Raw genomic sequence first — 52,895 nt, forward strand, 5'->3', positions numbered from 1 at the left:
GCCCTCCGGGCCCGAGCGGTCCGCGAGCCCGACCGCGTGCGCGCCGTCGGCGGTGCGGTAGACGTCCTTCGCGCCGGAGAGCTTCCCCCGCTTGGCCGCCGGCTCGCCGCCGACGGTGACGAGGTCGAGCGCGAAGTCGACCGGGTCCGCGTTGGAGACGTAGCCGCCGACGCCGAACCCGTCGACGGCGTCGCGCAGCTCCCGGAGGTCCGCGGGGCCGAGCCCGCCGGAGACGTACACGTCGACGTCCCCGTGGCCGCGCGCGTCGAGTTCCCACCCAACTTCGCGGATGATGTGCCGAAAGTCGCCACGCCGGGAGCCGGTCGTGTCGAGGCGGACGCCGTCGAGGTCGTCGCCGAGCGTCTCGACCGCGCGGAGTACCTCGTCGACCTCGTCGGAGTAGGTGTCACACAGCGCGATCCGGGGCGCGTCCGCGGGGACGCCCTCGTCGTAGGCGCGCCACGCGGCCTCCTGTTCGCCGCGCCCGAAGCAGATGGCGAGCGCGTGGGGCATCGTCCCGGACGCCTCCCGGCCGATCAGCTCCCCGGCGGCGACGTGCGAGAACCCGTCGAACCCGCCGACCAGCGCCGAGCGCTCGACCGCCGCGGTCATCGCCGGGTGGACGTGGCGCGCGCCGAACGAGAGCACCGAGGAGTCCGGCGCGGCCACCCGGCAGTCGAGCGCCGCCGTCGCCATCCCGGAGGCGTGTGAAAGGAAGCCCAGGAGCGACGTCTCCAGCCGCGCGAACGCCAGGTACGGCCCCTCGATCCGCATCACCGGGCCGCCGTCGAACAGGCGTCCCTCCGGGATCGCGTCGACGTCGACGTCGCGGCCGGCGAGCAGCTCGACGGCGTTGCCGAGGCCGGCGAACAGCTCGAACTCCCCGTCCGGGAACTGGTCCGCGGTCACCTCGGCCACGACGCGCGGGTTCCGGTCGGCCGCCTCCAGCGCCGCCTCGGTCCGCTCGAAGTACGCGTCGGTCGCGCGGCCCTCCCGGACCGCGGCCGCGTCGACGATGTCGAACTCGCTCATACGCCCCGGTTCGGCCGCGGGGACGAAAAGCCACCCGTGTCGCGGCGGGGGCGCGCCGATCTCTCAGCGGGTCAGTTCACGCCGACCGCCGCGCGAGCAGTCCGAGCGCCGCGAGCGCCGCGACCGCCGCCGCGACGCCGAACCCGGGGGTGCTGTCGTCCGTGTCCCCGCTCCCGTTCCCGTCGTCGCCGTCAGTGCCGCCGCTTCCGTTCCCGTCGTCGCCGTCAGTGTCGCCGCTTCCGTTCCCGTCGCCGCCGTCAGTGCCGTCACCCCCGTCGCTGCTGTTGCCGTCGCCGTCTCCGCCGTCGTTTCCGTCGCCGCCGTCGGTGCCGTTCGCGTCCGGGAGCGCGAGGTCGGCCTCCGGCCGGAGTTCGAGGACGCCCTCCGGCGAGGGCGCGTGGGTTATCGTCACGCTCGTCCCGTCGCGCTCGACGCCGTACGCGCCGGGGAAGTCGCTCTCCTCGCCGATCTCGTACACGGTGCCGTCGGCGTAGTCGGCCTCGCCGTGCGCGGCCAGCATCCGCACGTAGGCGTCGCGGAACGCCGCGGCGTCCGCCTCGGTCTGCCACTCGGTCGCCCAGACGTAGCCGTCGCGGTCCCCGTTCCGGTAGGGGTACAGCTCGTCGCCGGCCCACCCGCCCGTCACGGGGTGCGCGTAGTTGTAGGTCGCGCGCGTCCGGAGGTCGGCCTCTGTGTCGAGGTGGATCTGGACGTTCTGCCGGACGGTCGCGTCGGGCTCTAACACGGCGTACCGGTACTCCAGGCTCTGGTACCAGAACATCACGAACATCGACGCCTCGCCCGCGGTCTCCGCGCCGTCGACGCCCTGGTCCGGGTAGGTCTCCCACCCCTCGGTCGCCGAGTTCTCGAACGTGACGTTGCCCTCCTCGTAGTCGGGGTTCCGATGGATAACCTCCGCCGTCGACGTCGGCGGGTCGTTCATCGTCTCGTTGACGGCCGCCCACCCGCCCTCGGCGCGGAGCTCGCGGACGTACAGCGCGCCGTCGCCGTACGGCTGGAGGACGGTCTGGAGGATGCCGAAGTTGAAGTCGGCGCCGTCGCCGCCGCCTCCGCCGCCCTCGGGCGCCTCGGCGCAGGTCCAGTTATCCGCGCAGCGGGCGGCGTAGCGCTCCTCGACGTGGACCGCCTCCCCCTCCACGATCCCGTCCACCGCGAGGTCGCCGTCCTGCGTGGCGCCGACGTAGCGGGGCCGGGTGAGGTCGTGGTACTGGTCTTGCATCGCGTGGAGGAGTTCGTGCGCGAGCGTCGAGGGGTCGATGTCGGGCGATTCGCCGTCGGGGACGACGATGACGATCCGGTCCTGCGCGGGCGAGTAGAAGCCGGAGACCGCGCCGCCGAACACGGAGTCGATCTCGTCGTTCGCGTTCGTGTCGTCGCCGACGACGAACAGCGCCTCCCACACCTGGTCGTTCCAGCGCCGGAACGCCTCGGAGCCGTTGCCGCTCGCGGTGTCGTTGACGTACTCGCTCCGGGTGACCGTCTCAACCGGCACGTCCCGCTTGAACGGCCGCTGCCGGACGTGTTCGACGCGGGCCATCGTGAGGTCGGTCAGCGCCGACAGCTGGGACTCGTTGAGCCCGTCCGTCTCCGCGAAGTGGACCGACTCCTCGTAGTGGGTCCCGTTCCAACAGCCCACTAGTTCGGTGCCGTCGCCGGGACCGCACTCGTCGGCCGACGCGGAGGGCGTCGCGCCCGGTGTCCCCGGCCCGCTGGCGGACGCGGAGGGGACCGCGCCGGTGTCCGGAGCGGCGGCGACGCCGGCGGTGAAGGCGACACACAGGAGGGCGGCCGCGGCGACGACCGCGGCCGCGGTCGATGGGGTGAGAACCCGTCGCATACGAATGTGATCGGCCGCTCCGGTAAGTAGTTTGTCGGTTCCTTCGGCGCCGCGGCCGGCGGATTTTTCGGCGCGGTTCGACGGTCGCGGCGGCGGTCGGGTGCCGCGCGCTCGTCGCGACCTCATCGCGCGCTCGTCGCGACCTCATCGCGCGCTCGTCGCGACTTCATCGCGCGCTCGTCGCGGCGGGGACGACGGTTTTTGTCCGCCGCGCGCCAACCCTCGGCATGGCGTTCGATCCGACAGCAACCGCGGTGGTCGTCGTCGACATGCAAAACGGGTTCTGTCACCCGGACGGGAGCCTCTACGCCGAGCCGAGCGAGGCGGCGGTCGAGCCCGTGACTGCGCTCGTCGACCGCGCCCGCGAGGCCGGCGCGAGCGTGGTCTACACCCGCGACGTCCACCCGCCCGAGCAGTTCGATGAGACCCACTACTACGACGAGTTCGACCGATGGGGCGAACACGTCGTCGAGGGGTCGTGGGACGCGGAGCTCGTCGCCGACCTCGACGTGCGCGACGGCGACCACGTCGTCGAGAAGCACACCTACGACGCGTTCTACAACACCGACCTGGAGGGGTACCTCGACGCCCACGGGATCGACGATCTACTGATCTGCGGGACGCTCGCGAACGTCTGCGTCCTCCACACCGCCGGCAGCGCGGGGCTCCGGGACTACCGCCCCGTCGTCGTCGAGGACGCCCTCGGCTACATCACCGAGCAGCACCGCGAGTACGCCGTCGACCACGCGGACTGGCTGTTCGGCGAGACGACGACCCGCGACGAGGTCGCGTTCGCGCCGGCGTAGCCGACGGTCTCGTCGCGCTCGCGGCCGGCCCGCGGCCGCGAACGTTCCGGATTTCCGCTCCGCAGTTATCGCGCGCGCAAATCGGCGTGTAACCCTTTTTACCGCTCGCCGGAACCGCGAGGTATGGACATCTCTCGGCGGGGCGTGCTCGGCGGCCTCGGCGCGGCCTGCGCGGTCGGCGCCGTCGGCTTCGCGGGCGCGGCGACGGTGACGGACGGGGGGGCGGTCGGCGGGCTCGGCGGCGGTTCGGGCCCGGCCGGCGGGGGTTCGGAGGAGGCCGACGACGGCCCCGAATCGGCCGCTGTCGACCCGGACGCGCCGTTCGAGGCGCGGCTGACCGACGACGACGGGACCGACGCGCTGCTGTTCGACGCGAGCGACCTCGACCGCGTCAAGGGCGTCTTCGCCGAGGAGGACGAGTTCCTCGTTCAGGTGGTGCTCCCCGACGCTGGCGTCGAGGCGTTCCGGACCCGGCTCGACGAGGCCGGCGCGACCGACGACCCGGCGGCGTTCGTGGTGTCGATGACGCTCGACGGGACCGAGGTGCGGCGCGTCGAGCTCGACCGGGAGACCGTCGACGCGCTCACCGGCTCCGACTGGGAGGGCGTGTTGACGCTCCCGTTCGGCGAGGAGCGGGTGGCGCGGTCCGTCTACGACCGGCTGGCCGACAGCTGATCGGCCTCGCAGCCGACCGACCCCGGACGACTGACTGGTCAGGTACTGCGGGACGGGCGACCATCGGACAGGGTTTTGTCTCCCGGCCGCGTGGATCCGCCGTGAGCGAGGAATCGAGGAACGACGGCGGCCGCCCGTGTCCGGTCTGCGAGACGCCGATGTACCACCGGCACTGTAAGTACGTCTGCCCGTCTCACGGCGTCGTCTACGACTGTAGCGACACGTTCTATTGACGCCCACGCACGCCTACTGACGCCGAATCCCCCTTCGCGAACCCGTGAGTCGCCGGAATTAACACGGGTGACCGAGAACCAGACTGGGTCGTGCGAACTGTTATGTTCTTGGAGGCCGACCTTTCTTCCATGATGGGCGACCCGTACGCGACCCTCCACGCCGACCTTCCGAGGTCAGCATGGTAGAGCAAAAGCAGGTTGCCCGGAGCAAGCGGATCCAGCGCCGCACCGGGAAGACGTTCCACGTCGCCACCCGGCTGCTGCCCCAGCGGATCCGCCATCCGACGTACGTGCTGTACGGATTCTTCCGTATCGCCGACGAGGTCGTCGACGCCGAGGACACCGCACCGCCCGCCGAGCAGCGGGCCGAACTCGACCGCCTCCGGGCGGCCGCGCTCGGCGAGGAGCCGACCGACGACCCGGTGTTGGAGGCGTTCGCGGAGGTGTGCGAGGAGAACGGCATCCCGGACGAGGACGTCCACTCGTTCGTGGACGCGATGGCGAGCGACATCGATACCGACCGCTACGAGACGTACGCGGACCTGGAGGCGTACATGGACGGCTCCGCGGCCGCCGTCGGCCGGATGATGACGGCGATCATGGACCTCGACCCCGAGACCGAGGCCGAGGCGCTCCCCCACGCGACGAAGCTCGGCGAGGCGTTCCAGATGACGAACTTCCTCCGGGACGTCCGCGAGGACGTCGTCGAGCGCGACCGGATCTACCTCCCCTTGGAGACGCTTCGGCGTCACGGCGTGAGCGAGCAGCAGATCCTCGACTTGGAGTTCGACGACAGCGTCGCGGCCGCGATCCGCGAGGAGATGGCCCGCACCGAGCGGCTCTACGAGGAGGGCGTCGCGGGGATCAAGTACCTCCCCGAGGACTGCCAACTCGCGGTGCTGCTCGCGGCGGTGCTGTACGTCGACCACCACCGCCTCATCCGGAACCTCGGGTACGACACGGTATCGACCACGCCCGAGCTGTCGCTCACCCGGAAGCTGTCGCTGCTCGTCCGCACGCGCTGGAAGTGGCAGTGGAACAAGGACCCCGAGGCGGTGTTCTACGACATGTGTACCGACTTCGAGCCCCGCCGCGACCGCCACGGGCACGGCCCGCACGGCGCGGGCGTCCCGCAGACGGACTGAGCGGCCGCATGGACCGTTCCCGGTTCGTCGCCCTCGCGTTCGCCGCCTTCGGTCTCGTGTTCGTCTCCTTCCTCCTCCGCGGCACGACGCGGCTGGTGGCGCCCTACGAGGTCGCCGTCGCCGTGTCGGCCCCGGTCCTCTTCGCGGCGGCCGCGCTCCTTGCCGCCCTCGTCGCCCTCGCCGTCCTCGACGTGACCGGGATCCGTCGGCTGGGCTGAGTCGGCGGCGGTCGTGTCCGCGCGGCCGAGCCCAACCATCCACCGAGCGTGCGCGCGCGTCGGCCGAGTCGGAACGCCCTTGCCCCGCCGTCCCCGAAGACGCGTATGGACGTACGAACCGTCGCGGACCTCTCGCCGGCCGAGCGGCGCGCCCTCTTCGAGCGCGACGCCGGCGTCGAGGGGGTCCGCGAAGACGTGCGGGAGATCGTCGACCGGGTCCGCGAGGAGGGCGACGTCGCGGTCCGCGAGTTCGCCGAGGAGTTCGACGGCGTCGCCGTCGGCAACGTCGACGTGACGGACGAGGCGGCGCGGGCGCACGACGAGCTGGCCGACGCGGACGACCCCGTCCTCGACGCGGTTCGGGACGCGGCCGCGAACGTGCGCGAGTTCCACGAGCGGCAGTGCCCCGAGGACTGGCGCGACGACTTCGGCGGCCGGGAGCTGGGCCGCCGCTTCCGCCCGATCGATCGCGTCGGCGTGTACGTGCCCGGGGGCGCGGCCGCGTACCCCTCCAGCGCGCTGATGGGGATCGTCCCCGCGGTCGTCGCCGGCGTCGACCACGTCGCGGTCGCCACGCCGCCGGCCGAGGAGCTCGATCCGGTCACCCTCGCCGCCATCCACGAGGCCGGCGCGGACGCGGTGTACCAGGTCGGCGGCGCGCAGGCGATCGGCGCGCTCGCGTACGGGACGGAGACCGTGACGCGGGTCCAGAAGGTGGTCGGGCCGGGGAACAAGTGGGTCACCGCGGCCAAGTCGGTCGTGCAGGGCGACGTCGAGATCGACTTCCTCGCGGGCCCGAGCGAGGTGCTCGTCCTCGCCGACGGGACCGCAGATCCCGACCTCGTCGCGGCCGACCTCGTCGCGCAGGCCGAACACGACCCGAACGCCTCGGTCGTCGCCGTCACCGACGACGCCGCCCTCGCCGAGGCGGTCGCGGACGCGGTCGACGCGCAGGCTGCCGAGCGCGAGCGCGAGGAGACGATCCGGGCCGCGCTCGACAACGACGCCTCCGGCGTCCTTCACGCGCGCTCGATGCCCGAGGCCGTGCTGTTCGCCGAGGAGTACGCCGCCGAACACCTCTCGATCGTGGCCGACGACGACGAGGCGCTCTTAGACCGGATCACGAACGCCGGCTCGGTGTTCCTCGGGCCGTACTCGCCGGTCGCCGCGGGCGACTACGCGACCGGGACGAACCACGTGCTGCCGACCAACGGCGGCGCGAAGCGGTACGGCGGGCTCTCCGTCGACACCTTCCTCCGGTCGTCGACGGTCCAGCGGCTCGACCGCGACGCGCTCGACGACCTCTCCGGGACGATCACGACGCTCGCCGAGGCCGAGGGGCTGGAGGCGCACGCCGAGAGCGTCCGGAAGCGGTTCGAATAGCGGACCGGCCGAGCGGAGCCGCACCCCTGCTCGGAACCGACGCGGCCCCCGCCCGGCCGAAACCGAGAGCGGGCCGCGCCCGCCGGCAGGGTTTTGAGTGTCCGTACCGAACGCGTTCGCATGAGTACCGAACCGGCCGACACCGGGACCGAGGGGAACGACCCGGCGATCGAGGTGACGCCGGACGCCGCGGAGGAAGCGCTCTCGCTCTTGGAGGGCGAGGGGCTCGACACCGACGTCGCCGGACTGCGGCTGTTCGTCCAGCAGGGCGGCTGCGCGGGGCTGTCGTACGGGATGCGCTTCGACACCGAGCCGGAGGACGACGACCTCGTCGTGGAGCACCACGGGCTCCGGGTGTTCGTCGACCCGGCGAGCAAGAACTACATCGGCGGGAGCACGCTCGACTACGAGCACGGCCTCCAGGCCGCCGGCTTCGAGGTCGAGAACCCGAACGTCGTCTCGGAGTGCGGCTGCGGCGAGTCGTTCCGGACGTAGCGATCGCTCGCGGCCCGAGTCTCGGTTTTTTCTGTTTCTCCGACGCGCGAGTCCGCCGCTTAAGTCCCTCGGGAGGGTACGGGACGCCATGAGTCTGGAAGCGTCGACGACGCCGAGCGGCGAGCGGGTGTACACCGACCGGTCGCGCACCGAGCGCGGCGCGGACGGGCCCTTCTACCTCGTGTTCGAGGACGAGGCGGGCGAGTCCCGCTGGGGGTTCCGCTGCGGCAACTGCGGCTCGTTCGACACCGCGATGGACACGATGGGGCGGATCCAGTGTACCGAGTGCGGCAACCTCCGGAAGCCGGACGAGTGGGACGCGGCCCACGAGTGAGCTCGCGGTGTGGGTTCCCGCCCGGTGAACGGTCTCCGACGACGAGCCGCGTCCGCGGTTCTCCCGGCTGTTCCCGGCGACCCGTCCGATTCTCCGCGCCCGTAATCGTGAGAAAGTTTATCACGGATGGTGCCGAACTCCGAGGTAGATGGCCACTGCGAGCATCCCCCCGACGACCGAGGCCAGAGACGTCTTCCGCGAACTGGGATACACCGTCTCCGACGGCGGACGAGAGTTCGTCGCGGAACGCAAGTGGCGGCGCGTGTTCGTGACGGTGCTGTGTATGGACGACGACGAGCTCGACCCGTATCTCGCAGACGGGGGCGACGCGGCGCGCCTCCGGTGTTTCGTCACGTGGCGCGACCGCGCGAGCGACCTCCAGGATCGGCTCGTCGCCGCGAAACCCCCCTACGACTGGGCGGTCATCGGCATCGACCGCGACGGCGAGGACTTCGCGGTGATGGAAGGCGCGCCCGGAAGCCCGTAGTCGGGCGACGGGTCCGTCCGCCCGCGCCCTCCGCGGACGCGTATTTTTATCTCCCCGTGTTCCCTACCAGCACGCGACATGGTGTTCAAGAAGATCACGCTGATCGGGACGAGCGAGGAGAGCTTCGACGCCGCGGCCGACGACGCCATCGACCGCGCCGAGGACACGCTGGACAACGTCTACTGGGCGGAGGTCGAGGAGTTCGGCGTCGAGCTGGACGGCGCGGCCGACCGCGAGTACCAGGCCGAGGTCGAGGTCGCGTTCGAGCTGGAGGGCTGAGCGCGGTCCGCGGTTTTTACGGTTTATAAACGGTCGCGAGCGGTGCCGGTGTCTCTTTATACGAAATCAAGGAGAATACCTGCGCCTTTAGGCGCAGGATGAATCCGACAACGCCTCCGCAATCAACCGTCGATAGCAAGGCCGGATATTCCAGGCCAACCGACACTATTAACAAAATGCCATCCATAACCAGTTATGAAGCCATAAATGAGTCGAACCGTCCGAACCTTCGAGGCCACCATCACGAACCAGCGGCAGGTTCGTGACGACCTCGACCAACTCGGATGGGCCGCCTCAAAACTCTGGAACGTCGGTCGCTACTACGCACAAGAACAGTGGGACGAAACGGGCGAGATCCCCGATGATGGGGAACTCAAAGCCGAACTCAAAAGCCACGAACGCTACACGGACTTGCATTCTCAATCCAGTCAGCGCGTTCTCGAAGAACTCGCTGAAGCGTTCAACGGCTGGTTCGGCAAGCGTCGGAACGGCGATAACCGTGCCCGACCGCCCGGCTACCGCAAAAATGGAGACTCCCACCCGCGTTCAACCGTGTCGTTCAAAGCGGCTGGCTTCAAGCACGACGAACGGTTCACCCGTGTTCGCCTCTCGAAAGGCCGCAACCTCAAAGAACACCGTTCAGACTTCATCCTGTGCGAGTACGAGACTCGCCCGGACGTTGACCTGACCGAGTGGGACATTCAACAGGTTCGCGCGATCTACAAGCGCGACGAGTGGCGTCTTCAATTCGTCTGTCGCACCGTCATCGACCCGGACCCACCGGGCGACGAGGTGGCCGGTGTTGACCTCGGGATTTGTAATTTCGCTGCCGTCTCGTTCGGCGATGAGTCGGTGTTGTATCCCGGTGGCGCACTCAAAGAGGACGAATACTACTTCACGAAAAAGAAAGCCAAGTGCGACGATCCCTCGTCTCGTGAGGCCGCCCGTCTTGACCGGACGCGGACTGGTCGTCGGGCACACTTCTTGCACGCACTCTCGAAAGCGATTGTCGAGGAGTGTATCGAACGAGGTGTTGGGACGCTTGTCGTTGGCGACCTCGGTGGCATCCGAGAAGACGACAAGAACGGCGAACCACGCAACTGGGGCGACCAGGGCAATCTCGACTTACACGGGTGGGCGTTCGACCGCTTCACGACGCTGCTTGACTACAAGGCAGAAGCCGAAGGCATCGACATGGAGTTGGTGTCGGAACGGGCTACGTCGAAGTCCTGTTCGGCGTGCGGCCACACAGACGACAACCAACGTGTCGAACGTGGGTTGTACGTGTGCGAGGAGTGCGAGACGGTTGCGAACGCGGACGTGAACGGTGCGGAGAACATTCGACAAAAGGTACTCCCGAGTCTCGCCACGGATGGCGGTGATAGGGATAACGGCTGGTTGGCACAGCCAGCGGTTCACCTGTTCGACCGCAGCGAGGGCAGTTTCGCCCCGCGAGAACAGGTCGTGAACCGCGAACCGTAATATCCCAACTCAGCGGTGCGGTGCCGTGGGATTCCTCCGCCTTCAGGCGGAGGAGGATGTCAAAAGCAGTGGAGCGCGGATCGTCGACTCACACCGCCGAAGCCCCAGCCGGGAGGCGGCCTGACGCTCGCTGCGCTCCTCACTCGGTCGCTCACTCCGTTCGCTCCCTCGTTGCGGTGCTTGCGTCGCCTCAGGCCGCCTCCCGGCTGCCCCTTCGAGTCCCACCCCCGCACCGCACAGCACCTCACGCCTCCCCAGCCTCGTCGGTGGTCCTCCGCTTCGCTCCGGACCACCGACTCCCTCGCGCGTGCGACTCGCGCCCTGCGGGCGCTCGTCGGCACGCGCCACCGCGGTTCTCTTATAAATGCCAGCGCGGCGGCCACCTATTTATCCGCCCGTACCCACGTCCCGGCAATGACCGCTTCACGCGCGCCGGCCGAGCCGACGGTCCGGGAGTTCGAAGCGACGGTCGAGTCCGTCGACGGCAGCGAGGTCGTCCTCGACGAGACGTACTTCTACCCCGAGTCGGGCGGCCAGCCGGCCGACCGGGGGACGCTCGACGGCCACCTCGTCGACGACGTGGTCGAACGGGACGGGGCGGTCGTCCACGCGCTCGCTCCCGACGCCGAGGTCGATCTCGCGCCCGGCGACGAGGTCACGGGCCTCGTCGACGACGCGTTCCGTACGTACTGTATGCGGGCGCACACGGCCTCGCACGTGCTGTACGGGGCCGCGCGGCGGATCGCCGACGACCTCGGCTACGCCGGCTTCGACATCTCCGAGACGAAGGTCCGCGTCGACCTGACGACCGCCGAGCCGCTGGGCGACGGCGACCTGATCGAGTTAGAGCGGCTCGCCAACCGCGCGGTCTGGGACTCGCTGCCCGTCTCGTGGGAGACCCACTCGGCCGAGGCGGCCCGCGAGGTCGACGGGATCGCGTTCAACACCAAGACCGAGGAGGGCGCGATGAGCGGCGGCGACGCGGTCCGAGTCGTGACGGTCGGCGACGAGGGTGACCCTTGGGACGTCGCCGCCTGCGGCGGCACCCACGTCGCGAGTACCGCGGAGATAGGCCCGATAGCGGTGCTGGACCGGTCGAACCCCGGAGAGGGCGTGACCCGCGTCGAGTTCGCGGTCGGTCCGACGGCCATCGACGAGCTCGGCGCCGTCCACGCCGCCGCGCTCGACGCCGCGACGACGCTCGACGCGCGCGTCGGCGACCTCCCGGACGCGGTCGCGCGCCTCCGCGACGAGGCCGACCGGCTGGAGGCGGAGCTCCGAAACGCCCGCGAGGAGCTGCTCGGCGCCCGCCTCCGCGAGTTCCCGACCGTCGAGGTCGACGGCGCGCGGTGGGCGATCGGGACCGTCGACGACGCCGATCCGAACGAGCTCCGCGAGCCGGCGCAGGAGGCGCTCGGAGGCGACGACGCCCCCGACGCCCTCGCCGCGGTCGGCACCGGCGACGCCCCGTTCGTCGTGGTCGCGGTCGACGGTGACGCTGTCGGGGACCCCGGCGTCGACGCCGGCGAAGTCGTCGGCGCGGTCACCGACGAGTTCGGCGGCGGGGGCGGCGGCGGCCCGACGTTCGCGCAGGGCGGCGGTCTCGACGCCGATCCCGAGGCCGTCGCGGCGTGGCTCCGCGAGCGATGACCGGGAAGCTGGGTCCCGACGCGCTCGCGACCGCGCTCGCGGCCACCGGCGCGGCGGACCCGGCCGTGGCGCAGGGACCGGCCTACGGCGAGGACGCGGCCGCGATCGATCTCTCGGACGCCGGGGAGACGCTCGTCGTCGCGGCCGACCCCCTCTCGCTGGCCGCGGAGTCGGTCGGCACCTTGGCCGTTCACGTCGCCTGCAACGACGTCGCCGCGAGCGGTGCCGACCCGCGGTGGCTCACGCACACGCTCTTCTTGCCCGACGACGACCCCGACCGGCTCCGGACGGTCGCCGAGCAGGTCGACGCGACCGCCGAGGCCCTCGGCGTCGCGGTCGTCGGCGGCCACACCGAGGTGCTGGACGCGCTCGACCGCCCGCTCTGCTCGATGACGGCGATGGGGACGACGGACCGCTTCGTGTCGAGCGGCGGCGCCGAGCCGGGCGACCGGCTCCTCCTCACGAAGGGGGCGGCGATCGAGGCGACCGCGATCCTCGCGACCGACTTCCGCGAGGAGTGTCTGGAGGCGGGCGTCCCGGCGGCGACGCTCGACGCCGCGGCCGGCTTCCTCGACGAGGTGAGCGTCGTCCCCGACGCGGCCGCGGTCCGCGACGCCGCGACCGCGCTCCACGACCCGACCGAGGGCGGCGTGGCGACCGCCCTCGTCGAGATGGCGGCCGCGAGCGGGGCCGCCTTCGCCGTCGAGCGCGACGCGGTCCCGGTCCGCCCCGAGACGCGGGCCTGCTGTGACGCGCTCGGCGTCGACCCCCTCGCGACGTTCGGCTCCGGCGCGCTGCTGGCGGCCGTCCCGCCGGATCGGGTCGACGACGCGCTCGGCGCGCTCGACGCGGCCGGGATCGAGGGGGCGGAGATCGGCGTCGTGGAGGCCGCCGAGAGCGACGGCGACGCCGGCTCGGCCGAGGGCGACGCGGAGCCGGGGACCGTCCGGATCGACGGCGAGGCGCTCGCGGAGCCCCCGCGGGACGAGCTGTACCCGCTCTGGGAAGCCCGGGAATAGATTCCCTCCCCCGCCCGATCGCGCACCTTTTTCGGTGAGGGACCGAAGGCGGTGACATGACCGGAGCACGCGTCGGGTCGGCGCTCACCGACGAGCAGGCGGCGGTCCGCGACCTCGTCGAGGAGTTCGCGGCCGAGGAGGTCCGGCCGACCGCGGCGGAGGCCGACGAGACGGAGACGTTCCCGGAGGAAGTGTGGGACGGCCTCGCGGAGCTGGGGCTGACCGGCCTGACGGTCCCGGAGGAGTACGGCGGGTTCGGCGCCGACGAGACCACCTACGCGGTCGTCAACGAGGCGCTGGCGCACGGGTCGCTCGCGGTCGCGACCGCCCTCTCCGTCCACTGCCTCGCCACCTCCTGTATCGCCGAGTTCGGTACCGAGCCCCAGCGCGAGGCGTGGCTCCCGGAGATGGCCGAGACGGGTCGCCCGGTCGGGATGTTCTGCCTCTCCGAGCCGCACGCGGGCTCGAATCCGGCCGAGATGTCGACGACCGCGACGTACGACCCCGAGGCCGACGAGTACGTCCTGAACGGCGAGAAGCAGTGGATCACGAACGGGCAGCGCGGCGGCGTCGCGATCGTCTTCGCGAAGGCCGCGGGGGAGGGCGGCGACGCGGACGCCGAGGCGCGCGACCCCGACGACGCGATCACCCAGTTCCTCGTCCCGGCCGACGCCGACGGGTTCGAGGTCGGAAAGAAGGAGGAGAAGCTCGGCCTCCGCGCCTCGGACACCACCGGGATCACGTTCGACGACTGTCGGGTTCCCGCCGAGAACCGCCTCACAGAGCCGGGGAAGGGGCTCTCGGCCGCGTTCCGCACGCTCACCGAGGGCCGGATCGGGATCGCGGCGCAGGCGGTCGGCGTCGCGCAGGCCGCGCTCGACGAGGCGACGTCGTACGCCGAGGAGCGCGAGCAGTTCGACCGGCCGATCGGCGACATTCAGACGATCCGGCACAAGATCGCGGAGATGTCGACGGACGTGTCGGCCGCGCGGCTGCTCGTCCGCGAGGCGTGCCGGCAGGCCGAGGCGGGCGAGGACTACCGCGTCGCCGCCTCGAAAGCGAAGTACCGCGCCAGCGAGGCCGCGATGTCGGTGACGAACGAGGCGGTCCAGATCCACGGCGGCTACGGCTACACGACCGAGTTCGACGTCGAGCGGCTCTACCGCGACGCGAAGATAACGGAGATCTACGAGGGGACGACCGAGATCCAGAAGACGATCATCGCCCGGGGGGTGTTCGGCGAGTGACCGACGGGGATCCGGAGTCGGCGCTGGCCGGTTCCCGTCTCGCCGGCTACGACGCGGTCGTCTACGACCTCGACGGCACCCTCGTCGAGCTCGCGGTCGACTGGGACGCCGTCGCCGCCGACGTCCTCGACGTCTACGCCGAGCGCGCGCTCATCCCCCCGACCGAGGAGCTGTGGGACCTGCTCGGCGCGGCCGACGACTACGGGGTCCGCGACGAGGTCGAGGAGGCGATCGCGCTCCACGAGCGCCCCGGCGCCCGCGAGTCGACGCGGCTCCCGCTGGGGGATCGGCTGACCGGAACTGCGGCTAGCGCCGACGCCGGTTCGCATCCGCCCGCGGGCGTCTGCTCGCTCAACTGCGAGGCGGCGTGTCGCATCGCGGTCGACACTCACGGGCTCGACGACGCGCTCGTCTCGGACGCGATCGTCGGCCGCGACACGGTCGAGAGCTTCAAGCCGGACCCGGCGTCGCTGCTCGCGGCGATCGACCGGCTCGGCGCCGCCCCGGAGGACGCGCTGTTCGTCGGCGACTCGCGGACCGACGCGGTCGCCGCCGAGCGCGGCGGCGTCGACTTCGCGTGGGTCTCGGACCTGCTCGCGAAGTAGCGCGTATAGAAAGGCGTCGCGCGCGTTCAGTCTCGCTTTCCTGCTTCGTTCGTCGGCGGCTCGCCGTCGTCGGTCGGCTCGCCGTCGTCGGTCGGCTCGCCGTCGTCGGTCGGCTCGCTGTTCCCGATCGGCTCTCCGTTCTCGATCGGCTCTCCGCCGCCGGCCGAGCCGATTTTCTCGTCCGAACCGGCTCCGTCGTCCGCACTCGCGCCGCCGTCGCCGGCCTCCGCCCGCCTCGCGTACAGCGCGACGGCGACCGCGGTGACGAACCAGATGGGGGCGCCGACCCGGACCGCGAACGCGGCGCGCGCGCCCCACGACTCCAGCGTCACGAGCGTCGACAGCAGGGCCGCGGCGGGGGCGCCGACGAGGATGGTGACGACGAACGTCGTCTGCATCACCCACGCGTAGTCGACCCCCTCGTACTCGGCCCGCTCGACTGGTTGCACACCGCGGACTCCGCGGCCGAACGGCAAATCGGTGGCGGTCGGCCGCGGCGCCGGCGGTCGGCGGTGAGCGCGGCGTCGGCCGCGCGCCCGCGCTCGCTTCCGGTTCCCGACGAATTTAGGGCGTCGCGGGGGTGAATCCCGAGCATGACCACGACGCGGGGACTCCGGGACGCCGAGGATCCGATCACGATGCTGACCGCCTACGACGCCCCGACGGCGGCGGTCGTCGACGAGGCCGGGATCGACGTCGTCCTCGTCGGCGACAGCATGGGCAACGCCGCCTTAGGCTACGACTCCACGCTCCCCGTGACGTTCGACGAGGTCGCGAGCCGGACCGCGGCGGTCGCGCGCGCGACCGAGGACGCGCTGGTCGTCGCCGACATGCCGTTCCTCTCCTTCGGCGTCGACGAGGCCGAGTCGGTGCGGAACGCCGGCCGCCTGCTGAAGGAGGCGAACGCCGACGCGGTGAAGATCGAGAGCGGCCCGCACACGGTCGAGACCACCCGCCGCATGACCGAGGTCGGGATCCCGGTCATGGCGCACCTCGGCTTGACCCCCCAGCACGTGAACCGGCTCGGCGGCTACACCCGACAGGGGACGGAGCAGGACGCCGCCGAGGAGATAATCGACCTTGCGGGCGCGCACGCCGACGCCGGCGCGTTCGCGCTCGTGCTGGAACACGTCCCCGCGAACCTCGCGGGCGCGGTGACCGAGGCGCTGGAGGTTCCGACGATCGGCATCGGCGCGGGCCCCGACTGCGACGGGCAGGTGCTGGTGATCAACGACGCGGTCGGCCTCGGCGAGTGGTCGCCGCCGTTCGCGAAGCGGTTCGGCGACGTGCGCGGCGAGATGGTCGACGCCGTCGAGGCGTACAGGGAGGCCGTGACGAGCGGCGAGTTCCCGGCCGCAGAGCACTCGCACGTCGAGGAGAACCTCGACGACCTGTACTGAGTCAGAAAAAATCTCTCGCAGCGCGTCTGGCGGTCAAAAATCCTTCTGCCCCCCGACGCGGCGAGGCCCTCTCGGCGTGGTTCACACCTTCTTGGTGGCGGTGTGCGGGCAGTTCGGACAGTCCCAGTGGAACTGCGTCCCGCCCGAACTGAGCAGGCCGCCGCTGTCGGTCGCGCCCTCCCGCATCCAACCCTTGCTCTTCGCACACTGGAGGTGGAGTTCGATGCCGCAGTTCGAACAGTGGAAGTGCTTCGCGTCCGAGAGCTTGTTCCCGCACGCGTCACACTTCGGGCTGCTAAACAGTCCCATGGTTCGATCTCACTCTGTTAGCCGATACACATAAGTCTATTTTCATATTCGCGAAACGTGTCCCCTGGCCGGGACCGTTCCCGCCGTCTTCAGACGGCGAGGACCGCGGACAGCTCGCTCGGGTCCAGTTGCGTCACCGTGACGTAGAGGGCGGTGAAGATCACGGCGTTGTGGAGTCCGTGGAGCAGCGCGGGGACGACGAGGTTCTCGGTGTACTCGTACACCGCGCCGAACACCAAGCTCGGCACGAAGAGGATGACGACGGTCGTCAGCCGCGCCGAGAGGCCGCCGGTCAGCGCCATCACGTGGATGGTCGCGAAGATCGCGGCCGAGAGCAGGATCGACGGGGCCGCCGGGAGCGACTCGCGGAGCCGCCCCTGGACGACGCCCCGGTAGAGGATCTCTTCACAGGGGCCGATGACGAGGAACGAGGCCGCGATGAAAAGCGGGATGATAGCCGGGTTCCCCATCGCCAGCTCGGCGCTCTGGTTCGCCGCCGTCTCCGTCCCGAGCAGCTGGACGATCGTCGAGATAACGAGGATCGACACGAGGATCACGACCCAGCTGCCGAGGACGATCCCGATCTCCTTCAGGCTCGGCACCCGGACGCCGAGGTACGAGACGATCCCCTCGCGGTCGAGGCCGCGCCACGCGAGGTAGCCGACAGCGAGGCCGCCGAACGCGACGTACTGGCCGAGCACGAGCGTGAGGACCACGCTCGCGACAAGGGAGAGCCCGCCGGTCAGCGAGTCGATCGCGAAGACGGCCACGCCGCTCGCGAGTGCGATGACCGGCCCGAGCACGCCGAGGAGCAGCGCGGTCGCGACCGCGATACCGGGCGACCCCCCGGTCCGTTCGGGGCCGCCGGCGTCGTCGACGGCGTCCGGTCCGGCGCCGTCGAACTCCTCGGAGACGCCCCCGTCCGAAACCGGATCGCCGCTGGAGGGATCTGTCATTGCTCGGGATAGGCGGCGCTCGGCAAAATGGTTGTCCGTGTCGGACGGCGCGCGGACGGCCATCTCTCGGGCGCCCGAGCCGCGGTTACCGGTGGAGCAGTTCGTACCACAGCACCGCGGTGACGGCCCGCCCGTCGCGCAGCCCGTCGTCGACGACCGCGGCGAGCAGGTCGTCGTACGGCACCGTCTCGACCGCGATCGACTCGTTGTGGTCCAGATCACGGTCCGCCGTCGGCTCGCAGCCGGTCGCGAGCACGTGGTGGTGGACCGAGTCCGCCATCCCGTTCGTCGGCTCGACGGTCGTCAGCCGCTCGAAGGCGTCGGCCTCGTACCCCGTTTCCTCGGCGAGCTCGCGGGCCGCGGCGCGCTCGACAGCCTCGTCGGTGACACCGCCGTCCGCGCCTTCTTCTCCGTCTTCCGGCTCCATCGTCCCCGCGGGGATCCCGCGGTTCACGCGCTCGACCGCCTGTCGCCACTCGTCGATGACGACGGCGTCGCCGTCGGGCGTCAGCGGGAGCACCACGACCGCCGGCGGCTCGTCGACGTAGTGGAACCCGTCCGTCTCGCCGTCCGGGAACCGCACCTCGTCGCGTCGCACGTCGAAGCCGGGGCAGGCGTAGTCGACCGCCGAGTCGAGCGTCTCCCACGAGAGGTCGGCCGCTTCGTCGTCCATGGATCGCGGTCGTCGCTCGGCGCGTAAATACCCGGTCGTCGTGCGGCCCCGGTCGCGCCGTCCGGTGTCCGTCACGCGTCCCGGACGCGCTCGACCGCGAGGCGGCCCGCCGTCCCGACGACCCACCCGAGACCGCCTATCGCGAGCGCGGCAGCGCCGAGGACGGCGAGCCCCTCGACGCCGAGGAGGGCGACGAACCGCTCCCCGAGCGACCGCCCGGAGAGCCCCAGCAGGTAGTGGTCGGCGCGGTGCCCGAGGAGCGCGGCGTAGGCGCTCGCCCACGAGGCGACCAGCCCGCTCCGCCGGACCGGGAGGACGGCGGCCGCGAGTAGCCCAGCGACCGCCGCGTCCCCGGCGAGGAGGATCACGCCGCCGGTGACCTCGAAGAGCCCGACCGCGTAGGCGGCGAAGACGAGCGCGAAGCACAGCGGCGGCGCGGCGAGCCGCGGGTCGGGCCGGGGGCGGTCGCGGTCGGTTCCGAGGAGGAGCGCGCGGAGGGAGGGCATGCGCGACCGATCCGCGCCCCGGCGCAAAAGCCTCGGGGCTCGCGGCCGGGGTCGCCTCGGAGCCCTCAGCCCCAGTCGCCGAGCGACGCCTGCCCCTCGTCGGTGTCCCGCCGGTCGCGCCCGTCGGTCGGTCCGTCCCCGTCGTTCCGGTCCGGCGACCCGCCGACCCAGTCGGTGAGCTTGCCCCCGTCTCCCTCTCCGCCCCGCTCGCTCCGGGTCCGCGGGTGCTCGCGGTCGCCGCCGCGCTCTCGGCCGCCCCCCTCGCCTCCCTCGAACCCGCCGAGCGTCGCCTGGTCGGTCTCGGCGAAGTCGAGCTTCGAGACGCGCACGCCGAGCTTGCGGACGCGGGCGTCGTCGAACTCGTCGAGGAGGTCGAGCGCCACCTCCTCGACGAGGTCCGGGTCGTCGACCGGCCCGGGGAGGCTCCGGGCGCGGGTGTTCACGTCGAACGGCGGCTCGACCGCCTTGATGCCGATGGTGCGGTAGAGGCAGCCGCGCTCGCGGGCGCGCCGGGCCACGTCGGCGGCGAGCGCGGAGACGGTCTCCCGCTTCGTCGCCTCGTCGGCGGTCGTCGGCAGCGCGGACTCGCGCGAGAGGCTCTTCGGGAGGCCGGTCGGCGTCACCTCGCGGTCGTCGTCGCCCGCGGCGCGCCGGGAGAGCTCCGGGCCGCGCTCGCCCAACGCGTCGGCGAGGCGGTCGCGGTCGGCGGCGGCGAGGTCCCCGGCGGTCTCGATCCCAAGCTCCGCGAGCGTCTCCTCGGTGACGGGGCCGACCCCGTGGACGTCGGCGGTCGGCAGCGGCGCGAGGAACTCGGCGACCGACCCCGGCGGCACGACGACGAGGCCGTCCGGCTTGTCGGCGTCGCTGGCGACCTTCGCGGCCGACATGTTCGGCGCGACGCCGACGCTCGCCGGCACCCCGGCCTCCCGCTCGATCCGGTCTTTCACGTGGCGCGCGTACCCCTCGGCGAGCGTCCGCGCCTCGGCCGGGCCCGCGGCGCCGCTCGGCGGCGGGTCTTCGGGGCCGCCGTCGCCGCCCTCGCCCCCGTCGCCCGGACTCCCGCCGCTGCCTCCTGCGACCGCCCACGAGGTCCGGTCGGTGACGTCGAGGTACGCCTCGTCGATGCTCACCTCGCGGCGGGTGTCCGCGCAGTCGCGCAGGACCTCCTTCACCTCGCTCGCGACCTCCTCGTAGAACTCGAGGTCGACGGGGAGGTACCGCCCGGTCTCCGCCGGGTCCGGCGCGTCCGGATCGTCGGGATCGGCGTCGACGCGGCGGGGGAGCAGCTCCAGCGCCTTCGAGATGGGCATGGCGCTGTCGACGCCGAACTCGCGGGCCTCGTAGCTCGCGGTCGCGACCGCGCCGATCGACTCGCCCGGCTCGTACCCCATCCCGACCACGACGGGCTCGCCCGCGAGGTCGGGGTGTCGCAGCCGCTCGCAGGATGCGTAAAAGCAGTCCATGTCGACGTGACAGACGATGCGCTCGGACCCGTCGTCGCCCTCGTTGTGCGTGTTTCTGTCGGCGTATGCTGCCAACGTGTCGGTGTCACGCCCCCCGTCGTCGGTCATCGGATGTTCGTCCAGACTATGGCCACGAACGCACTCGAACCTATCGACCCACGAGACGCCTATGAGATGTCTCTCGCGGATTGTGAGGGTGAACAGTCCCCGAACACCGTGACTCTCGTTGTATCAAATCTGTCTCTCTCGTGGCACAGTGGATGTAACGGCGGGTGTGAAGGTGGGACTCCGTCAAAAAGGGAGGTAGGAATACTAACCCCCCGCACAGCTCTATTCTTTCGCTGTTTCCGTCTCGGCCTCTGTTTCCGACTCTTGTGGGGAGTCGCTATCTTGTTCAAACTCTACACCCAGCAGTCCCCGAAAGTGATCTTCTAACTCGGACTTCAATTCAGGGACTTCCTCCTCTGTTACTTTCTTCCAAGACTCGTCCCACTGGTCGATGTCCTGTGGATCTCCTGGTGAACTTTCGTACGGTCTGTAAATCCTAAACTTGCTATGTACGCCCTTCAGCTCCTTGTTCAGTTCTTCAACCGTCTCGCAGATATGCGGGGGGAAGTAGATTTTATTTTTCAGGTAGAAGTTCATGAATTGGTTCCCTGACTCTGCTGCTGTTTTCAGTTTTTCATCCTTCGATGGTTCACTTGACCGTTCTATTGGGTCTGTGAGACTCCGCATATCCTCTTCAAACTCTACGAACCGCTCGTACAGATCCGCCGTTATTTCGGCCCGTTGGGTATGTAACTCCGAAAATCGCAGTTTGTCCTTCTCTAATTCGGTCTGATACCGATTCAGTTCCTTGTCGATCTCCGACTGGTATTTGCTCAACTCCTTATCGAAGTGCTGGCTGATCAGATCCCTTGCCACCCACCCAACAACAGTGGCACCGACGGCGAAGATCCCGACTTCCTCGATGACGAACGTTAGGAAGTTTACCGCTGTATTGACGGCCATATCGTGGATCACCCACCGCTGACTAACTAATTTGGGATGGGACCACCGACGGCGTCACGAACCACAGGGGGACTGACGGAGTGGGATACATGGTGCTCCCGCACAGGTCTACTTCCCTTTTACAGAAACGGGAACAAATACTCTTGTTCCACGCAGTGGTAGGGTCTATCCTCGTATCTGAACGTGGGTGCGTTGGCGACGAAATCCCGCGGCGCGTATCCAATGAGCCGAATGTCCGTCTCGCCGATGCGAGAGGCAAGCGCGTAGTAGTCAGCATTGAGTGGGCTGTACGCGTCGACGGTGAGATCGGGGTCCGAACGATGACGCCCGACTGTCTTTATATCAATCGTCGCGCCTCGGTAGCGTAAGTCGGTTCCACCGTCGCCACCGTCGGTGTAGACGTCCACGTCGAGCTGCTCCGCGATCCCAAGCCGCTTTGCGACGCCGTCCTCCCCGAGCAGCCCCGTGAGGTGATCCGTTGGTGTTCCCGACCATGTCTCGGCAATCCGTCGTGCGTGTTCAGATAGCGGGTATACCCGTTCCTCGGGGATGTGTACTGTTGGACGGTCGGCTATCGGAACGTCCGCTGCCGAGATGAGCGGCGTCGGTGCGGGTTCGGCCTTCGGCGATACGGTCGAGTTGTTGGCGTTCTCGTTGCTCATGGATGTTTCTCTTGGACCCACCGTTTCACCGAAGGACTCAGGATGATCGCCGATGAACGGCTACCTGAGCCTGCGGCGTTCACCACGGTGGCCGTGGGTGCCTGATGGGTGCTTGCTTTCCACGGGCCGCACCCATCTTGTTCAACGAACGAGAGAGATGTTTCTGCCGATTGTGTAAGTCGCCTCTACCGCCGAGACGAGCCTTCTATCTCTCGTTCGCAACTCAACCGATGCTTTCCAGTATAAAAAGCACCGGGGTGCCAACTCTGAGAATTAACTTCTGATATAAATGCTGTGGATGTTATATATTTTCATACACGTGAAATGGAATTATTAAAAAATTACCTGAATAGCCTACTTGATCGGTTAGGAAGAGTTAGAGGCCTTCACAGAGTCTATACAAAATGTATATATTCTCTCAAATCAACTTGTAAGAGGGGTAATAGGTAGTGGTTATAATGCTGTATATTTGCCCTACACGGGTCGGAGAAAGCCATGGTTGACGAGGAACGGATCGGAAAGTACGGTGATAATGTATCTGTACACCGTCCAGCACCTGATGAGGAGAAACATGGGGCCGATGAAACGCCGCAGAATGTTCGTTACTGGGTTGACACTCCAAGAGACCACTATGTGTTCACAAATGAGAAACTGGTTCAAGCTGACCGAACACGTCGGCGAGCCTTGGCGTGGGCTGCGATCATCTCGAAAACAGGTTGTCGAGATGATGAAGCAGATCGAGGATACGTGCCAGTAGCGATTAGTACCCATGGAAAACCGTACGTCGCTGCCTATCTGTTTGCTATCCACGACAAACCGATTGAAGAAATTGCCCACGACATGGGTCTAACGAACAGCACCATCTCACAGTACGTATCCGATGTTGTGAACAGCCGTCGATAGCGATCACTGATGTTTCCCTACATACTAACCGACAATTAACGGTGGTCGCCAAGCCCGGATCCAGAACCGATAGCCGGGGCGGTAGTCGTTTATCCCGTGCGTCCCTGTCCTCCCGTATGCCCGGAGCGATCGACGTGCTACACGTCGACGACGACCCCTCGGTCCTCGACCTCGCGGAGGCGTACTTCGAGCGGGAGCTCGACGCGGTCGCGGTGACGACCGAGACGGACCCGGAGGCCGCGCTCGAACAGCTCGACGAGACGGCCTTCGACTGTATCGTCAGCGACTACGACATGCCCGCGATGGACGGGCTGGAGTTCTTTGAGGCGCTGCGCGAGCGCCACCGGAAGGTACCCTTCGTGCTGTACACCGGTAAGGGGTCCGAGGAGATCGCGAGTCAGGCGCTCAACGCCGGCGTCACCGGCTACTTCCAGAAGGGCGGCCCCGAGCAGCTCCGCCGGCTCGCGAACCGCGTCGACCAGGCCGTCGAGGAGCACCGGACCAAGGAGATCGCCGACCGCTACTCGACGGTCATCGAGGCGCTCGGCTACCCCGTCTACGTCGTCGACGAGACCGGCGTCTTCCGGTTCGTCAACGAGCCGTTCGCCGAGCTCATCGGCTACGACCGCGAGGAGATCATCGGCCGGACGCCAGGGTTCATCAAGGACGACGCCGCGGTCAAGGAGGCCGAAGCGCGGCTCGGCACGATCCTCTCGGACGACGGCCCCGACGTCCAGCACTTCGCGGTCGATATCGTCCCGAAGGAGGGCGACCCGATCCCCTGTCGCGACCACATGGCGGCGCTGCCGTACGAGGGCGACTCCTTCGACGGCAGCGTCGGCATCCTCCGCGACGTCTCCGACGAGCGCGAGCGCCGCGAGGAGCTGGAGACGAAGACCCGCGCGCTCGACGAGGCGCCCGTCGGAATCACCATCACGGACCCCGGGCAGGAGGACAACCCGATGGTGTACGTCAACGACCGGTTCGTCGAGATGACCGGCTACGACCGCGAGGAGTCGATCGGCGTCAACTGCCGGTTCCTTCAGGGCCCGGACACCGAAGCGGAGTCGGTCCGGGCGCTCCGGGAGGCGATCGACGCCGAGGAGTCGACGAGCGTCGAGCTGCTGAACTACCGGAAGGACGGCACGGAGTTCTGGAACCGGGTGAGCGTCGCCCCCATCTGCGACGCGGACGGCACCGTGACGCACTGGGTCGGCTTCCAGGAGGACATCACGGCGTTCAAGGAGCGCGAGGCCGCCCTCGAACGGCAGAACGACCGGCTCGACTCCTTCGCCAGCATCGTCTCGCACGACCTGCGTAACCCCCTCAACGTCGCGCAGGGGCGCGTCCAGCTCGCGCAGGACGCGGCGGCCGACGGGGACGACGAGAACCTGTCCGCCGCGCTCGACGCGCTGGAGCGGATGGAGTCGATCGTCGAGCGCACGCTCACGCTGGCGCGGGAGGGGGAGACCGTCGGCGACCCAGAGCCCGTCGACCTCGCAGACGTCGTCGCCGACAGCTGGTCGACCGTCGACACCGCCGACGCCGCCCTCTCGGTCGAGACCGAGCGCGAGGTGCTCGCCGACCCGGACCGGCTCCGGAACCTCTTCGAGAACCTGATGCGCAACGCGGTCGACCACGTCGGCCCGGACGTCTCGATCCGCGTCGGCGACCTCCCGGACGGCTTCTTCGTCGAGGACGACGGCCCGGGGATCGACCCCGCGGTCGCGGACTCGCTCTTCGAGCCCGGCGAGAGCGGGGCCGCGGGCAACACCGGGTTCGGGCTCGCGATCGTCAAAGAGATCGCCACCGCGCACGGCTGGACGGTCGCGGCGACGACCGGCGAGGACGGCGGCGCGCGGTTCGAGGTCCGCGGGGTCGACAAGCGGACGCCGGCGGCTCACTGAGCCGCCCGACCGGTCGACCGCCTCAGCCGCTCGACTCCGGCGACCGCCGCGGCCTCCGCCCGAAAGCGGATCGACTCCCCCCGTTCAAAAGGGCCTTTATGCTCCGTTTCGAAGCTCCGAGCGAATGGGGTCCCTCTCCGACATCGCCGAGACCGACCGTCGCGTGATCGTTTTGGCGCTCGCGCGGATGGTCGGCGCTGCCGGGAACTCCTTCCTCATCGTCGTCCTCCCGCTGTACATCACCAGCGACGTGGTCGACATCGAGGGACTCCTCGGCGCGGAGGTCGGGGTCGGCGCGGCCGCGGTCACGCTGACCGAGCCGCTGCTCATCGGGGTCGTCCTCTCGCTCTTCGGCTTCCTCAACAGCCTCTCGCAGCCGTTCACGGGACGGCTCTCCGACCGCATCGGCGCGAGACGCCCGTTCGTTCTCGCCGGTATCCTCCTCTTAGGCACCGCGAGCGGGCTGTACACGATCGCGACGAGCTATCCGGCGCTGGTCGCGCTGCGCGCGATCCAGGGGCTCGGCGCGGCGCTCATCATCCCCGCGACGGTCGCCCTCGTCAACGAGTACGCCGCGAGCGACACCGACCGCGGCGGGAACTTCGGGGTGTACAACACGTTCCGGCTCATCGGCTTCGGCTTCGGCCCGGTCCTCGCGGGCGCCGTCGTCGAGGCCGGCCCGTACGACCTCTCGCCGGTCGGGCTCCCGGTCCTCGACGGCTTCGACGCGGCCTTCGTCGCCGCCTGCGCGGGGGCGTACCTCAGCTTCACGCTCGTGTTCCTGCTCGTCCGCGACGCCGACGTCGAGGCCGAGGCGGGCGACGACGTCTCGATCCGGGTCCGCGGCGAGGACCGCCTGCTCGACCCCGTGTTCACGCTGGGGCTCGCGACGGTCGCGATGGGCGCGTGTATCGCGCTGTTCGCGACGCTCCAGAACCAGGTGAACGTCCGCTTAGACCAGGCGCCGATCTGGTTCGGCGCCCAGTTCGCGGCCGTGACGATCGCCAACGTGGTCTTCCAGGTGCCGGTGGGGCGCGCCAGCGACCGGATCGGCCGGCGACCGTTCCTGCTCGCCGGGTTCGTCCTGCTCGTCCCCACGACCTTCCTTCAGGGGATCGTGACGGAGCCCGCGCTGATGATGCTCGTCCGCCTCGGGCAGGGGATCGCGGTCGCGTGCGTGTTCGCCCCGTCGCTCGCGCTCGCCGGCGATCTCGCCCGCGAAGGGGAGTCCGGGACCACCCTCTCCGTGCTCACGATGGGGTTCGGCTTCGGCGTCGCCTTGGGGCCGCTGGCGTCCGGCTGGCTCTACGGCTTCGGCTTCGTCGTCCCCTTCGCGGTCGGGGCCGCGTCCGCCGTGCTCGCGCTGATCGCCGTCTTCACGCAGGTCGAGGAGACGCTGGACGCCGGCGAGGAGCCGGCCGCGGCGGCGGGAGCGGACTGAAGCGGGGACGGGGGGCGGAAAAACGCGCCCGGCACGCGTTCCGCGGGGCAACCGAACCGCACTAACTCGGTTAATCCGATAAAAATCGATTTGACGATGCTTCCGATTTATGCCCCTCGCGGCCGTTACGCCGACTGTAATGCCAGTCTCAAGAAGCCTCCTGGCGGTGCTGGTCGTCTTGCTCGTCGCCGGAAGCGGCGCCGTAGCGACGGGCGTGGCACAGACGGACGCCGGCGCGTCGACGGCGTCGGTGTCCGACCTCGAGATGGACGCGACGGTCGATAACGAGACCGTCACGGTGACCGTCACGGACGGGGGTGACCCCGTGGAGAACGCCTCGATAGGTGTCGAAGGGGAAGAATCGGTTACCCTCACCACCGACGCCGACGGGACCGCGTCGGTCGATCGCTCGGCCCTCTCGGAGGGCGACGAATCGCTCGAGGAGCTCGAAGTCGAGTACGAGTCCGACCACGCGGAGGGCGAGTTGGAGTACGTCGTCGAGGACGGCTCGCTGACCCTCGTCGAGGAGGAGTACGAGTACGAAGTCGATGAGGATGCGGACGACGAGGGCGACGCGGACGATGACGAGGGCGACGCGGACGACGAGAGCGAGGGGGACGACGACGGTGAGGAAGAGGAAGAAGAGGACGAAGAGGAAGAAGAAGAGGACGAAGAGGATGATGAAGACGGTGAAGATAACGAAGACGACGAAGACGACGAGGACGACGGAGACGACTGATATCCCGTAGTTCTCGCCGTCGCACGGACGGCGGGCGCGGTCTTCCTGCCGGGTCCACTCTCGCGTCGACCACGTCCTCCGCGTTCTGCGGGCGACTCCCGTCGGTCCGTACGCAGTCAACAGAGCCAAACCGGTCGCAGTCGAAGCGCTCGGCGTGCCGAGCGACCGCCTCCGCTGCGTCGACTGCCGCGAGCCGATCCCCGCCGACGCGCGGATCTGCCCGCACTGCCGCGCGATCCAGCCGTCGCCGCTGCTCGACGTCGGCGTCGTCGTCGCGGGCGTGTTCGCGCTGCTGTTCGGCGCCGTCCTCGCGGTGATGACCGTCGGGACGAGCCGCCTTCTCGGGTTCCTCCTGCTCGTCGTCGGCTTCGGGCTGGCCGTCGGCGGCTACACGCGCTACATCGACCGGCAGGCCGCGAGCCGGGCGCGGTGAAAGCGGTCGCCCCCGATCCCCCCGACAGCGCGCTTCTCGTCGCCTCGGTCGCGACAATTTAAATACCAGCGGCCGCCACGGTACCCACATGCTCACCCCACTCACCGGCGGCCTGGTCCTCGCGGGGCTGGCGCTCGCGTTCGTCGGCGCGGCGGTCTCCGTCTACGCGGTGACGCTGACGGGGCTGCTCGTCGGCGCCGGCGCCGGCTACCTGTTCGCGCCGAACGTCGTCGGCCTGATCGCGGTCGATGGGGCCGTCCTCACCGCCGGCGCGGTCGCGGTCGGCGGCCTCCTCGGCGGCTTCCTCGCGTACGCCGGGCTCTCGTTCGCGGTCCTCGGGATCGGGGCGATCGTCGGCGGCTTCGCCGGGCGGTTCGCGGTCGGCCCCTTCTACGCCGCCGACGCGGCGGGGATCGAGGGGACGGCGCTGCTCGTCGGCGCGACGCTGGCGGGCGTCGCGGTCGGCGCGCTGTTCGGGTTCGTCCTCACGCGGACGACGCTCGTGGTCTCGACCGCGCTCATCGGCGCGGCGTTCGCCTCGCGGTCGCTGACGCCCGCTGACTTCGAGGCGGCCGCCGCGGAGACGACGGTCCAGCCGCTCCTCTTCGACCTGTCCGCGCCCGCGTTCCTCGCGGTGTTCGTCCTCGGGGCGCTCTCGCAGCTGGGACTGTTCAAGTTCGGCTACGTGACGAAGCTGGTCGGCTCGCTGCCGGGCGCGCGCCGGTGGACGGCGGACGACGACCGCGACGGCGACGCGGACGCGGCCTGATTTCTCGCGGCACATCGCGCTCTCGTGCGCCCTCGCCGTGCCGACGACCGCGCCGACCGCACCGACCGCGCCGTGCGGCGGCCTATCTTTCTACGAGGAGAGAATCCCGGCGTTTACGCCGGGAGTGAATTCGACAACGCTGACCCAATCCCTCACGGACGGCAGGTCGGATATTCCACGCACATCCATACCATTAAGTTAGTTTGTCTACATAGTCTATGTATGGCGATTAAGGCCACACGTACCTACGTTGGTTCCATCCAGAACCACCAACAGGTCTGTGATGGTCTTGATTCGCTCGGAGACTCCGCCTCGAAAATCTGGAACGTCGCACGATGGACAGCCGACCGTATCTGGGACGCAACCGGTGAGATCCCAAACGGTAGTGTGCTGAAATCGTACATGAAAAACCAGTCGTGCTGGAAAGATTTGAACGCACAATCCAGTCAGAAAGTCATCGAAGAACTTTCTGACGCTTTCCAGTCGTGGTTCGACCTGCGACAGAAAGATCAAAAGGTGAATCCGCCCGGCTACCGCAAACACGGCGACACCCGGCCACGTTCCACGGTGACGTTCAAAGAAGACGGGTTCAAACACGATCCTGACAACAATCGGGTCCGACTCTCAAAAGGCTCGAATCTGAAAGAACACTTCTCAGACTTCCTGCTTTGCGAGTACCAGACCCGGCCAGACGTTGACCTCTCGGAAGTCAACAGCGTACAGAATGTTCGTGCCGTCTGGAACGGTGACGAATGGGAACTTCATTTCGTGTGTAAGGTCGAACTCGAAACAGTGGATTCAGCTGGCGACGGCATCGCAGGGATCGACCTCGGCATCACAAACATCGCCACGGTCGCGTTCCCCGATGAATACGTGTTGTACCCCGGTAATTCGCTCAAAGAAGACAAACACTACTTCACCAGAGCCGAGTACGACACCGAGGGAGAGAGTGGCCCATCAGAGCAGTCGAGGTGGGCGCGTCGGAAACTCTCCGAACGTGAGACACACTACTACCACACGCTGACGGACGCCATCATTACGGAGTGTGTCGAACGCGGTGTCGGTACGCTCGCGGTGAGTTGGCCTGAAGACGTGCGTGAGTCAGATTGGGGCAAGACCGGTAACAAAAAGCTCCACTCGTGGCCGTTCGACCGCATCTACCAGTACCTCGAATACAAAGGCGAGATGCGCGGTGTGGAGGTGCTGAAAGAGAACGAGTGGAACACCTCGAAAACGTGTTCCCGCTGTGGAGACGACACGAAGTCGAACCGCGTCGAACGTGGACTGTACGTCTGCTCGTCGTGCGAGTTGGTAGCCAACGCGGATTGTAACGGGGCGGAGAATATGCGTCAGAAGATAACTCCGAGTCCTCACGGCGAGGATAGGAGTAACGGCTGTGTGGCACAGCCATCGACACACTTGTTCGACCGCGAGAGCGGGACGTTTCACACGAGAGAACAGGTCGTGTCGTAGACCAGCAAATATCCCACCTGCGGGACGGGAAGCCTCGCCGTTTACGGCGAGGAGGATGTCACTCGTACTCGTAGAACCCTCGCCCCGTCTTCTTTCCGAGGTCGCCGGCCTCCACCTTGCGCTTGAGGAGGTAGGCGGGCTTGTAGCGGTCGCCCAGCTCGTCGTGGAGCGTCTCGCTGGCGTCGAGCGCCACGTCGAGGCCGATGTGGTCGGCGAGTTCGAGCGGGCCCATCGGGACGTTCGTGCCGAGCTTCATGCCGCGGTCGATGTCGCCCTTCTCGGCGACCCCTTCGTCGTACGCGCGAATTCCCTCGTTTATCCACGGCATCAGGATCCGGTTGGTGACGAAGCCGGGCTTGTCGTCCGCCTCCCACGTCTCCTTGCCGAGGTCCTCGGCGAAGGCGTGCGCGAAGTCGACGACCGCGGGGTCGGTCCGTTCGCCCACCACGACCTCGACGCCGTCCATGATCGGGACGGGGTTCATGAAGTGGAGGCCGACCACGTCGCTCGCGCGGTCGGTCGCGCTCGCGACGCTCGTGATCGACAGCGTGGAGGTGTTCGTCGCGAGGACGACGTCGCCGTCGGTGACGCGGTCGAGGTCGGCGAACACGTCGCGTTTCACGTCGAGGTCCTCGACCACGGCCTCGACCGCGAGGTCGGCGTCGGCGAGGTCGCCGAGATCGGTCGTGCCCGCGATCCGGTCGCGGATCGCCGCGGGCTCCTCGTCGAGCGCGTCCTTCCCGGCCAGCCGGTCGAGGCTGTCTTCGACGCTGTCGAGGCCGCGCTCGACGTACTCGGGCTCGACGTCGCGCATCACCACGTCGTAGCCCGCGGTCGCCGCGACCTGCGCGATCCCGTTGCCCATCGTCCCGGCGCCGACGACGCCGACGACGTCCACCTCGGAGAGTTCTCGCATGCGGACCGCTGCCGCGCCGCGGGTGGTAAGTATTGCGGAAGCCGGGTCGGTTCGCGCTCCGTTCGAAGAAATTAACAATTTGAGTAGTAACGAATCCCCACGCTCTATCGCTCGTTGCTCGCCTCGAAACGCCCCTCAGACGGCGTCTCTGTTTCTTTACACTCGGTGAAACGACCATAGCCCTTTTTACGTATGTAACTGAACTACGAACCGATGCTTCCTCACGCCGCCGACGACATCTCGCGCGACGGCAAATCGCTCATCCTCGCGTACGACCACGGGCTCGAACACGGGCCGGTCGACTTCGAGCCGAACCCGGACACGGCGGACCCGGAGCGGATCTTCGAGCTCGCCACCCACGAGGCGGTCACCTCGCTGGCCGTCCAGAAGGGGCTCGCGGAGGCGTACTACCCCGACTACGAGGACGAGGTCAACCTCCTGTTGAAGCTCAACGGGACCTCGAACCTCTGGATGGGAGAGCCGGACAGCGCGGTCAACTGCACGGCGGAGTACGCGGCCGAGCTAGGCGCGGACGCGGTCGGGTTCACCGTCTACGGCGGGTCGAACCACGAGGTCGAGATGGCCGAGGAGTTCCGCGAGGCGCAGGAGGGCGCCCGCGAACACGACATGGCCGTCGTCATGTGGTCGTACCCGCGGGGGCAGGGGCTCCGCAACGACGGGAGCCCGGACGTGATCTCGTACGGCGCGCGGCTCGGTCTGGAGCTCGGCGCCGACGTGGTGAAGGTGAAGTACCCCGGCTCCGCCGAGGCGATGGGCGACGCAGTCGAGATGGCCGGCCCCGCGGACGTCGTCATGTCCGGCGGAACGATGCGCGACGACGAGGCGTTCCTCCGGAACGTCTCGAACGCCATCGACGCGGGCGCCACCGGTATCGCCGTCGGCCGCAACGTCTTCCAGCGCGACGAGCCCGAGCGCATCCTCGACGCGCTGGAGGCCGTGATCTTCCAGGAGGTCGATCCGGCCGAGGCGCTGGCCATCGCCGAGAGCGACGACTGATGTCCGACTCCGACCCTCGCGCCGACGGCGGCCCCGCCGACTCGACCGTCGCGGCCGTCTTCGACGCGGTCGCGGCGACCGCCCCCGAGATCCGCGCCGCGCTCCCCGGCCGCCGCGTCGAGAGCGGGACGGAGAACGCCTCCGGCGAGTCGGTGCTGGCCGGCGACCTGTACGCCGACGAGCTGCTCGGCGAGGCGATCACCGCGATCGACGGCGTCGGCTCGTTCGTCAGCGAGGAGCGCGAGGAAGCGGTCGACGCGGGCGGCGCCGTGGGGAGCGGGCCGGACGACGCGTACGCGGTCGCGATCGACCCCCTCGACGGCTCCTCGAACCTCCGGTCGAACAACGCGATGGGGACCGTCGTCGGGATCTACGACGCCCCGCTGCCCGCGAGCGGCCGGGACCTCGTCGCCGCGGGATACGTCCTCTACGGCCCGATCACGACGATGGTCGTCGCCGACGAGGCGGGCGTCCGCGAGGAGGTCGTCGAGCGCGACGGCGGCGGTGAGGACGGTCCGGCAGTCTCGCGGTCGGTCGTCGAGGCCGACCTGACGCTCCCGAAGGACCCGACCGTCTACGGGTTCGGCGGTCGGGTGCCCGACTGGCCCGCCGACTTCCGCGCGTTCGCCCGCTCGATCGAGGACGACCTGAAGCTCCGCTACGGCGGCGCGATGGTCGGCGACGTGAACCAGGTGCTCACCTACGGCGGGGTGTTCGCGTACCCCGCGCTCCGGAGCGCGCCCGAGGGGAAGCTCCGGCTCCAGTTCGAGGCGAACCCGATCGCGTACATCGTCGAGCGCGCCGGCGGCGCCTCCTCGGACGGAACCGGCTCGATCCTCGACGTCGAGCCCGAGGCGGTCCACCAGCGCGTCCCGCTGTACGTCGGCGACGAGGCGCTGATCGAGCGGCTGGAAGCCGCCGTCGACGCGGACTGAGCCGGGCCGCTCCGCAGCCCCCGAGGCTCGGTCCCGTCGTCCGACGCCCGCCGCCGATCCCGCATGGAAAACTGTTTAGGACTCTCCGCAAATCTTGCGTCCATGAAAGTCCACGTCGGCGCGGCGGCGACCCCCGAGGAGGCCGAGGCGATAGCGAAGTCGCTCGCCGAGCACCTCGGCGTCGACGTCGACGTCCACATCGAGGGCGAGGAGACGCCGCTCGCCAGCGCCGAGCCGTCCGAGCCGAGCTACCCGCTCGACGACGACCTCGGCCCCACGGACCGGGAGCGCGACCTCCGCGCCGAGATCGCCGACATCCGCGAGGGCGGCCCGGAGAAGTACCGCGACCGGCTCTCCGAGCAGGGGAAGCTGTTCGTCCGCGACCGCCTCGACCTCTGGTTCGGCGGCGAGGGCGGGACGAAGGGGGCCGGCGACGCGAGCGCGGCCGACGGCGACCCGGCCGGGGTGAAGTTCGAGGACGGGAAGTTCGCCGCGTTCGACGACTGGCACCCGGACGCGCCCGGACGCGGCGATGACGCGGACGGGGAGGACGATGCGGGCGACGGCGACCGCCTCCCCGGCGACGGGCTACTGACGGGCGCGGCCGAGTTCGAGGGGCGCGACGTCCACTTCATGGCCAACGACTTCACGGTGAAGGCGGGGTCGATGGCGTCGAAGGGCGTCGAGAAGTTCCTCCGGATGCAACAGCGCGCGCTGAAGACCGGCAACCCCGTCCTCTACCTGATGGACTCCTCGGGCGGCCGGATCGACCAGCAGACCGGCTTCTTCGCCAACCGCGAGGGGATCGGGAAGTACTACTACAACCACTCGATGCTGTCGGGCGCCGTCCCGCAGATCTGCGTCCTCTACGGCCCCTGTATCGCCGGCGCCGCCTACACGCCCGTCTTCGCCGACTTCACGGTGATGGTCGAGGACATATCCGCGATGGCGATCGCCTCGCCGCGGATGGTGGAGATGGTCACCGGCGAGGAGATCGACTTAGAGGAGCTCGGCGGCCCGCGCGTCCACGCCGAGGAGTCCGGCTCCGCGGACCTGGTCGCGCGCGACGAGGAGCACGCCCGCGAGCTGGTCGCGGACCTGATCGGCTACCTCCCGGACCGAGCGGGCGAGAAGCCGCCGCGACGCGAGACGAAGCCGCCGAAGTTCTCGCCCGACGGGATCGACGAGCTGATCCCGGAGGCGCCGAACCGGCCGTACGACGTTCACGACCTCATCGACCGGATCGCGGACGCCGAATCCGTCTTCGAGCTGAAGGAGGGGTACGGCCCGGAGATCGTCACGGCGTTCTGCCGGATCGACGGGCGGCCCGTCGGCGTCGTCGCCAACCAGCCGACCGAGCGCTCCGGCGCCATCTTCCCGGACGCGGCGGAGAAGGCCGCGGAGTTCATCTGGACCTGCGACGCCTACGAGATCCCCCTGCTGTACCTCTGTGACACCCCCGGCTTCATGGCCGGGTCGCAGGTGGAGAAGGACGCCATCCTAGAGAAGGGGAAGAAGATGATCTACGCCACCTCGTCGGCGACGGTGCCGAAGCAGACCGTCGTCGTGCGGAAGGCGTACGGCGCGGGCATCTACGCGATGGGCGGGCCCGCCTACGACCCCGAGAGCGTGGTCGGGCTCCCCTCGGGCGAGATCGGAATCATGGGCCCCGAGGCCGCGATCAACGCGGTCTACGCCCGCAAGCTCGCCGAGATCGACGACCCCGAGGAGCGCGCGGCCGAGGAACAGCGCCTGCGCGAGGAGTACCGCGAGGGGATCGACGTCCACCGGATGGCCAGCGAGGTCGTCATCGACGAGATCGTGCCGCCCTCCGACCTCCGCGCCGAGCTGGCCGCGCGCTTCGACTTCTACGAGGACGTTCGGAAGGACCTGCCCGACAAGAAGCACGGGACGGTGCTGTGACGTCAGTGACCCACGACTGAAGTCGTGGGCTTGTCAGTGGACTCCCCTTCTGTCGTCGAATCGACGCTAGCGGTGAATCCGCCGTTCAGGTTCAGCGTCCCTGACTTCAGCGCACACTGACAGGGTGCGCCTCCACTCGAAGACGTCTGCCCCGAGTGGAGACGTTTTAGTAGTTTCCGAGCGGTGTTCTTGCTCGCGTTGTAGTCCGCGTTCAGCTCGTACTCGCACTTCTGACACGCAAACTGGTGTTTCGAGCGCCGATTCCTCTCGTGCGTGAAGCCGCACTTCGAACACCGCTGAGACGTATATGCGGGACTCACCTGCTCGACTTCGATATCGAGCATCTCGGCTTTGTACTCGACGTACTCGTACAAGCGCCGGAACGCCCACGCGTGGAATCTCTTCGCACGAGCCATCCGATCACGGATATCTGTCAGGTTCTCGAACGCGACGTGTGTACACCCGTGATCGCGAGCTTCGTCGAGAATCTGGTTGGAAGCACGGTGGAGTTCGTCCTGTATCCAGCGGTGTTCGCGGTCGTCCATCGACTGGATCGACAGGTGTGCCGACCGCGTACCCGTCTGTTGCATCGACCCGCGCGTCTTCTCGAACTCGCGGCGTCGATGATTCATCTCGTCGGCGTTCCCGATGAACGCGCCCGTCGACGTCACGGCGAGCGAGCCGTCCACGTTCAAGTCGACGCCAAGGACTGTTCTGTGCTTGGCGTCAGAAGACGCAGCCGCGGACTGCTCGTGTTCGTCTGTGGTGCGGCGCATTCGCGCGTGGAGGTAGAACGCCTCACTCGAGCGGTCGTACTGGAGCGTGGACATCCGGAACTCGTAGTCCCCGTTCAGCAGGTACTCGCCGATCGGTGTTCCCTCGGGATCGTCAGGGATTATATACTCACACTCGACGCGCCCGTTCACCGTGGAAAGAGAGACGTGGTCGCGGTGGAACGTCGCGCTGCGTTTGTCGTAGACCACGCTCCACGCGTCGAAGTGCGGTTGGCTGGTAGTTTTGCCCTTTTTGAGTCGGGCGACACCGCTTTTCGTGGCCTCGATAGCGCGTCGAATTCCCTTCTGAACGAGGTTCGCCGTTAACTCCGTTTCGTCGCGAATTCGGTCGTAGAGCGCGTTTTCGGCCTGTTGTTTCGAGGTAACGCAATGCTCGTCCGGATGTCGCCACGCCCACGCTGCGGTCGTGTTCGCACAGTGGAGGAACTGCTCTTTGGTCTGATGGAGGTCGTCGCACCGCTCGTCGGGCACGTCGAGTTTGACTTTGACGGTGCGAATCACATCCCCCATCTGTATCTCACATATTAATCTATTTGTTCATAAATTCTGCGACTGGTAGTGGGGAGTCAGGGTGCTATCGCTCGTGGTATGTTGCGGGGAGTGTCGGATTCCTCCCACGGTTGAAGCCGTGGGCTTCTTCCTCGTTCCTCTGTGATCGACGAGGGAGCCACCGCGCCCGACTTCGCCACTCCCGCCGTCTCGAACGGGAGCGCCGCCGAACTCGCGCTGTTCCGGCTCGTCGAGGCGCACGAGGCGGTCGCCGTGCTGTTCGCGCCCGCGACGTTCGTGCCGACGTGTACGGCCGAGTTCGCCGCGGTCCGCGACGCCGGCTGGAGCGCCCGCGACGACCTCGCCGTCGCCGCGCTCACGGGCGACTCGCTGTACGCGGCGTTCGCGTACGTCGACCGGTTCGACCTCCCGTTCTCCGTCGTCGCCGACTTCCACGGCGGCGTCGCCGAGTCGTACGACCTGCTCGCCGAGTCGTGGGAGGGCCACTCCGAGATCCCGCGCCGCGCGACGGTCGTGGTCGACGGCGATTGGACGGTCCGGTTCGCCGAGGCGACCGACGACGCGCTGGACCGCGCCGACCCGGCCCCGGTTCAGCGCGCGACCGAGACCCTCCGCGAGGTCGGGGTCGACGCCGACCGCCCGCGGGTGGAGTACGACGCGGACTGGGAGCGGTGACATCGTCGAGCCCGCCGGTCCGGCGGGTCCGCCCGGCCGCGGGCACCTGCGGGGTTATTTGACGCCCCCGGACGGAGGGGCGGATATGGATGCCGCCTTCGCGGAGTACCTCGACGAGTTCACGCGCCGGGACTGGGAGACGCTCGACCCCGGCGCCGTCACCGACCCCGTGCGAGTCGCGGTCGTCGGCCTCGGCTGGTTCGCGCGCGAGTGGGCGCTGCCCGGCATCGCGCGGTCGGCATATACCGAGGCGGCCGTCGTCACCGACGTCGACGCCGCGGCCGTCGAGGCGGTCGCCGCCGAGCGCGACGTGACCGGCGTGACGCCCGAGGCGTTCCGCGCCGGCGACGCCGCGGACGCGTACGACGCGGTCTATATCGCCACGCCGAACGCGACCCACCTGGAGTACGTCGAGGCCGCCGCGGCGCAGGGGAAGGCCGTCCTCTGCGAGAAGCCGCTGGAGGTGACGCCGGAGCGCGCCCGTCGACTCGTGGCGGCGTGCCGCGACGCCGACGTCCCGCTGATGGTCGGCTACCGGATGCAGACCGACCCCGCCGTCCGGCGGCTCCGCGACCTCCTCGACGCGGGCGTCGCGGGCGAGGTGGTCGGCGTCCACGCGACGATGTCGCAGACGATGCTGGGCGAGCTCGGCAGCGACGCGGACCAGTGGCGGCTCGACCCCGAGCTCTCCGGCGGCTGCGCGGTCATGGACCTCGGTGTGTACCCGCTCAACACGACCCGGTTCGTCCTCCGCGAGGACCCGGTCCGGGTGTCGGGCCGCACCCGCTCGGAGCACGAGGCGTTCGCCGAGGTCGACGAGCACGCCACCTTCCGGCTGGAGTTCCCCGGCGACGTCGACGCCTTCTGTACGGTGAGTCAGAACGCACAGCACGCGAGCCGGCTGGAGGTCACCGGGACGGAGGCCCGACTAATCTTAGACCCCGCGTTCTACGAGCGCGAGGACCGCGGGTTCGCGGTCGTCCGCGACGGGACCCGGGTCGACCTCGACTTCGACCAGGTCCACCAGATCGAAGCGGAGTTCGCGTACTTCGGCCACCAGCTCCTCGCTGGCGAGCCGTTCCACGCCGACGGCGAGCACGCCCTGACGGACATGGAGGCGCTCGCCGGCGTCTACGAGTCGGCCGAGGCGGGGGAGCCGGTGGTGCTCGACGGAGACTGATTCCGCTTCGGGCTACTGCTCGATCCCGTACACGTCGCTCGTCCAGTCGCGGGCCGGGGTGTCGTACACCGGCGCGTCGCGGTCGCGCTCGTCGAGGCGGCGCCGGTCGGTGTCGTCGAGCTTCCAGTCCGTCTCGGCGTTCGCTCGGACGTGGTCCGGGGTCGACGAGCGCGGGAGCGGAACGACGCCGCGGTCGACCGCCCACCGGATCACGACCTGCGCCGGGTGCTTGTCGTACTTCTCCGCCAGCTCGGCGACGACCTCGTCGCCGAACACGTCCGTCCGCGCGAGCGGCGCCGCCGCCTCGACCACGGTGTCGGACTCGCGGCAGTAGTCGACGAGGTCCGGTCGCTGGAGCCACGGATGGAACTCGATCTGGTTGACCGCGATCGGCACGTCCGAGACGTGATGGGCGCAGCTCAGCTGGTAGGCGCTGAAGTTCGAGACGCCGACGTCGCGGACGAGCCCGCGGTCGCGCAGCTCCGCCATCGCGCGGAGGGTCTCGCGCAGCGAGATGGCGGGGTTGGGCCAGTGGATGAGGTATAAATCGATGTAGTCGACCCCGAGCCGGTCGAGCGACGCCTCGCACGAGTCGATCACCGACTCGTAGTTGAGGTTCTTCGCGAGCACCTTCGAGGTGAGGAACACGTCCTCGCGGTCGACGCCGCTCGCGGCGAGCGCGTCGCCGACGGCCGCCTCGTTGTGATACCCCTCGGCCGTGTCGATGTGCGTGTACCCGGCGTCGAGCGCCGCGCGCACGCTGTCGGCCGTCTCGCCGTCGTTGAGGTCGTACGTGCCGAGTCCGAGCGCCGGCAGCTCTGCGCCGCTCGGCAGCGTCTTCGTTGGTACGGTCACACGAACGCCTTCGGGGGATCGCCGATTGAAACTACCGGTCGGGGAACCCGCCTCGGTCGCGGTTCTCGATGACTGCGTAGCGGTATTTAAATCGCAGGCGGAGTTGCTCGGCAGTTTATAAATGACAGGCGGTGGCGCGTGCCTGCGAGGCCGCTCCGCGGCCGAGCAGCACGCGCGAGGGAGTCGGTCGCCGAGCGAAGCGACGGCGACCGACGAGGCTGGGGAGGCGTGAGGTGCGGTTGCTGTGCGGGGCGGGACTCAAAGGGGCAGTCGCGAGGGCGAAGCACGGCGACGCAAGCACCGCAGGGAGCGAACGAAGTGAGCGACCGAGGAGCGCAGCGAGCCGCGCGAGCCCTCGCGGCTGGGGCTTTGGAGGGGTTCGCAGCCGATCTGCTGGCATCCATTTATAAGCAAAGTACCGGGATTTTGGCGGAGTGTTCCGTCGTCCCGTCGCCCGTTTATAAATGACTGATAGCGTTCAAATCTCGCGGAGATTTCTCTCACTACGTTCGAGAAATGCACCGGCCGAGATTTGAACTCGGGTTGCAACCATGGCAAGGTTGCGTGATACCACTACACTACCGGTGCGTGCTTCGCATTCGATCGTAGCCCGGGTCGGAGATATAAGGGTTCCGAACGACGGTCGGCGGAAGGGTCATCGGTGCCGCGTCCGCATGTAGACCCGAACTCGAACGATGGCCGACTCCCCCGACCGCATCGACAGACGCACCGCCCTCCGCGCGGCCGGCGGCCTCGCCGGAGCGACCGCCCTCCCGACCCTTTCGGGCTGTCTCGGCAACACCGGCGGCGACGGGACCGACGACCCCGTCGACGCCCCGCCCGACGACGGCGGCGACGTCGACTACGCGGTCGAGACCGTCGCCGAGGGGTTCGAGAACCCGTGGGGGCTCGCATTCCTGCCCGACGACGGCCGCCTGCTCGTCACCGAACGGCCCGGCCGACTCTCGCTCGTCGACCCCGCGGACGGGACGGTCGAGGCGGTCGCGGGCGCACCCGACGTGTTCGCGGAGGGCCAGGGCGGGCTGCTCGACGTCGCGGTCCACCCCGACTACCCCGACGACGCGCGCGCCTACCTCACCTACTCGGCGGCCGCGGCGGACTCGCCCGCCGGCGACGGCGCGGACGGCGCGACGACCCACGTCGGCGTCGGTCGGCTCTCGCTCGACGACGACGCGCCCGCACTCGACGACTTCGAGGCGATCTTCGCGGCCGAGCCGTTCCGCGACACGAACCTCCACTTCGGATCGCGGGCGACGTTCGGCCCCGAGGGGTCGCTGTTCGTCACGGTCGGCGACCGGCGCGACACCGACTTCGGGCCGGACCACGTCTCGCAGGACCGGTCGAACGAGCTGGGCGCGACGCTCCGCCTGACCCCGGACGGGGGCGCCCACCCGGACAACCCCTTCGTCGACGACCCCGACGCGGCCGACGCGCTCTACAGCTACGGCCACCGCAACCCGCAGGCGATGGCGGTGCGACACGAGACAGACGCGCTCTGGCAGTGCGAGCACGGCGAGCGCGACGGCGACGAGATCAACGTCGTCGAGCGCGGCGGCAACTACGGCTGGCCGATCGCGAGCGAGGCGTGCCGCTACGGGACGGACGACCCCGTCGCGCCGGGCCACGACGAACGCGACGACGTGATCGCGCCGGTCCACTACTGGCCCTGCGGCTCCGGCGGCTTCCCGCCGAGCGGGGCCGTCTTCTACGACGGCGACGCGTTCCCGGAGTGGCGCGGCGACCTGTTCGCGGGCACGCTCGCGGCGCAGTACCTCGGGCGGTTCACGGTCGACGGCGACGGCCTCGACGCGACCGTGACCGAGCGCGACCCGCTGCTCGACGACCGGGACTGGCGGATGCGCGCGGTCGCGGTCGAGCCGACGACCGGCCACCTGTACGTCGCGGTCGACGCGGTCGACGCGCCGGTCGCGCGGATCGTTCCGGCGTGAGAGTTCGGTGCCCCGAGAGCGATCCGTGCGAATGGTTCGCTCGGATCTGTGGGGCGATTCGGCCGCCAGACCCCGTGTGAACGCGGCACAGCCGAAAATCGGGACCGCTATCCTTTTACGGTGGCGTCCGGAATCGAGGGGTACAGTCTCGCCACGATGCGTACCGAAGACGGACTCACGATATGTGTTCCGTCTTCGGTCGTCCGGGAGGCCGAGGACGACCGCGAGGCGACTCGCAAACTCGGCTACGTCGCCCGTGCGGCGGCGGTGTTCCGGGCGGATCGGCTCGTCGTCTTCCCCGACCGGGAGGGCGACGGCCGACGGGGCGGGGAGTACGTCCGCACCGTGCTGGGGTACGCCGCGACGCCGCCGGAGCTCCGGAAGGACCTCTGGGGGCAGCGCGACGAGCTCCGGTACGTCGGCGTGCTCCCCCCGCTCCGCGTGCCGTGGCGGACCGGCTCGACCCCTAGCGGGGGAGAGTCGAAAACACAGGGACTCGTGACCGAGGTCGGACCTGAAGGCCGCGTCCGGGTCAATTCCCCGCTGCGGGAACACCCGATCTCCCTGCTCGTCCCCTCCGGAATGGAGGTCGAGCAGGGGGAGCGCGTCACCATCAGGGTCTCTTCGAGAGAACCGGTCCGCGCCCGCATCGCCGGGAAGCCCGAGGAGGGTTTCCAGGTCGTGGCCGCGGACCTGTCGGAAGCGCTCGCCGGCGACGGACTGGCCGTCGCGACGTCGCGACACGGAGAATCGCTCTCCGTCTCGCGGCTCGGCGACCTCGTCTCGGACGCCCGCGAGGCCGGCGGTTACACCGTCGCCTTCGGGGCGCCCGAGCGGGGGCTTCCGGAGATGCTCGGGCTTTCGCCCGACCGCATTCGGGCGGCCGTCGCCGACGGCCGCTCGGTCGAACCCGATCCGGGGTTCGACCTCTGGCTGAACACGATCCCGGCACAGGCGAGCGAGGTCGTCCGGACGGAGGAGGCTCTGTTCGCGACCCTCGGCTCGCTCACACTCACGGAGTAAACACATGCCACAACCAAGCCGACCACGAAAAGGCTCGCTGGGCTACGGCCCGCGCACCCGCGCAGACAGCGAGGTGCCGCGCATCCGTTCGTGGCCAGACGACGACGGGGCCCCTGCGCTGCAGGGATTCGCCGGCTACAAGGCCGGGATGACCCACGTCATGATGGTCAACGACGAGGCGAACTCGCCGCGTGAAGGGATGGAAGAGGCCGTCCCCGTCACCGTCGTCGAGACGCCGCAGATGTACGCCGTCGCAGTCCGAGCCTACGAGGACACGCCGTACGGACAGAAGCCGGTCGAAGAGGTCTGGGCGACCGAGTTCCACGAGGAGCTCGACCGCGCGCTCGACCTCCCGGCCGAAGAAACATTCGAGGAGGACGCCGACGAGCTGCGCGCGCTGCTCGACGACGACGTCGTCGACGACGTGCGCGTCATCACGCACACGGCCCCCTCGGACCTCGCGAACGTCCCCAAGAAGAAGCCCGACGTCATGGAGACGCGCGTCGGCGGCGGCTCCTTAGAGGAGCGCGCCGACTTCGCGCTGGACCTGGTCGCCGAAGGCGGCGCCCACGAGTTCGGCGACGTCTTCCGCGCCGGCCAGTACACCGACGTCTCCGGCATCACGAAGGGGAAGGGGACGCAGGGTCCCGTCAAGCGCTGGGGCGTTCAGAAGCGGAAGGGCAAACACGCCCGCCAGGGATGGCGGCGCCGGATCGGCAACCTCGGTCCGTGGAACCCCTCCCGCGTCCGCTCCACCGTGCCCCAGCAGGGGCAGACCGGCTACCACCAGCGCACCGAGCTCAACAAGCGCCTCATCGACTTCGGCGAGGGCGACGACGCCTCCGTCGACGGCGGCTTCGTCAACTACGGCGAGGTCGACGGCGAGTACGCGCTCGTCAAGGGCTCGCTGCCCGGACCGGACCAGCGCCTGCTACGACTCCGCCCGGCCATCCGGCCGAACGACCAGCCGCGCCTCGACCCCGAGGTCCGGTACGTTTCCACCGAATCCAACCAGGGATAACCAATGAACGCAACAGTACACGACCTGGACGGCGACGAGGCGGGCAGCGTCGAGCTGCCGGCCGTCTTCGACACCGCGTTCCGACCGGACCTCATCGGTCGCGCGGTCGGCGCCGCCCAGGCAAACCGGAAGCAGGCCTACGGGGCCGACGAGTTCGCCGGGCTGCGGACGCCCGCCGAGTCGTTCGGCTCCGGCCGCGGGCTCGCGCACGTGCCACGTTCCGAGAACGTCGCCCGCCGCGTCCCGCACGCCGTGTCGGGCCGCGCCGCGCACCCGCCGAAGGCCGAGAAGGACCAGACGAAGAGCCTCAACGACAAGGAGCGACAGCTCGCGATCCGGTCGGCCATCGCGGCCACGACCGACGCCGAGCTCGTCGCCGAGCGCGGTCACGCGTTCGACGAGGACCTCGACCTCCCGCTCGTCGTGAGCGACGAGTTCGAGGACCTGAAGAAGACCCAGGAGGCCCTGGGCGTGCTCGAGGCCGTCGGCGTCGACGCCGACATCGAGCGCTCCGAGGAGGGCCGCTCCGTCCGCGCCGGACAGGGGAAGGCCCGCGGCCGCAAGTACCGCCAGCCCAAGTCCGTCCTCGTCGTCACCAGCGAGGAGCCGTCGCGCGCCGCCCGCAACCTCGCGGGCGTCGACGTCGCGACCGCTCGCGAGGTCAACGCGGAGGACCTCGCGCCCGGCGCGCACCCGGGCCGACTCACGCTGTGGACCGAAAGCGCCGTCTCGGAGGTGGCGGACCGATGAACTCGATCATCGAGCATCCGATCGTCACCGAGCAGGCGATGAACGAGATGGACTTCAACAACAAGCTGCTGTTCCTCGTCGACGTGGACGCGACCAAACCGGAGATCGAGTCCGAGGTCGCCGAGCGCTACGACGTGGGCGTCGTCAACGTGAACACGCAGGTGACGCCGCAGGGCGAGAAGAAGGCGATCGTCACCCTGTCCGCGGACGACGACGCGACCGAAATCGCCTCGCGCATCGGGGTGTTCTGAGATGGGACGACGAATTCAAGGACAACGGCGCGGACGCGGCGGCCCGACGTTCCGGGCCCCCTCCCACCGTTACAAGGCGGAACTGTCGCACAAGAAGCTCGAAGACGTGGACACGATCACCGGCGAGATCGTCGGGATCGAACACGACCCGGCCCGCTCGGCCCCCCTCGCGGAGGTCGAGTTCGAGGACGACGACCGTCGGCTCGTGCTCGCGCCGGAAGGCGTGCGCGTGGGCGAGACGATTCAGGTCGGCGTCTCGGCCGAGATCAAGCCGGGCAACACGCTCCCGCTGGCGGAGATCCCCGAGGGCGTCCCGGTCTGTAACGTCGAGAGCAACCGCGGGGACGGCGGGAAGTTCGCGCGCGCCTCCGGCGTGTCGGCGACGCTTCTCACCCACGACCGCGACGTCGCGGTCGTCCAGCTCCCCAGCGGCGAAGTGAAGCGACTCGACCCCCAGTGCCGCGCCACGATCGGCGTGGTCGCGGGCGGCGGCCGGACGGAGAAACCCTTCGTCAAGGCCGGCAACAAGCACCACAAGATGAAGGCGCGCGGCACCAAATACCCGCGCGTGCGCGGCGTCGCGATGAACGCCGTCGACCACCCCTTCGGTGGCGGTGGTCGCCAACACCCCGGCCAGCCGAAGTCCGTCTCGCGGAACGCTCCGCCGGGACGCAAGGTCGGTGACATCGCATCCAAGCGCACCGGACGAGGTGGCAACAAATGAGTTCAGACTACCGAACCGGCCGCGAGGGCAAGGAGTTCGCCTACCGCGGTCACTCGCTCGACGAGCTGCAGGAGATGGACGTAGACGATGTCGCGGAACTGCTCCCCGCACGCCAGCGGCGAAGCATCGTTCGCGGACTCGGCACCGAACAGCAGAAGCTGCTGGAGACGGTCCGGAGCCGCGACAAGGAGACGACGGCGGACGACCCGATCCGGACGCACCTGCGCGACATGCCGGTGCTGCCGGAGTTCGTCGGCGTCACCTTCGCCGTGTACAACGGACACAGCTTCGAGCGCGTTCAGGTCGAGCCCGAGATGATCGGCCACTACCTGGGCGAGTTCCACCTGACGCGAAGCACCGTCGAACACGGCCAGGCCGGCATCGGCGCGACCCGGTCCTCGAAGTTCGTGCCCCTCAAGTAACCCATGGGAATCAACTACAGCGTCGAGGCCGACCCGGAGACCACCGCCAAGGGGATGCTCCGCGACCGGCCCATCAGCGTGAAGGACAGCAAGGAGATCTCCCGAGAGATCAAAGGCGAGACGGTCGCCGACGCGGAGGAGTTCCTCCAGGAAGTGATCGACGAGGAGACCTCGGTGCCGATGCGCCAGCACAACGCCGGCGCGGGTCACCGCTCCGACATCGACGGCTGGGACGCGGGACGGTACCCCGAGAAGGCCGCCAAGGACTTCCTGAAGCTCTTAGAGAACGTCAGGAACAACGCCGACGAACAGGGGTTCGACGGCGAGGAGATGGTCATCAAACACGTCGCCCCCCACAAGGTCGGCGAGCGGCCCGGCCGGAACCCCCGCGCCGCGGGCGCGACGGAGTGGAACACCACCCTCGCGGACGTCGAACTGATCATCGAGGAGCCGGAGGCTGACAACTAATGGCTGACGAACACCAATTCATCGAGGACGGCCTGCGCCGTTCCCAGATCAACGAGTTCTTCGCGGACGAGCTCGGCCGCGCCGGCTACGGCGGGATGGACGTCGCCCAGACGCCGATGGGCACCCAGATCGTCTTAAAGGCCGAAAAGCCCGGCATGGTGATCGGGAAGGGCGGGAAGAACATCCGCAAGATCACCACCGAGCTCGAGGAGCGCTTCGACATGGACGACCCGCAGATCGACGTTCAGGAGGTCGACGAGCCCGACCTGAACGCCCAGATCGTCGCGGACCGTCTCGCGAACGCCTTAGAACGCGGCTGGTACTTCCGGAAGGCCGGTCACACGACGATCGACCGGATCATGGACGCGGGCGCGCTGGGCGCCGAGATCGTCCTGAGCGGGAAGGTCACCGGCGCGCGCTCGCGCGTCGAGAAGTTCAACCGCGGCTACATCAAGCACAACGGCGAGCCCGCCGAGGAGGTCGTCGACCACGGCCAGGGCGTCGCCGTCATGAAGCTCGGGACGATCGGCGTCAACGTGAAGATCATCCCGCCGGGCGCGACGCTCCCGGACGACTTCGACGTCCGCGAGGACGCCGAAGTCCCGGAGGTCGAGCAGGCGGCGGTCGACGCCGACGCCGACGAGGGCGTCGAGTCGCTCCTCGAGGAGGAGCCCGAGGAGGTGCCCGACGTGGGCGACGACGAGGACGTCGACGTCCCCGACGAGGACCCCACGGACGTCATCGACGAGGAGGTCGTCGAAGAGGTCGTCGAGGAGACGCAGGAGACGGCCGACGAGGCGACGGACGTCGCCGCGGAGGAACCGGTCGACGAGGACGTCGACGCCGACGAGCTCGACGAACTCGACGAAGAGATCGAGTCCGAGGCGGCCGACCTCGTCGCGGAGATGGAGGCGGCCGACGAGGAAGCCGAGGAGGACGAGTAAATGGCGATCCTCTACACCGACGAGATCCGCGACATGACCGCGGCGGAGCGGGAGGTCGAACTCGAAGAGCTCGAGACCGAGCTGCTCAACTCGAAGGCGCAGCGGGCCGCCGGCGGCATGCCGGAGAGCCCGGGCCGCGTCAACGAGCTGAAGAAGACCATCGCGCGGATCAAGACGATCCAGGCGGAAGAAGGCGACTTCGACGACGAACAGTGAGATGATCTCCCCCGACAACATCGTTCGACACGAGCTCGTCGGCCTCCCGGTTCGGGTGGCCGACGCCGACAGCGACGCCCACGTTGGCGTCGCCGGTCGCGTGCTCGACGAGACGTTCGGCACCCTCGTGGTCCGGACGGCGTCGGGGGACAAGCGCGTGCCCAAGTCGGGCGCGACGTTCGAGTTCGGCGTCGTCGAGACGCCGACCGCTCGCACAGATGAAGCCGCCGGCGACGGACAGTCGCCGGGGTCCGCGTCCCAACTCGGGTCGGATACTACGGGGGTCCGCCCCCGTCAGTCTGGCCCGTCCGGGTCCGAAAGCGTCGTCACCGGTGACGGCGCGGGTCCGGCGAGCCGACGAGGCGAGTGCAAAGACGCGGTCTACGCGACGGTGGATGGCGATCGGTTGCGGCATCGGCCCGCCGAACGCACCGAACGAGGTGCCACACAATGGCGATAGGAATCGACGTACCCACGCCTCCGGAGCCAGACAACCCGGAGGATTACGACTACGAGAAGTGCCCGTTCTACGGGCAGCTCTCCGTCCGCGGCCAGACCCGCGAGGGGACGGTCGTGTCGACGGATATGGAAAAGACCGTCATCGTCGAGCGAGAGTACGACGTGTTCGTACCGAAATACGACCGGTACATGAAGCGTCGCTCGCGCATCCCGGCCCACGTGCCGGGCGTGCTCGACTCGCTCGAAGTCGGTGACGAAGTGACGATCGCGGAGACGCGACCGCTCTCGAAGACGAAGTCCCACGTCGTCGTCGAGATCCGCTCGGGTGATCAGTGATGGAGGCGCTCAAGGCCGACGTCACGCAGGGGCTCTCGAAGGGCTCGCTGATCACGTGCGCCGACAACACCGGCGCCCGTGAGCTGAAGGTCATCTCCGTGTCGGGTTACTCCGGCACGAAGAACCGCCACCCGAAGGCGGGGATCGGCGACAAGGTGACCGTCTCGGTCACCAAAGGGACCCCGGAGATGCGGCGGCAGGTGCTGGAGGCGGTCGTCGTCCGCCAGCGTAAGCCGATCCGCCGTCCGGACGGCACGCGCGTGAAGTTCGAGGACAACGCGGCCGTCATCATCGACGACCTCGAGGAGCCGCGGGGCACGGAGATCAAAGGCCCCGTCGCCCGCGAGGTCGCCGAACGGTTCGGGAGCATCGCCTCGACCGCGACGATGATCGTCTAACTATGACGAAACAGCCACGCAAACAGCGAAAACGGTCGGAGACCGCGCCGCTCCACGAGCGGCAGAACCAGGTCCGGGCCACCCTCACCGAGGATCTCCGCGAGGAGTACGGACAGCGGAACGTCCGCGTCAACGCCGGCGACACCGTCGAGGTGCTTCGCGGCGACGCGGCCGGCACGGAGGCGGAGGTCGTCTCCGTCGACCTGTCCGCCGAGCGGATCACGGTCGAGGACGTCACCGTCGAGAAGGCGGACGGGGAGGAGGTTCCCCGCCCCATCCCGGCGAGCAACGTCCGGGTGACCGAGCTGGACCTGGAAGACGAGCGCCGGGAGGCGCGGCTCCAGGAGGACAACGAATGACGCGACACCAGAAGCGACTGTCGGTACCGAACTCCTGGCCGGTCGAGCGCAAGACGGACACGTTCACCGTGAAGGCGGGCGCGGGCCCGCACGGCGAGGCGGGCGTTCCGCTCGTCGTCCTGCTGCGGGACGTGCTCGGCTACGTCGACTCGACGAAGGAGGCGCGCTACGCGCTGAACAACGACTCGATCCTCGTCAACGGGGACGCGGTCTCGGACGAGCAGCGTCCGATCGGGATGTTCGACATCCTGGCGTTCCCCGAGCGCGGGGAGTACTTCCGCGTCTTCCCCGACGAGGGCGGTCGGCTCGCGCTGACCTCCGTCGACGAGGAGGCCGCGGGTAGCCGGCTCGGGAAGATCACGAACAAGACCGTCGTCCCCGGCGGGGTCGTCCAGCTGACGCTCCACGACGGGACGAACGTCCGCGTCGACGACGACGCGGACTACGACACGAACGACTCGATCGTCGTCGACAACGAGACGAAGGAGATCGTCGCCCACTTCGAGTACGAGGAGGGCGCCCTGGTCACCGCCGTCGCCGGCCAGCACGCCGGCCACATCGGCGAGATCGACGACATCGACGTGACGCTCGGCTCCGGCGACAACACCGTGACCGTCGCCAGCGACGACGGCGGCTACGAGACGGTCGAGGAGTACGTCGTCGTGATCGACGAGAACTTCACCGACGACGACGCCGACGCGGCGGGTGATTCGGATGAGTGAAGCCGAGAGCGCCGACCACGAGATGCGCGAGCCGTACCTCGAGAAGGTCGTCGTGCACATGGGCGTCGGGCAGGGCGGTGAACCCCTCGCCGACGCCGAGCAGATCATCGAGGAGATCACGGGCCAGCAGTCGGTCCGGACCACCTCGAAGCGCACCATCGCCGAGTTCGGGATCCGCAAGGGCGACCCGATCGGCGTGAAGGTGACGCTGCGGGGCGAGGACGCGCACGCGTTCCTCGAGACCGCGCTGGATCTGGTCGAGATCGGTCGGAGCCAGTTCGACGACACGGGTAACCTCAGCTTCGGGGTCGAGGACCACACCGACTTCCCGAGCCAGGAGTACGATCCCAACACCGGGATCTACGGCCTCGACGTGACGACGACGATCGTCCGTCCCGGCTACCGCGTCTCGAAGCGCGACAAGGCGACGGGGACCATCCCCGCTCGCCACCGGATGACAGCCGAGGACGCGGCCGCGTTCCTCGAAACGAACTTCGACGTCGAGGTAACCGAATGAGCGAAGCGAACAACGACACGGGCGAGCACGCCGCGAAGCGCACCGACTCCCGGCACACGTGCCGGCGGTGCGACCGCGAGCAGGGACTCGTCGGCAAGTACGACATCAACCTCTGCCGGCAGTGCTTCCGCGAGGTCGCCCGAGACATGGGATTCGAGAAGTACAGCTGATCATGACGGGAAACGATCCATTCACCAACGCGCTCGCCGGCATGGACAACGCCGAGAGCGTTGGCCACCTGTCGTACACGGTAGAGCCCGCTTCGAACATCATCGGCTCCGTCCTCGAGGTCCTCTACGACCGCGGGTACGTCGACGGCTTCGAGTACGTCGACGACGGGAAAGCCGGGAAGTTCGAGGTCGAACTGAAAGGCGCGATCAACGAGTGTGGCGCCGTCAAGCCCCGCTACTCGGCGGGAGCCGACGAGTTCGAGAAGTGGGAGAAGCGATACCTCCCCGCCCGTGACTACGGGACGCTCATCGTCACGACGAGCCACGGCGTCATGAGCCACTACGAGGCCCGCGAAGCGGGCATCGGCGGCCAAGTGATCGCATACGTCTACTAACAATGAACAGAGTCGAAATCGAGATTCCGGACGACGTCTCCGCCGAGACCGACCACCTCGAACTCACCGTCGAGGGGCCCAACGGGAGCGTCACGCGACGCCTCTGGTACCCCGACGTCGACGTTGCCGTCGAGGACGGCGCGGTGGTCATCACCTCGGAGAACGAGGACGCGAAGACCAACGCCACGGTCGGCACCTTCGAGAGCCACGTCGCCAACATGATCCACGGCGTCACCGACGGGTGGGAGTACACGATGGAAGTGTACTACGCCCACTTCCCGATGCAGGTGAACGTGGAGGGCGACGAGGTCGTCATCGAGAACTTCCTCGGGGAGAGCGCCGCGCGGCGCACCCCGATCCGCGGAGACACGGACGTACAGGTCGACGGCGAGACGGTCACGCTCTCGGGCTCCGACAAGGAGGCCGTCGGGCAGACCGCCGCCGACATCGAACAGCTGACGAAGGTGACCGACAAGGACACGCGCGTCTTCCAGGACGGCGTGTACATCGTCGAGAAGCCCACCGGAGGTGCCTAACCAATGGCAGACGAACTGGAAGACATCAGCGGCGTCGGTCCCTCGAAGGCGGACGCGCTTCGCGAGGCCGGCTACGAGACGGTCGAGGACGTGAAGGCCGCCTCCCAGTCGGAGCTCTCCGAGGTCGAGGGCGTCGGCAACGCGCTCGCCGCGCGTATCAAGGCCGACGTCGGCGGACTGGAGGTCGACGAGGAGGCGGACGCGGAGATCGAAGACGAGACCGACGAGGAGGAGGCCGACGAGGCCGAATCCGACGAGGAGGTCGAGACGGAGCTTCGTCCCCGCGGCCACGCCGACAAGACGCCGGAGCTGGACGACGAGACCGCTCGCGCGCTCGCACAGAAGCACCGCGAGGGGAAACCGCAGTTCAACCGGCAGGACTACCACAAGAAAAAGCGGATCCCGACGTCGTGGCGCAAGCCGCGGGGCGGGCTCTCCAAGCAGCGCCGCCGCATGAAATCGAAGGGGCCGGTCGTCGAGGCCGGCTTCCGCTCGCCCAAGGCGTCGCGCGACCTGCACCCGAGCGGCTTCGAGGAGGTCCGCGTGCACAACACGGACGACCTCGAGGGCGTCGACGGCGACACGCAGGCGGTGCGTATCGCCTCGAAGGTCGGCGGTCGCAAGCGCGAACTGATCGAAGACGAGGCGGAGGAGCGCGGCATTCGCGTGCTGAACCCGACCTACGTCGAGGTGGAGGTCAACGATGAGTGATCTGAAGGCGCAGAAACGGCTCGCAGCGGACGAGCTGGACGTCGGCAAGGGCCGCGTCTGGCTCGACCCCGACGCACAGGAGGAGATCGAAGACGCGATCACCCGCGAGGACGTCCGCGAACTCATCGAACAGGGGACGATCCGCGCGAAAGACGAGAAGACGAACTCGCGCGGTCGCGCCCGCGAGCGCGCCGACAAGCGCTCGTACGGGCACCAGTCCGGCGCCGGCTCCCGCAAGGGTCGCTCCGGCGCGCGACAGGACACGAAAGACGACTGGAAGGCGCGCATCCGCGCGCAGCGGGCGCGCCTGAAGGAGCTTCGCGACGAGGAAGACGTGCTCGACGCCTCCGAGTACCGCACGCTGTACAACAAGGCGAGCGGCGGCGACTTCGAGGACGTCGCCCGTCTCGAGGCGTACATTCGGACGCAGTACGGTTACGAGGTGACGGACTAATGGCGACAGGACCACGATACAAGGTGCCGATGCGGCGCCGCCGCGAGGTCCGGACGGATTACCATCAGAGGTTGCGCCTGCTGAAATCGGGCAAGCCTCGCCTGGTCGCTCGGGTGAGCAACGCTCACGTCAGGGCGCAGCTGGTGACCCCCGGACCGGACGGCGACGAGACCCACGCGGCCGCCTCCAGCGAGGAGCTCGGCGAGTACGGCTGGGACGCCCCCACGGGCAACCTCCCCAGCGCGTACCTCACCGGCTTCCTCGCGGGCGCCCGCGCCGTCGACGCCGGCCTCGACGAGGCCGTCCTCGACATCGGGCTCAACACGGCGACGCCCGGCAACAAGACGTTCGCGGTACAGGAAGGAGCGATCGACGCGGGCCTCGAGATCCCGCACAACGACGACGTGCTGGCCGACTGGTCGCGCACGCGCGGCGAGCACATCGCCGACTACGCCGAGCAGCTCGACGAGCCGCTGTACAGCGGTTCGTTCGACGCCAGCGAGCTACCCGAGCACTTCGATTCCGTGCTCGAGACAATCCAGGAGGACCATGAGTAGACACAACGACGGCTGGGAGCCGCGGACGCGACTCGGCCGCAAGGTACAAGACGGGGAGATCTCGTCGATGGAACAGGCGCTCAACTCCGGCCTCCCGCTGAAGGAGGCGGAGATCGTCGACCAGCTCCTCCCGGGGCTCGAAGACGAGGTGCTGGACATCAACATGGTCCAGCGCATGACCGACTCCGGCCGCCGCGTGAAGTTCCGCTGCGTGGTCGCCGTGGGCAACCGCGACGGCTACCTCGGCTACGCGCAGGCCCGCGACGACCAGGTCGGCGGCGCGATCCAGAAGGCGATCGACGTCGCGAAGCTGAACATCATCTCGGTCGACCGCGGCTCCGGCTCCTGGGAGGACCAGCCCGGCGGCACCAACTCCCTGACTCGCACGGCGACGGGGAAGGCCGGCTCCGTCACGGTCGAGGTCAAGCCCGCCCCGCAGGGGCTGGGCCTCGCGGCCGCGGAGACGGTCCGCAACATCTTGGAGCTCGCCGGCGTCGAGGACGCCTGGACGAACTCCGACGGCAACACGCGCACCACGGTGAACCTCGCGAAGGCGACGTTCAACGCTCTGGAGAACGCGGCGCAGTCCCGCACCCCCCAGCACGCGCGTGAGGTCCACTACGACGAGGTGAGCGAGTGATGCAGGCGCTCGTTCAACTCCGCGGCGAGGTCAACCTCGGGTCCGGCGTCGAGGACACGCTCGACATGCTGAACATCGGGCGCGTCAACCACGCGACGTTCGTCCCCGAGACGGACTCGTACCGCGGCATGATCACGAAGGTCAACGACGTCGTCGCGTTCGGGGAACCGAGCGTCGAGGCCGTCGCGCGGACGATCGCGCGGCGCGGCGAGCCCGTCGAGGGCTCGGCCGACGTCGACGACGAGTGGATCGACGACAACACCGACTACGCCGACCTGGAGGCGCTGGCCGAGGCGCTCGTCGACGAGGAGACGACCCTGCGCGAGCAGGGCCTCTCGCCGACGCTGCGGCTCCACGCGCCCCGCGGCGGTCACGAGGGCATTAAACACCCCGTGATCGAGGGCGGCGAGCTCGGGAAACACACCACCGAGGAGATCGACAGTCTCCTGGAGGC

65 protein-coding genes and 1 tRNA gene (2 of these 66 cut by a window edge) are annotated in these 52,895 nt (G+C 68.8%); 52 read left to right on the top strand and 14 right to left on the bottom strand.

Annotation, left to right across the window (positions count from 1 at the left end):
* On the bottom strand, window positions 1–1,032 hold the 5' portion of the coding sequence (locus tag AC4NMM_RS01715) for a nicotinate phosphoribosyltransferase (RefSeq protein WP_491923376.1). Its footprint begins 129 nt before the window's first position; the window shows 1,032 of its 1,161 coding nt (coding positions 1–1,032); it begins with the start codon at window positions 1,030–1,032; its stop codon lies off the left edge, out of view.
* Window positions 1,033–1,108: 76 nt separating this feature from the next.
* Window positions 1,109–2,890, bottom strand: coding sequence for an Hvo_1808 family surface protein (locus AC4NMM_RS01720; protein ID WP_491923377.1), 1,782 nt, complete (start codon window positions 2,888–2,890; stop codon window positions 1,109–1,111).
* Between the two features lie 227 nt (window positions 2,891–3,117).
* On the opposite strand from AC4NMM_RS01720, the gene AC4NMM_RS01725 reads away from it, so the two are divergent.
* From AC4NMM_RS01725 to AC4NMM_RS01795, 15 genes are all read left to right on the top strand, one after another.
* The gene (locus tag AC4NMM_RS01725; protein WP_096394455.1) at window positions 3,118–3,696 is read left to right on the top strand and encodes a cysteine hydrolase family protein; all 579 of its coding nucleotides are present in this window, start codon (window positions 3,118–3,120) and stop codon (window positions 3,694–3,696) included.
* A 123-nt stretch (window positions 3,697–3,819) separates the two neighbouring features.
* Window positions 3,820–4,371 (top strand): hypothetical protein, encoded by a 552-nt coding sequence (locus tag AC4NMM_RS01730; RefSeq protein ID WP_096394456.1) that lies wholly within the window; start codon window positions 3,820–3,822, stop codon window positions 4,369–4,371.
* A gap of 101 nt (window positions 4,372–4,472) precedes the next feature.
* The gene (locus AC4NMM_RS01735) at window positions 4,473–4,604 is read left to right on the top strand and encodes an HVO_2523 family zinc finger protein (protein WP_269459578.1); all 132 of its coding nucleotides are present in this window, start codon (window positions 4,473–4,475) and stop codon (window positions 4,602–4,604) included.
* A gap of 179 nt (window positions 4,605–4,783) precedes the next feature.
* Window positions 4,784–5,749, top strand: coding sequence for a phytoene/squalene synthase family protein (locus AC4NMM_RS01740; RefSeq protein ID WP_491923378.1), 966 nt, complete (start codon window positions 4,784–4,786; stop codon window positions 5,747–5,749).
* Window positions 5,750–5,757: 8 nt separating this feature from the next.
* Entirely contained in the window at window positions 5,758–5,967 is a 210-nt protein-coding gene (locus AC4NMM_RS01745) for a hypothetical protein (protein ID WP_491923379.1), read from the top strand.
* Window positions 5,968–6,072: 105 nt separating this feature from the next.
* A complete protein-coding gene (gene hisD / locus AC4NMM_RS01750) occupies window positions 6,073–7,350 on the top strand; it encodes a histidinol dehydrogenase (RefSeq protein ID WP_491923380.1) in 1,278 nt (425 codons plus the stop codon).
* Window positions 7,351–7,470: 120 nt separating this feature from the next.
* Window positions 7,471–7,845 carry a HesB/IscA family protein gene (locus tag AC4NMM_RS01755; protein WP_007345465.1) on the top strand — a complete coding sequence of 125 codons (375 nt, stop codon included), beginning with the start codon at window positions 7,471–7,473 and terminating at the stop codon, window positions 7,843–7,845.
* Window positions 7,846–7,933: 88 nt separating this feature from the next.
* Window positions 7,934–8,179 (top strand): DUF5816 domain-containing protein, encoded by a 246-nt coding sequence (locus AC4NMM_RS01760; protein WP_004597528.1) that lies wholly within the window; start codon window positions 7,934–7,936, stop codon window positions 8,177–8,179.
* Between the two features lie 148 nt (window positions 8,180–8,327).
* Window positions 8,328–8,666 (top strand): DUF7116 family protein, encoded by a 339-nt coding sequence (locus AC4NMM_RS01765; RefSeq protein WP_096394461.1) that lies wholly within the window; start codon window positions 8,328–8,330, stop codon window positions 8,664–8,666.
* Window positions 8,667–8,744: 78 nt separating this feature from the next.
* Window positions 8,745–8,945 carry a dodecin gene (locus AC4NMM_RS01770; RefSeq protein WP_096394462.1) on the top strand — a complete coding sequence of 67 codons (201 nt, stop codon included), beginning with the start codon at window positions 8,745–8,747 and terminating at the stop codon, window positions 8,943–8,945.
* Window positions 8,946–9,152: 207 nt separating this feature from the next.
* Window positions 9,153–10,427, top strand: coding sequence for an RNA-guided endonuclease InsQ/TnpB family protein (locus tag AC4NMM_RS01775; RefSeq protein ID WP_491923381.1), 1,275 nt, complete (start codon window positions 9,153–9,155; stop codon window positions 10,425–10,427).
* A 414-nt stretch (window positions 10,428–10,841) separates the two neighbouring features.
* Window positions 10,842–12,077, top strand: coding sequence for an alanyl-tRNA editing protein (locus AC4NMM_RS01780; RefSeq protein WP_491923382.1), 1,236 nt, complete (start codon window positions 10,842–10,844; stop codon window positions 12,075–12,077).
* Window positions 12,074–13,096 carry an AIR synthase family protein gene (locus tag AC4NMM_RS01785; protein ID WP_096396229.1) on the top strand — a complete coding sequence of 341 codons (1,023 nt, stop codon included), beginning with the start codon at window positions 12,074–12,076 and terminating at the stop codon, window positions 13,094–13,096. The genes AC4NMM_RS01780 and AC4NMM_RS01785 overlap by 4 nt, the downstream gene beginning before the upstream one ends.
* A gap of 56 nt (window positions 13,097–13,152) precedes the next feature.
* Window positions 13,153–14,343 (top strand): acyl-CoA dehydrogenase family protein, encoded by a 1,191-nt coding sequence (locus AC4NMM_RS01790; protein ID WP_491923383.1) that lies wholly within the window; start codon window positions 13,153–13,155, stop codon window positions 14,341–14,343.
* Window positions 14,340–14,948, top strand: coding sequence for an HAD family hydrolase (locus AC4NMM_RS01795; protein WP_491923384.1), 609 nt, complete (start codon window positions 14,340–14,342; stop codon window positions 14,946–14,948). Before AC4NMM_RS01790 ends, AC4NMM_RS01795 begins: the two co-directional genes overlap by 4 nt.
* Window positions 14,949–14,974: 26 nt before the next feature.
* Here AC4NMM_RS01795 and AC4NMM_RS01800 read toward each other — a convergent pair whose 3' ends face one another.
* Entirely contained in the window at window positions 14,975–15,397 is a 423-nt protein-coding gene (locus tag AC4NMM_RS01800; protein WP_491923385.1) for a DUF5822 domain-containing protein, read from the bottom strand.
* 144 nt (window positions 15,398–15,541) lie between these two features.
* Between AC4NMM_RS01800 and panB the strand changes: the two genes are divergently transcribed.
* Window positions 15,542–16,348, top strand: a complete 807-nt coding sequence (gene panB, locus AC4NMM_RS01805) for a 3-methyl-2-oxobutanoate hydroxymethyltransferase (protein ID WP_491923386.1) — start codon at window positions 15,542–15,544, stop codon at window positions 16,346–16,348.
* Window positions 16,349–16,429: 81 nt separating this feature from the next.
* Here the strand turns inward: panB and AC4NMM_RS01810 are convergent, their stop codons facing one another.
* The 7 genes from AC4NMM_RS01810 to AC4NMM_RS01840 form a co-directional block, all read right to left on the bottom strand.
* Window positions 16,430–16,657, bottom strand: coding sequence for a hypothetical protein (locus AC4NMM_RS01810; protein ID WP_007996091.1), 228 nt, complete (start codon window positions 16,655–16,657; stop codon window positions 16,430–16,432).
* A gap of 89 nt (window positions 16,658–16,746) precedes the next feature.
* Window positions 16,747–17,613: a CPBP family intramembrane glutamic endopeptidase gene (locus AC4NMM_RS01815; protein ID WP_491923387.1), complete on the bottom strand. Its 867-nt coding sequence runs from the start codon at window positions 17,611–17,613 to the stop codon at window positions 16,747–16,749.
* Between the two features lie 85 nt (window positions 17,614–17,698).
* Window positions 17,699–18,286 (bottom strand): NUDIX hydrolase, encoded by a 588-nt coding sequence (locus tag AC4NMM_RS01820; RefSeq protein ID WP_491923388.1) that lies wholly within the window; start codon window positions 18,284–18,286, stop codon window positions 17,699–17,701.
* Window positions 18,287–18,357: 71 nt separating this feature from the next.
* Entirely contained in the window at window positions 18,358–18,792 is a 435-nt protein-coding gene (locus tag AC4NMM_RS01825) for a hypothetical protein (protein ID WP_491923389.1), read from the bottom strand.
* Window positions 18,793–18,857: 65 nt separating this feature from the next.
* Window positions 18,858–20,255: a Y-family DNA polymerase gene (locus tag AC4NMM_RS01830; RefSeq protein WP_491923414.1), complete on the bottom strand. Its 1,398-nt coding sequence runs from the start codon at window positions 20,253–20,255 to the stop codon at window positions 18,858–18,860.
* Between the two features lie 330 nt (window positions 20,256–20,585).
* Window positions 20,586–21,266 carry a hypothetical protein gene (locus AC4NMM_RS01835; protein WP_491923390.1) on the bottom strand — a complete coding sequence of 227 codons (681 nt, stop codon included), beginning with the start codon at window positions 21,264–21,266 and terminating at the stop codon, window positions 20,586–20,588.
* A gap of 119 nt (window positions 21,267–21,385) precedes the next feature.
* Window positions 21,386–21,928, bottom strand: coding sequence for a hypothetical protein (locus AC4NMM_RS01840; RefSeq protein WP_491923391.1), 543 nt, complete (start codon window positions 21,926–21,928; stop codon window positions 21,386–21,388).
* A 495-nt stretch (window positions 21,929–22,423) separates the two neighbouring features.
* Here AC4NMM_RS01840 and AC4NMM_RS01845 point away from each other — a divergent pair, with 495 nt between their 5' ends.
* The 7 genes from AC4NMM_RS01845 to AC4NMM_RS01875 all read left to right on the top strand — a co-directional run bounded on the left by AC4NMM_RS01845 (window position 22,424) and on the right by AC4NMM_RS01875 (window position 29,593).
* A complete protein-coding gene (locus tag AC4NMM_RS01845) occupies window positions 22,424–22,831 on the top strand; it encodes a hypothetical protein (RefSeq protein WP_491923392.1) in 408 nt (135 codons plus the stop codon).
* Window positions 22,832–22,947: 116 nt separating this feature from the next.
* Complete coding sequence (locus tag AC4NMM_RS01850; RefSeq protein WP_491923393.1) at window positions 22,948–24,738, top strand: hybrid sensor histidine kinase/response regulator; 1,791 nt, start codon at window positions 22,948–22,950, stop codon at window positions 24,736–24,738.
* Between the two features lie 124 nt (window positions 24,739–24,862).
* Window positions 24,863–26,179: an MFS transporter gene (locus AC4NMM_RS01855; protein WP_491923394.1), complete on the top strand. Its 1,317-nt coding sequence runs from the start codon at window positions 24,863–24,865 to the stop codon at window positions 26,177–26,179.
* Window positions 26,180–26,318: 139 nt separating this feature from the next.
* Complete coding sequence (locus tag AC4NMM_RS01860) at window positions 26,319–26,918, top strand: hypothetical protein (RefSeq protein ID WP_491923395.1); 600 nt, start codon at window positions 26,319–26,321, stop codon at window positions 26,916–26,918.
* 154 nt (window positions 26,919–27,072) lie between these two features.
* Window positions 27,073–27,351 carry a zinc ribbon domain-containing protein gene (locus AC4NMM_RS01865; protein ID WP_491923396.1) on the top strand — a complete coding sequence of 93 codons (279 nt, stop codon included), beginning with the start codon at window positions 27,073–27,075 and terminating at the stop codon, window positions 27,349–27,351.
* A gap of 88 nt (window positions 27,352–27,439) precedes the next feature.
* The gene (locus AC4NMM_RS01870) at window positions 27,440–28,120 is read left to right on the top strand and encodes a phosphate ABC transporter permease (RefSeq protein WP_096394476.1); all 681 of its coding nucleotides are present in this window, start codon (window positions 27,440–27,442) and stop codon (window positions 28,118–28,120) included.
* Between the two features lie 222 nt (window positions 28,121–28,342).
* On the top strand, window positions 28,343–29,593 hold the full coding sequence (locus AC4NMM_RS01875; RefSeq protein ID WP_096394477.1) for an RNA-guided endonuclease InsQ/TnpB family protein: 1,251 nt from the start codon (window positions 28,343–28,345) through the stop codon (window positions 29,591–29,593).
* A 58-nt stretch (window positions 29,594–29,651) separates the two neighbouring features.
* Here AC4NMM_RS01875 and AC4NMM_RS01880 read toward each other — a convergent pair whose 3' ends face one another.
* On the bottom strand, window positions 29,652–30,509 hold the full coding sequence (locus tag AC4NMM_RS01880) for a 3-hydroxyacyl-CoA dehydrogenase family protein (protein ID WP_491923397.1): 858 nt from the start codon (window positions 30,507–30,509) through the stop codon (window positions 29,652–29,654).
* A 213-nt stretch (window positions 30,510–30,722) separates the two neighbouring features.
* Between AC4NMM_RS01880 and AC4NMM_RS01885 the strand changes: the two genes are divergently transcribed.
* The 3 genes from AC4NMM_RS01885 to AC4NMM_RS01895 all read left to right on the top strand — a co-directional run bounded on the left by AC4NMM_RS01885 (window position 30,723) and on the right by AC4NMM_RS01895 (window position 34,384).
* Complete coding sequence (locus tag AC4NMM_RS01885; protein WP_491923398.1) at window positions 30,723–31,526, top strand: class I fructose-bisphosphate aldolase; 804 nt, start codon at window positions 30,723–30,725, stop codon at window positions 31,524–31,526.
* Window positions 31,526–32,461 (top strand): class 1 fructose-bisphosphatase, encoded by a 936-nt coding sequence (locus tag AC4NMM_RS01890; protein ID WP_491923399.1) that lies wholly within the window; start codon window positions 31,526–31,528, stop codon window positions 32,459–32,461. Before AC4NMM_RS01885 ends, AC4NMM_RS01890 begins: the two co-directional genes overlap by 1 nt.
* Before the next feature lie 102 nt (window positions 32,462–32,563).
* Window positions 32,564–34,384 carry an acyl-CoA carboxylase subunit beta gene (locus AC4NMM_RS01895; protein ID WP_491923400.1) on the top strand — a complete coding sequence of 607 codons (1,821 nt, stop codon included), beginning with the start codon at window positions 32,564–32,566 and terminating at the stop codon, window positions 34,382–34,384.
* A 2-nt stretch (window positions 34,385–34,386) separates the two neighbouring features.
* Here AC4NMM_RS01895 and AC4NMM_RS01900 read toward each other — a convergent pair whose 3' ends face one another.
* Window positions 34,387–35,688, bottom strand: coding sequence for an RNA-guided endonuclease InsQ/TnpB family protein (locus AC4NMM_RS01900; RefSeq protein WP_096394482.1), 1,302 nt, complete (start codon window positions 35,686–35,688; stop codon window positions 34,387–34,389).
* A gap of 141 nt (window positions 35,689–35,829) precedes the next feature.
* Between AC4NMM_RS01900 and AC4NMM_RS01905 the strand changes: the two genes are divergently transcribed.
* Both AC4NMM_RS01905 and gfo6 read left to right on the top strand, forming a co-directional pair.
* A complete protein-coding gene (locus AC4NMM_RS01905; RefSeq protein ID WP_096394483.1) occupies window positions 35,830–36,363 on the top strand; it encodes a redoxin domain-containing protein in 534 nt (177 codons plus the stop codon).
* Between the two features lie 85 nt (window positions 36,364–36,448).
* On the top strand, window positions 36,449–37,543 hold the full coding sequence (gene gfo6 / locus AC4NMM_RS01910; RefSeq protein ID WP_096394484.1) for a D-xylose 1-dehydrogenase Gfo6: 1,095 nt from the start codon (window positions 36,449–36,451) through the stop codon (window positions 37,541–37,543).
* 12 nt (window positions 37,544–37,555) lie between these two features.
* Here gfo6 and AC4NMM_RS01915 read toward each other — a convergent pair whose 3' ends face one another.
* Both AC4NMM_RS01915 and AC4NMM_RS01920 read right to left on the bottom strand, forming a co-directional pair.
* Window positions 37,556–38,398: an aldo/keto reductase gene (locus AC4NMM_RS01915; protein WP_491923401.1), complete on the bottom strand. Its 843-nt coding sequence runs from the start codon at window positions 38,396–38,398 to the stop codon at window positions 37,556–37,558.
* 517 nt (window positions 38,399–38,915) lie between these two features.
* Window positions 38,916–38,986, bottom strand: a tRNA-Gly gene (locus AC4NMM_RS01920).
* A 107-nt stretch (window positions 38,987–39,093) separates the two neighbouring features.
* Here AC4NMM_RS01920 and AC4NMM_RS01925 point away from each other — a divergent pair.
* The 24 genes from AC4NMM_RS01925 to AC4NMM_RS02040 form a co-directional block, all read left to right on the top strand.
* Window positions 39,094–40,368, top strand: coding sequence for a PQQ-dependent sugar dehydrogenase (locus tag AC4NMM_RS01925; RefSeq protein ID WP_491923402.1), 1,275 nt, complete (start codon window positions 39,094–39,096; stop codon window positions 40,366–40,368).
* 156 nt (window positions 40,369–40,524) lie between these two features.
* Window positions 40,525–41,391: a putative RNA uridine N3 methyltransferase gene (locus tag AC4NMM_RS01930; protein ID WP_096396233.1), complete on the top strand. Its 867-nt coding sequence runs from the start codon at window positions 40,525–40,527 to the stop codon at window positions 41,389–41,391.
* Between the two features lie 4 nt (window positions 41,392–41,395).
* Entirely contained in the window at window positions 41,396–42,412 is a 1,017-nt protein-coding gene (locus AC4NMM_RS01935; protein WP_491923403.1) for a 50S ribosomal protein L3, read from the top strand.
* Between the two features lie 3 nt (window positions 42,413–42,415).
* The gene (rpl4p, locus tag AC4NMM_RS01940; RefSeq protein ID WP_096394488.1) at window positions 42,416–43,162 is read left to right on the top strand and encodes a 50S ribosomal protein L4; all 747 of its coding nucleotides are present in this window, start codon (window positions 42,416–42,418) and stop codon (window positions 43,160–43,162) included.
* Window positions 43,159–43,413 (top strand): 50S ribosomal protein L23, encoded by a 255-nt coding sequence (locus tag AC4NMM_RS01945; RefSeq protein ID WP_004597450.1) that lies wholly within the window; start codon window positions 43,159–43,161, stop codon window positions 43,411–43,413. The genes rpl4p and AC4NMM_RS01945 overlap by 4 nt, the downstream gene beginning before the upstream one ends.
* 1 nt (window position 43,414) lies before the next feature.
* Complete coding sequence (locus tag AC4NMM_RS01950; protein ID WP_026046261.1) at window positions 43,415–44,137, top strand: 50S ribosomal protein L2; 723 nt, start codon at window positions 43,415–43,417, stop codon at window positions 44,135–44,137.
* Window positions 44,134–44,559, top strand: a complete 426-nt coding sequence (locus AC4NMM_RS01955; protein ID WP_491923404.1) for a 30S ribosomal protein S19 — start codon at window positions 44,134–44,136, stop codon at window positions 44,557–44,559. The genes AC4NMM_RS01950 and AC4NMM_RS01955 overlap by 4 nt, the downstream gene beginning before the upstream one ends.
* Before the next feature lie 3 nt (window positions 44,560–44,562).
* Window positions 44,563–45,027, top strand: a complete 465-nt coding sequence (locus tag AC4NMM_RS01960) for a 50S ribosomal protein L22 (RefSeq protein WP_096394489.1) — start codon at window positions 44,563–44,565, stop codon at window positions 45,025–45,027.
* Window positions 45,027–45,971, top strand: coding sequence for a 30S ribosomal protein S3 (locus tag AC4NMM_RS01965; RefSeq protein WP_096394490.1), 945 nt, complete (start codon window positions 45,027–45,029; stop codon window positions 45,969–45,971). Before AC4NMM_RS01960 ends, AC4NMM_RS01965 begins: the two co-directional genes overlap by 1 nt.
* Window positions 45,972–46,187 carry a 50S ribosomal protein L29 gene (rpmC, locus tag AC4NMM_RS01970; RefSeq protein ID WP_004597441.1) on the top strand — a complete coding sequence of 72 codons (216 nt, stop codon included), beginning with the start codon at window positions 45,972–45,974 and terminating at the stop codon, window positions 46,185–46,187. It abuts the gene before it with no gap.
* 1 nt (window position 46,188) lies between these two features.
* The gene (locus AC4NMM_RS01975; RefSeq protein ID WP_096394491.1) at window positions 46,189–46,647 is read left to right on the top strand and encodes a ribonuclease P protein component 1; all 459 of its coding nucleotides are present in this window, start codon (window positions 46,189–46,191) and stop codon (window positions 46,645–46,647) included.
* Window positions 46,638–46,982, top strand: coding sequence for a 30S ribosomal protein S17 (locus tag AC4NMM_RS01980; protein ID WP_006114464.1), 345 nt, complete (start codon window positions 46,638–46,640; stop codon window positions 46,980–46,982). The genes AC4NMM_RS01975 and AC4NMM_RS01980 overlap by 10 nt, the downstream gene beginning before the upstream one ends.
* Window positions 46,982–47,380 (top strand): 50S ribosomal protein L14, encoded by a 399-nt coding sequence (locus tag AC4NMM_RS01985; protein WP_004597429.1) that lies wholly within the window; start codon window positions 46,982–46,984, stop codon window positions 47,378–47,380. The genes AC4NMM_RS01980 and AC4NMM_RS01985 overlap by 1 nt, the downstream gene beginning before the upstream one ends.
* 2 nt (window positions 47,381–47,382) lie before the next feature.
* Window positions 47,383–47,739 carry a 50S ribosomal protein L24 gene (rplX, locus tag AC4NMM_RS01990; RefSeq protein ID WP_004597427.1) on the top strand — a complete coding sequence of 119 codons (357 nt, stop codon included), beginning with the start codon at window positions 47,383–47,385 and terminating at the stop codon, window positions 47,737–47,739.
* Window positions 47,736–48,461, top strand: a complete 726-nt coding sequence (locus AC4NMM_RS01995; RefSeq protein ID WP_096394492.1) for a 30S ribosomal protein S4e — start codon at window positions 47,736–47,738, stop codon at window positions 48,459–48,461. Before rplX ends, AC4NMM_RS01995 begins: the two co-directional genes overlap by 4 nt.
* On the top strand, window positions 48,454–48,978 hold the full coding sequence (locus AC4NMM_RS02000; protein WP_491923405.1) for a 50S ribosomal protein L5: 525 nt from the start codon (window positions 48,454–48,456) through the stop codon (window positions 48,976–48,978). The genes AC4NMM_RS01995 and AC4NMM_RS02000 overlap by 8 nt, the downstream gene beginning before the upstream one ends.
* Window positions 48,975–49,148: a 30S ribosomal protein S14 gene (locus AC4NMM_RS02005; RefSeq protein ID WP_004597423.1), complete on the top strand. Its 174-nt coding sequence runs from the start codon at window positions 48,975–48,977 to the stop codon at window positions 49,146–49,148. The genes AC4NMM_RS02000 and AC4NMM_RS02005 overlap by 4 nt, the downstream gene beginning before the upstream one ends.
* Window positions 49,149–49,150: 2 nt before the next feature.
* Window positions 49,151–49,543, top strand: a complete 393-nt coding sequence (locus AC4NMM_RS02010) for a 30S ribosomal protein S8 (protein ID WP_004597419.1) — start codon at window positions 49,151–49,153, stop codon at window positions 49,541–49,543.
* 2 nt (window positions 49,544–49,545) lie between these two features.
* On the top strand, window positions 49,546–50,079 hold the full coding sequence (locus tag AC4NMM_RS02015; protein ID WP_096394494.1) for a 50S ribosomal protein L6: 534 nt from the start codon (window positions 49,546–49,548) through the stop codon (window positions 50,077–50,079).
* Between the two features lie 3 nt (window positions 50,080–50,082).
* Window positions 50,083–50,790 carry a 50S ribosomal protein L32e gene (locus AC4NMM_RS02020; protein ID WP_096394495.1) on the top strand — a complete coding sequence of 236 codons (708 nt, stop codon included), beginning with the start codon at window positions 50,083–50,085 and terminating at the stop codon, window positions 50,788–50,790.
* Window positions 50,783–51,244 (top strand): 50S ribosomal protein L19e, encoded by a 462-nt coding sequence (locus AC4NMM_RS02025; RefSeq protein ID WP_096394496.1) that lies wholly within the window; start codon window positions 50,783–50,785, stop codon window positions 51,242–51,244. Before AC4NMM_RS02020 ends, AC4NMM_RS02025 begins: the two co-directional genes overlap by 8 nt.
* Window positions 51,244–51,801: a 50S ribosomal protein L18 gene (locus AC4NMM_RS02030; protein WP_096394497.1), complete on the top strand. Its 558-nt coding sequence runs from the start codon at window positions 51,244–51,246 to the stop codon at window positions 51,799–51,801. Before AC4NMM_RS02025 ends, AC4NMM_RS02030 begins: the two co-directional genes overlap by 1 nt.
* Window positions 51,794–52,441 carry a 30S ribosomal protein S5 gene (locus tag AC4NMM_RS02035; protein WP_096394498.1) on the top strand — a complete coding sequence of 216 codons (648 nt, stop codon included), beginning with the start codon at window positions 51,794–51,796 and terminating at the stop codon, window positions 52,439–52,441. The genes AC4NMM_RS02030 and AC4NMM_RS02035 overlap by 8 nt, the downstream gene beginning before the upstream one ends.
* A protein-coding gene (locus tag AC4NMM_RS02040; protein ID WP_096394499.1) for a 50S ribosomal protein L30 crosses the window boundary here: on the top strand, window positions 52,441–52,895 show its 5' portion. Its footprint extends 10 nt past the window's final position; only the first 455 of its 465 coding nucleotides appear in the window; it begins with the start codon at window positions 52,441–52,443; its stop codon lies beyond the right edge, outside the window. Before AC4NMM_RS02035 ends, AC4NMM_RS02040 begins: the two co-directional genes overlap by 1 nt.

It is taken from the genome of Halorubrum sp. SD41 (assembly GCF_058630335.1).

What these genes read in the sequence shown, in the direction of transcription:
- AC4NMM_RS01785 (WP_096396229.1), top strand. Translation starts at nt 12,074, where the DNA reads ATGACCGGGAAGCTGGGTCCCGACGCGCTCGCGACCGCGCTCGCGGCC.
- AC4NMM_RS01770 (WP_096394462.1), top strand. Translation starts at nt 8,745, where the DNA reads ATGGTGTTCAAGAAGATCACGCTGATCGGGACGAGCGAGGAGAGCTTC.
- AC4NMM_RS01965 (WP_096394490.1), top strand. Translation starts at nt 45,027, where the DNA reads ATGGCTGACGAACACCAATTCATCGAGGACGGCCTGCGCCGTTCCCAG.
- rpmC (WP_004597441.1), top strand. Translation starts at nt 45,972, where the DNA reads ATGGCGATCCTCTACACCGACGAGATCCGCGACATGACCGCGGCGGAG.
- AC4NMM_RS01815 (WP_491923387.1), bottom strand. Translation starts at nt 17,613, where the DNA reads ATGACAGATCCCTCCAGCGGCGATCCGGTTTCGGACGGGGGCGTCTCC.
- AC4NMM_RS01725 (WP_096394455.1), top strand. Translation starts at nt 3,118, where the DNA reads ATGGCGTTCGATCCGACAGCAACCGCGGTGGTCGTCGTCGACATGCAA.
- AC4NMM_RS02005 (WP_004597423.1), top strand. Translation starts at nt 48,975, where the DNA reads ATGAGCGAAGCGAACAACGACACGGGCGAGCACGCCGCGAAGCGCACC.
- AC4NMM_RS02035 (WP_096394498.1), top strand. Translation starts at nt 51,794, where the DNA reads ATGAGTAGACACAACGACGGCTGGGAGCCGCGGACGCGACTCGGCCGC.
- AC4NMM_RS01995 (WP_096394492.1), top strand. Translation starts at nt 47,736, where the DNA reads ATGACGCGACACCAGAAGCGACTGTCGGTACCGAACTCCTGGCCGGTC.
- AC4NMM_RS01765 (WP_096394461.1), top strand. Translation starts at nt 8,328, where the DNA reads ATGGCCACTGCGAGCATCCCCCCGACGACCGAGGCCAGAGACGTCTTC.
- AC4NMM_RS01945 (WP_004597450.1), top strand. Translation starts at nt 43,159, where the DNA reads ATGAACTCGATCATCGAGCATCCGATCGTCACCGAGCAGGCGATGAAC.
- AC4NMM_RS01895 (WP_491923400.1), top strand. Translation starts at nt 32,564, where the DNA reads ATGAAAGTCCACGTCGGCGCGGCGGCGACCCCCGAGGAGGCCGAGGCG.
- gfo6 (WP_096394484.1), top strand. Translation starts at nt 36,449, where the DNA reads ATGGATGCCGCCTTCGCGGAGTACCTCGACGAGTTCACGCGCCGGGAC.
- rpl4p (WP_096394488.1), top strand. Translation starts at nt 42,416, where the DNA reads ATGAACGCAACAGTACACGACCTGGACGGCGACGAGGCGGGCAGCGTC.
- AC4NMM_RS01775 (WP_491923381.1), top strand. Translation starts at nt 9,153, where the DNA reads ATGAGTCGAACCGTCCGAACCTTCGAGGCCACCATCACGAACCAGCGG.
- AC4NMM_RS01740 (WP_491923378.1), top strand. Translation starts at nt 4,784, where the DNA reads ATGGTAGAGCAAAAGCAGGTTGCCCGGAGCAAGCGGATCCAGCGCCGC.
- AC4NMM_RS01890 (WP_491923399.1), top strand. Translation starts at nt 31,526, where the DNA reads ATGTCCGACTCCGACCCTCGCGCCGACGGCGGCCCCGCCGACTCGACC.
- AC4NMM_RS01845 (WP_491923392.1), top strand. Translation starts at nt 22,424, where the DNA reads ATGGTTGACGAGGAACGGATCGGAAAGTACGGTGATAATGTATCTGTA.
- AC4NMM_RS01925 (WP_491923402.1), top strand. Translation starts at nt 39,094, where the DNA reads ATGGCCGACTCCCCCGACCGCATCGACAGACGCACCGCCCTCCGCGCG.
- AC4NMM_RS01870 (WP_096394476.1), top strand. Translation starts at nt 27,440, where the DNA reads ATGCTCACCCCACTCACCGGCGGCCTGGTCCTCGCGGGGCTGGCGCTC.
- AC4NMM_RS01880 (WP_491923397.1), bottom strand. Translation starts at nt 30,509, where the DNA reads ATGCGAGAACTCTCCGAGGTGGACGTCGTCGGCGTCGTCGGCGCCGGG.
- AC4NMM_RS01745 (WP_491923379.1), top strand. Translation starts at nt 5,758, where the DNA reads ATGGACCGTTCCCGGTTCGTCGCCCTCGCGTTCGCCGCCTTCGGTCTC.
- AC4NMM_RS01955 (WP_491923404.1), top strand. Translation starts at nt 44,134, where the DNA reads ATGAGTTCAGACTACCGAACCGGCCGCGAGGGCAAGGAGTTCGCCTAC.
- AC4NMM_RS01900 (WP_096394482.1), bottom strand. Translation starts at nt 35,688, where the DNA reads ATGGGGGATGTGATTCGCACCGTCAAAGTCAAACTCGACGTGCCCGAC.
- AC4NMM_RS01780 (WP_491923382.1), top strand. Translation starts at nt 10,842, where the DNA reads ATGACCGCTTCACGCGCGCCGGCCGAGCCGACGGTCCGGGAGTTCGAA.
- panB (WP_491923386.1), top strand. Translation starts at nt 15,542, where the DNA reads ATGACCACGACGCGGGGACTCCGGGACGCCGAGGATCCGATCACGATG.
- AC4NMM_RS02010 (WP_004597419.1), top strand. Translation starts at nt 49,151, where the DNA reads ATGACGGGAAACGATCCATTCACCAACGCGCTCGCCGGCATGGACAAC.
- AC4NMM_RS01935 (WP_491923403.1), top strand. Translation starts at nt 41,396, where the DNA reads ATGCCACAACCAAGCCGACCACGAAAAGGCTCGCTGGGCTACGGCCCG.
- AC4NMM_RS01720 (WP_491923377.1), bottom strand. Translation starts at nt 2,890, where the DNA reads ATGCGACGGGTTCTCACCCCATCGACCGCGGCCGCGGTCGTCGCCGCG.
- hisD (WP_491923380.1), top strand. Translation starts at nt 6,073, where the DNA reads ATGGACGTACGAACCGTCGCGGACCTCTCGCCGGCCGAGCGGCGCGCC.
- AC4NMM_RS01855 (WP_491923394.1), top strand. Translation starts at nt 24,863, where the DNA reads ATGGGGTCCCTCTCCGACATCGCCGAGACCGACCGTCGCGTGATCGTT.
- AC4NMM_RS01835 (WP_491923390.1), bottom strand. Translation starts at nt 21,266, where the DNA reads ATGGCCGTCAATACAGCGGTAAACTTCCTAACGTTCGTCATCGAGGAA.
- AC4NMM_RS01950 (WP_026046261.1), top strand. Translation starts at nt 43,415, where the DNA reads ATGGGACGACGAATTCAAGGACAACGGCGCGGACGCGGCGGCCCGACG.
- AC4NMM_RS02020 (WP_096394495.1), top strand. Translation starts at nt 50,083, where the DNA reads ATGGCAGACGAACTGGAAGACATCAGCGGCGTCGGTCCCTCGAAGGCG.
- AC4NMM_RS01930 (WP_096396233.1), top strand. Translation starts at nt 40,525, where the DNA reads ATGCGTACCGAAGACGGACTCACGATATGTGTTCCGTCTTCGGTCGTC.
- AC4NMM_RS02000 (WP_491923405.1), top strand. Translation starts at nt 48,454, where the DNA reads ATGAGTGAAGCCGAGAGCGCCGACCACGAGATGCGCGAGCCGTACCTC.
- AC4NMM_RS01790 (WP_491923383.1), top strand. Translation starts at nt 13,153, where the DNA reads ATGACCGGAGCACGCGTCGGGTCGGCGCTCACCGACGAGCAGGCGGCG.
- AC4NMM_RS01975 (WP_096394491.1), top strand. Translation starts at nt 46,189, where the DNA reads ATGATCTCCCCCGACAACATCGTTCGACACGAGCTCGTCGGCCTCCCG.
- AC4NMM_RS01755 (WP_007345465.1), top strand. Translation starts at nt 7,471, where the DNA reads ATGAGTACCGAACCGGCCGACACCGGGACCGAGGGGAACGACCCGGCG.
- AC4NMM_RS01825 (WP_491923389.1), bottom strand. Translation starts at nt 18,792, where the DNA reads ATGCCCTCCCTCCGCGCGCTCCTCCTCGGAACCGACCGCGACCGCCCC.
- rplX (WP_004597427.1), top strand. Translation starts at nt 47,383, where the DNA reads ATGACGAAACAGCCACGCAAACAGCGAAAACGGTCGGAGACCGCGCCG.
- AC4NMM_RS01985 (WP_004597429.1), top strand. Translation starts at nt 46,982, where the DNA reads ATGGAGGCGCTCAAGGCCGACGTCACGCAGGGGCTCTCGAAGGGCTCG.
- AC4NMM_RS01980 (WP_006114464.1), top strand. Translation starts at nt 46,638, where the DNA reads ATGGCGATAGGAATCGACGTACCCACGCCTCCGGAGCCAGACAACCCG.
- AC4NMM_RS01810 (WP_007996091.1), bottom strand. Translation starts at nt 16,657, where the DNA reads ATGGGACTGTTTAGCAGCCCGAAGTGTGACGCGTGCGGGAACAAGCTC.
- AC4NMM_RS01760 (WP_004597528.1), top strand. Translation starts at nt 7,934, where the DNA reads ATGAGTCTGGAAGCGTCGACGACGCCGAGCGGCGAGCGGGTGTACACC.
- AC4NMM_RS01860 (WP_491923395.1), top strand. Translation starts at nt 26,319, where the DNA reads ATGCCAGTCTCAAGAAGCCTCCTGGCGGTGCTGGTCGTCTTGCTCGTC.
- AC4NMM_RS01875 (WP_096394477.1), top strand. Translation starts at nt 28,343, where the DNA reads ATGGCGATTAAGGCCACACGTACCTACGTTGGTTCCATCCAGAACCAC.
- AC4NMM_RS01730 (WP_096394456.1), top strand. Translation starts at nt 3,820, where the DNA reads ATGGACATCTCTCGGCGGGGCGTGCTCGGCGGCCTCGGCGCGGCCTGC.
- AC4NMM_RS02015 (WP_096394494.1), top strand. Translation starts at nt 49,546, where the DNA reads ATGAACAGAGTCGAAATCGAGATTCCGGACGACGTCTCCGCCGAGACC.
- AC4NMM_RS01820 (WP_491923388.1), bottom strand. Translation starts at nt 18,286, where the DNA reads ATGGACGACGAAGCGGCCGACCTCTCGTGGGAGACGCTCGACTCGGCG.
- AC4NMM_RS01840 (WP_491923391.1), bottom strand. Translation starts at nt 21,928, where the DNA reads ATGAGCAACGAGAACGCCAACAACTCGACCGTATCGCCGAAGGCCGAA.
- AC4NMM_RS01830 (WP_491923414.1), bottom strand. Translation starts at nt 20,255, where the DNA reads ATGGACTGCTTTTACGCATCCTGCGAGCGGCTGCGACACCCCGACCTC.
- AC4NMM_RS02025 (WP_096394496.1), top strand. Translation starts at nt 50,783, where the DNA reads ATGAGTGATCTGAAGGCGCAGAAACGGCTCGCAGCGGACGAGCTGGAC.
- AC4NMM_RS01960 (WP_096394489.1), top strand. Translation starts at nt 44,563, where the DNA reads ATGGGAATCAACTACAGCGTCGAGGCCGACCCGGAGACCACCGCCAAG.
- AC4NMM_RS01850 (WP_491923393.1), top strand. Translation starts at nt 22,948, where the DNA reads ATGCCCGGAGCGATCGACGTGCTACACGTCGACGACGACCCCTCGGTC.
- AC4NMM_RS01885 (WP_491923398.1), top strand. Translation starts at nt 30,723, where the DNA reads ATGCTTCCTCACGCCGCCGACGACATCTCGCGCGACGGCAAATCGCTC.
- AC4NMM_RS02030 (WP_096394497.1), top strand. Translation starts at nt 51,244, where the DNA reads ATGGCGACAGGACCACGATACAAGGTGCCGATGCGGCGCCGCCGCGAG.